Annotated in this window: 60 protein-coding genes, 1 tRNA gene and 1 pseudogene (1 of these 62 cut by a window edge); 27 read left to right on the forward strand and 35 right to left on the reverse strand. The window is 60.7% G+C overall.

Going from position 1 to position 54,999, the window contains the following annotated elements; genetic code table 11:
- The first annotated feature begins 73 nt into the window (after positions 1-73).
- The 5 genes from secDF to LB547_RS02125 all read left to right on the forward strand — a co-directional run bounded on the left by secDF (position 74) and on the right by LB547_RS02125 (position 5,352).
- On the forward strand, positions 74-2,626 hold the full coding sequence (gene secDF / locus LB547_RS02105) for a protein translocase subunit SecDF (RefSeq protein WP_140495775.1): 2,553 nt from the start codon (positions 74-76) through the stop codon (positions 2,624-2,626).
- 29 nt (positions 2,627-2,655) lie between these two features.
- A complete protein-coding gene (locus LB547_RS02110) occupies positions 2,656-3,045 on the forward strand; it encodes an Mth938-like domain-containing protein (protein WP_140495776.1) in 390 nt (129 codons plus the stop codon).
- A gap of 25 nt (positions 3,046-3,070) precedes the next feature.
- A complete protein-coding gene (locus LB547_RS02115; protein WP_140495880.1) occupies positions 3,071-3,886 on the forward strand; it encodes a phytoene/squalene synthase family protein in 816 nt (271 codons plus the stop codon).
- A gap of 81 nt (positions 3,887-3,967) precedes the next feature.
- Entirely contained in the window at positions 3,968-4,402 is a 435-nt protein-coding gene (locus LB547_RS02120; protein WP_140517113.1) for a type II secretion system protein, read from the forward strand.
- The gene (locus tag LB547_RS02125; RefSeq protein WP_181178017.1) at positions 4,402-5,352 is read left to right on the forward strand and encodes a sterol desaturase family protein; all 951 of its coding nucleotides are present in this window, start codon (positions 4,402-4,404) and stop codon (positions 5,350-5,352) included. Before LB547_RS02120 ends, LB547_RS02125 begins: the two co-directional genes overlap by 1 nt.
- On the opposite strand, the gene LB547_RS02130 is transcribed toward LB547_RS02125, so the two are convergent.
- The 5 genes from LB547_RS02130 to LB547_RS02150 form a co-directional block, all read right to left on the reverse strand.
- Entirely contained in the window at positions 5,353-5,700 is a 348-nt protein-coding gene (locus LB547_RS02130; RefSeq protein ID WP_318013603.1) for a type II toxin-antitoxin system RelE/ParE family toxin, read from the reverse strand.
- The gene (locus LB547_RS02135) at positions 5,684-5,974 is read right to left on the reverse strand and encodes a type II toxin-antitoxin system ParD family antitoxin (protein ID WP_140564092.1); all 291 of its coding nucleotides are present in this window, start codon (positions 5,972-5,974) and stop codon (positions 5,684-5,686) included. Before LB547_RS02135 ends, LB547_RS02130 begins: the two co-directional genes overlap by 17 nt.
- Before the next feature lie 64 nt (positions 5,975-6,038).
- Positions 6,039-7,448, reverse strand: a complete 1,410-nt coding sequence (gene trmFO / locus LB547_RS02140) for a methylenetetrahydrofolate--tRNA-(uracil(54)-C(5))-methyltransferase (FADH(2)-oxidizing) TrmFO (protein ID WP_140762808.1) — start codon at positions 7,446-7,448, stop codon at positions 6,039-6,041.
- 571 nt (positions 7,449-8,019) lie between these two features.
- Positions 8,020-8,160 (reverse strand): DUF1127 domain-containing protein, encoded by a 141-nt coding sequence (locus LB547_RS02145; RefSeq protein WP_013531314.1) that lies wholly within the window; start codon positions 8,158-8,160, stop codon positions 8,020-8,022.
- A gap of 48 nt (positions 8,161-8,208) precedes the next feature.
- Positions 8,209-8,349: a DUF1127 domain-containing protein gene (locus tag LB547_RS02150; RefSeq protein WP_013531315.1), complete on the reverse strand. Its 141-nt coding sequence runs from the start codon at positions 8,347-8,349 to the stop codon at positions 8,209-8,211.
- A 235-nt stretch (positions 8,350-8,584) separates the two neighbouring features.
- Between LB547_RS02150 and LB547_RS02155 the strand changes: the two genes are divergently transcribed.
- The 3 genes from LB547_RS02155 to LB547_RS02165 all read left to right on the forward strand — a co-directional run bounded on the left by LB547_RS02155 (position 8,585) and on the right by LB547_RS02165 (position 10,698).
- The gene (locus LB547_RS02155) at positions 8,585-9,703 is read left to right on the forward strand and encodes a DUF2157 domain-containing protein (RefSeq protein WP_140564090.1); all 1,119 of its coding nucleotides are present in this window, start codon (positions 8,585-8,587) and stop codon (positions 9,701-9,703) included.
- On the forward strand, positions 9,700-10,284 hold the full coding sequence (locus tag LB547_RS02160) for a GDYXXLXY domain-containing protein (RefSeq protein WP_140762811.1): 585 nt from the start codon (positions 9,700-9,702) through the stop codon (positions 10,282-10,284). The genes LB547_RS02155 and LB547_RS02160 overlap by 4 nt, the downstream gene beginning before the upstream one ends.
- 195 nt (positions 10,285-10,479) lie before the next feature.
- Positions 10,480-10,698 (forward strand): hypothetical protein, encoded by a 219-nt coding sequence (locus tag LB547_RS02165; RefSeq protein WP_140495784.1) that lies wholly within the window; start codon positions 10,480-10,482, stop codon positions 10,696-10,698.
- 63 nt (positions 10,699-10,761) lie between these two features.
- On the opposite strand, the gene LB547_RS02170 is transcribed toward LB547_RS02165, so the two are convergent.
- Positions 10,762-10,846, reverse strand: a tRNA-Leu gene (locus LB547_RS02170).
- A 475-nt stretch (positions 10,847-11,321) separates the two neighbouring features.
- Between LB547_RS02170 and tig the strand changes: the two genes are divergently transcribed.
- The 5 genes from tig to LB547_RS02195 all read left to right on the forward strand — a co-directional run bounded on the left by tig (position 11,322) and on the right by LB547_RS02195 (position 16,274).
- Positions 11,322-12,797 carry a trigger factor gene (gene tig / locus LB547_RS02175; protein WP_140495785.1) on the forward strand — a complete coding sequence of 492 codons (1,476 nt, stop codon included), beginning with the start codon at positions 11,322-11,324 and terminating at the stop codon, positions 12,795-12,797.
- A 163-nt stretch (positions 12,798-12,960) separates the two neighbouring features.
- On the forward strand, positions 12,961-13,479 hold the full coding sequence (locus LB547_RS02180) for a hypothetical protein (protein WP_140633589.1): 519 nt from the start codon (positions 12,961-12,963) through the stop codon (positions 13,477-13,479).
- 192 nt (positions 13,480-13,671) lie between these two features.
- Positions 13,672-14,052 carry a c-type cytochrome gene (locus LB547_RS02185; RefSeq protein WP_140495787.1) on the forward strand — a complete coding sequence of 127 codons (381 nt, stop codon included), beginning with the start codon at positions 13,672-13,674 and terminating at the stop codon, positions 14,050-14,052.
- Between the two features lie 152 nt (positions 14,053-14,204).
- A complete protein-coding gene (locus LB547_RS02190; RefSeq protein ID WP_140675847.1) occupies positions 14,205-15,140 on the forward strand; it encodes a heme o synthase in 936 nt (311 codons plus the stop codon).
- A gap of 312 nt (positions 15,141-15,452) precedes the next feature.
- On the forward strand, positions 15,453-16,274 hold the full coding sequence (locus tag LB547_RS02195) for a DUF2189 domain-containing protein (RefSeq protein ID WP_140633583.1): 822 nt from the start codon (positions 15,453-15,455) through the stop codon (positions 16,272-16,274).
- Positions 16,275-16,333: 59 nt separating this feature from the next.
- On the opposite strand, the gene LB547_RS02200 is transcribed toward LB547_RS02195, so the two are convergent.
- From LB547_RS02200 to LB547_RS02230, 7 genes are all read right to left on the reverse strand, one after another.
- Positions 16,334-16,807: an aminoacyl-tRNA deacylase gene (locus LB547_RS02200; RefSeq protein WP_140495790.1), complete on the reverse strand. Its 474-nt coding sequence runs from the start codon at positions 16,805-16,807 to the stop codon at positions 16,334-16,336.
- A 189-nt stretch (positions 16,808-16,996) separates the two neighbouring features.
- Positions 16,997-17,395, reverse strand: coding sequence for a cytochrome C oxidase subunit IV family protein (locus LB547_RS02205; RefSeq protein WP_140762814.1), 399 nt, complete (start codon positions 17,393-17,395; stop codon positions 16,997-16,999).
- A 9-nt stretch (positions 17,396-17,404) separates the two neighbouring features.
- Complete coding sequence (locus LB547_RS02210; protein WP_140495792.1) at positions 17,405-18,124, reverse strand: heme-copper oxidase subunit III family protein; 720 nt, start codon at positions 18,122-18,124, stop codon at positions 17,405-17,407.
- A 13-nt stretch (positions 18,125-18,137) separates the two neighbouring features.
- Positions 18,138-18,842: a cytochrome c oxidase subunit 3 gene (locus tag LB547_RS02215; protein ID WP_140495793.1), complete on the reverse strand. Its 705-nt coding sequence runs from the start codon at positions 18,840-18,842 to the stop codon at positions 18,138-18,140.
- A complete protein-coding gene (ctaD, locus tag LB547_RS02220; protein ID WP_140495794.1) occupies positions 18,839-20,608 on the reverse strand; it encodes a cytochrome c oxidase subunit I in 1,770 nt (589 codons plus the stop codon). Before ctaD ends, LB547_RS02215 begins: the two co-directional genes overlap by 4 nt.
- A 21-nt stretch (positions 20,609-20,629) precedes the next feature.
- On the reverse strand, positions 20,630-21,514 hold the full coding sequence (coxB, locus tag LB547_RS02225; protein ID WP_140495795.1) for a cytochrome c oxidase subunit II: 885 nt from the start codon (positions 21,512-21,514) through the stop codon (positions 20,630-20,632).
- Positions 21,515-21,799: 285 nt separating this feature from the next.
- Positions 21,800-22,480, reverse strand: coding sequence for a GntR family transcriptional regulator (locus LB547_RS02230; protein ID WP_140495796.1), 681 nt, complete (start codon positions 22,478-22,480; stop codon positions 21,800-21,802).
- Positions 22,481-22,695: 215 nt separating this feature from the next.
- On the opposite strand from LB547_RS02230, the gene LB547_RS02235 reads away from it, so the two are divergent.
- The 7 genes from LB547_RS02235 (at position 22,696) to LB547_RS02265 (ending at position 31,160) form a co-directional block, all read left to right on the forward strand.
- Positions 22,696-23,823, forward strand: a complete 1,128-nt coding sequence (locus tag LB547_RS02235) for a sugar ABC transporter substrate-binding protein (RefSeq protein ID WP_140762816.1) — start codon at positions 22,696-22,698, stop codon at positions 23,821-23,823.
- Between the two features lie 75 nt (positions 23,824-23,898).
- Positions 23,899-25,440 carry a sugar ABC transporter ATP-binding protein gene (locus LB547_RS02240; protein WP_140623498.1) on the forward strand — a complete coding sequence of 514 codons (1,542 nt, stop codon included), beginning with the start codon at positions 23,899-23,901 and terminating at the stop codon, positions 25,438-25,440.
- The gene (locus LB547_RS02245) at positions 25,437-27,503 is read left to right on the forward strand and encodes an ABC transporter permease (protein ID WP_140762819.1); all 2,067 of its coding nucleotides are present in this window, start codon (positions 25,437-25,439) and stop codon (positions 27,501-27,503) included. The genes LB547_RS02240 and LB547_RS02245 overlap by 4 nt, the downstream gene beginning before the upstream one ends.
- Before the next feature lie 13 nt (positions 27,504-27,516).
- Positions 27,517-28,323, forward strand: coding sequence for an SDR family oxidoreductase (locus LB547_RS02250; protein ID WP_140495799.1), 807 nt, complete (start codon positions 27,517-27,519; stop codon positions 28,321-28,323).
- Positions 28,324-28,333: 10 nt separating this feature from the next.
- Positions 28,334-29,281: a 3-hydroxyacyl-CoA dehydrogenase gene (locus LB547_RS02255; RefSeq protein WP_140517092.1), complete on the forward strand. Its 948-nt coding sequence runs from the start codon at positions 28,334-28,336 to the stop codon at positions 29,279-29,281.
- The gene (locus LB547_RS02260) at positions 29,278-30,240 is read left to right on the forward strand and encodes a 3-keto-5-aminohexanoate cleavage protein (protein WP_140517090.1); all 963 of its coding nucleotides are present in this window, start codon (positions 29,278-29,280) and stop codon (positions 30,238-30,240) included. The genes LB547_RS02255 and LB547_RS02260 overlap by 4 nt, the downstream gene beginning before the upstream one ends.
- A 41-nt stretch (positions 30,241-30,281) precedes the next feature.
- Entirely contained in the window at positions 30,282-31,160 is an 879-nt protein-coding gene (locus tag LB547_RS02265) for an SMP-30/gluconolactonase/LRE family protein (RefSeq protein ID WP_140728906.1), read from the forward strand.
- A gap of 195 nt (positions 31,161-31,355) precedes the next feature.
- Here LB547_RS02265 and LB547_RS02270 read toward each other — a convergent pair whose 3' ends face one another.
- The 11 genes and pseudogenes from LB547_RS02270 to LB547_RS02320 form a co-directional block, all read right to left on the reverse strand.
- Positions 31,356-32,672 (reverse strand): M20 family metallopeptidase, encoded by a 1,317-nt coding sequence (locus LB547_RS02270; RefSeq protein WP_140762822.1) that lies wholly within the window; start codon positions 32,670-32,672, stop codon positions 31,356-31,358.
- Between the two features lie 2 nt (positions 32,673-32,674).
- Positions 32,675-33,631 carry an ABC transporter permease gene (locus tag LB547_RS02275; protein ID WP_140517085.1) on the reverse strand — a complete coding sequence of 319 codons (957 nt, stop codon included), beginning with the start codon at positions 33,629-33,631 and terminating at the stop codon, positions 32,675-32,677.
- Entirely contained in the window at positions 33,628-34,575 is a 948-nt protein-coding gene (locus LB547_RS02280; RefSeq protein ID WP_224655888.1) for an ABC transporter permease, read from the reverse strand. The genes LB547_RS02275 and LB547_RS02280 overlap by 4 nt, the downstream gene beginning before the upstream one ends.
- Positions 34,576-34,622: 47 nt before the next feature.
- Complete coding sequence (locus LB547_RS02285) at positions 34,623-35,609, reverse strand: autoinducer 2 ABC transporter substrate-binding protein (protein WP_140495805.1); 987 nt, start codon at positions 35,607-35,609, stop codon at positions 34,623-34,625.
- A 31-nt stretch (positions 35,610-35,640) separates the two neighbouring features.
- Positions 35,641-36,411, reverse strand: a complete 771-nt coding sequence (locus tag LB547_RS02290; RefSeq protein WP_140762825.1) for an ATP-binding cassette domain-containing protein — start codon at positions 36,409-36,411, stop codon at positions 35,641-35,643.
- A 27-nt stretch (positions 36,412-36,438) separates the two neighbouring features.
- Positions 36,439-37,215, reverse strand: a complete 777-nt coding sequence (locus tag LB547_RS02295; protein ID WP_140762828.1) for a glutamine amidotransferase — start codon at positions 37,213-37,215, stop codon at positions 36,439-36,441.
- A gap of 36 nt (positions 37,216-37,251) precedes the next feature.
- Complete coding sequence (locus tag LB547_RS02300; protein WP_140521013.1) at positions 37,252-38,433, reverse strand: carbohydrate kinase family protein; 1,182 nt, start codon at positions 38,431-38,433, stop codon at positions 37,252-37,254.
- A 231-nt stretch (positions 38,434-38,664) separates the two neighbouring features.
- Positions 38,665-38,967, reverse strand: a pseudogene (locus LB547_RS02305) (JAB domain-containing protein); the annotation flags it as partial.
- A gap of 77 nt (positions 38,968-39,044) precedes the next feature.
- A complete protein-coding gene (locus LB547_RS02310; RefSeq protein WP_140762831.1) occupies positions 39,045-40,262 on the reverse strand; it encodes a hypothetical protein in 1,218 nt (405 codons plus the stop codon).
- Entirely contained in the window at positions 40,259-40,516 is a 258-nt protein-coding gene (locus LB547_RS02315) for a hypothetical protein (RefSeq protein WP_140762833.1), read from the reverse strand. Before LB547_RS02315 ends, LB547_RS02310 begins: the two co-directional genes overlap by 4 nt.
- Positions 40,517-40,568: 52 nt before the next feature.
- Positions 40,569-40,844 (reverse strand): hypothetical protein, encoded by a 276-nt coding sequence (locus tag LB547_RS02320; protein WP_140762836.1) that lies wholly within the window; start codon positions 40,842-40,844, stop codon positions 40,569-40,571.
- 764 nt (positions 40,845-41,608) lie between these two features.
- Here LB547_RS02320 and LB547_RS02325 point away from each other — a divergent pair.
- From LB547_RS02325 to LB547_RS02345, 5 genes are all read left to right on the forward strand, one after another.
- Positions 41,609-41,941, forward strand: coding sequence for a hypothetical protein (locus LB547_RS02325; RefSeq protein ID WP_140762838.1), 333 nt, complete (start codon positions 41,609-41,611; stop codon positions 41,939-41,941).
- Between the two features lie 52 nt (positions 41,942-41,993).
- Positions 41,994-42,560 (forward strand): hypothetical protein, encoded by a 567-nt coding sequence (locus LB547_RS02330; RefSeq protein ID WP_140762841.1) that lies wholly within the window; start codon positions 41,994-41,996, stop codon positions 42,558-42,560.
- A 512-nt stretch (positions 42,561-43,072) separates the two neighbouring features.
- Positions 43,073-43,642, forward strand: a complete 570-nt coding sequence (locus LB547_RS02335; RefSeq protein ID WP_224655889.1) for a hypothetical protein — start codon at positions 43,073-43,075, stop codon at positions 43,640-43,642.
- A 372-nt stretch (positions 43,643-44,014) separates the two neighbouring features.
- Positions 44,015-44,359 (forward strand): hypothetical protein, encoded by a 345-nt coding sequence (locus LB547_RS02340; RefSeq protein ID WP_140762850.1) that lies wholly within the window; start codon positions 44,015-44,017, stop codon positions 44,357-44,359.
- 4 nt (positions 44,360-44,363) lie between these two features.
- Positions 44,364-44,549: a hypothetical protein gene (locus LB547_RS02345; RefSeq protein ID WP_140762853.1), complete on the forward strand. Its 186-nt coding sequence runs from the start codon at positions 44,364-44,366 to the stop codon at positions 44,547-44,549.
- A gap of 416 nt (positions 44,550-44,965) precedes the next feature.
- On the opposite strand, the gene LB547_RS02350 is transcribed toward LB547_RS02345, so the two are convergent.
- The 4 genes from LB547_RS02350 to LB547_RS02365 are packed head-to-tail and all read right to left on the reverse strand — an operon-like array spanning position 44,966 to position 47,978.
- The gene (locus LB547_RS02350; RefSeq protein WP_140762855.1) at positions 44,966-45,667 is read right to left on the reverse strand and encodes a hypothetical protein; all 702 of its coding nucleotides are present in this window, start codon (positions 45,665-45,667) and stop codon (positions 44,966-44,968) included.
- The gene (locus tag LB547_RS02355; protein ID WP_224655890.1) at positions 45,664-47,205 is read right to left on the reverse strand and encodes a hypothetical protein; all 1,542 of its coding nucleotides are present in this window, start codon (positions 47,203-47,205) and stop codon (positions 45,664-45,666) included. The genes LB547_RS02350 and LB547_RS02355 overlap by 4 nt, the downstream gene beginning before the upstream one ends.
- Positions 47,195-47,596, reverse strand: coding sequence for an HK97 gp10 family phage protein (locus tag LB547_RS32600; RefSeq protein WP_181178051.1), 402 nt, complete (start codon positions 47,594-47,596; stop codon positions 47,195-47,197). The genes LB547_RS02355 and LB547_RS32600 overlap by 11 nt, the downstream gene beginning before the upstream one ends.
- The gene (locus LB547_RS02365) at positions 47,583-47,978 is read right to left on the reverse strand and encodes a gene transfer agent family protein (protein ID WP_140764174.1); all 396 of its coding nucleotides are present in this window, start codon (positions 47,976-47,978) and stop codon (positions 47,583-47,585) included. The genes LB547_RS32600 and LB547_RS02365 overlap by 14 nt, the downstream gene beginning before the upstream one ends.
- 149 nt (positions 47,979-48,127) lie before the next feature.
- Between LB547_RS02365 and LB547_RS02370 the strand changes: the two genes are divergently transcribed.
- A complete protein-coding gene (locus LB547_RS02370) occupies positions 48,128-48,661 on the forward strand; it encodes a hypothetical protein (RefSeq protein WP_140764177.1) in 534 nt (177 codons plus the stop codon).
- Positions 48,662-49,103: 442 nt separating this feature from the next.
- Here LB547_RS02370 and LB547_RS02375 read toward each other — a convergent pair whose 3' ends face one another.
- The 5 genes from LB547_RS02375 to LB547_RS02395 form a co-directional block, all read right to left on the reverse strand.
- A complete protein-coding gene (locus tag LB547_RS02375; protein WP_140764181.1) occupies positions 49,104-49,622 on the reverse strand; it encodes an HK97 family phage prohead protease in 519 nt (172 codons plus the stop codon).
- Positions 49,615-49,806, reverse strand: a complete 192-nt coding sequence (locus LB547_RS02380) for a hypothetical protein (protein ID WP_140764185.1) — start codon at positions 49,804-49,806, stop codon at positions 49,615-49,617. Before LB547_RS02380 ends, LB547_RS02375 begins: the two co-directional genes overlap by 8 nt.
- Positions 49,796-50,335, reverse strand: a complete 540-nt coding sequence (locus LB547_RS02385; RefSeq protein WP_140764188.1) for a hypothetical protein — start codon at positions 50,333-50,335, stop codon at positions 49,796-49,798. Before LB547_RS02385 ends, LB547_RS02380 begins: the two co-directional genes overlap by 11 nt.
- 96 nt (positions 50,336-50,431) lie before the next feature.
- Positions 50,432-50,965 carry a hypothetical protein gene (locus LB547_RS02390; protein WP_140764191.1) on the reverse strand — a complete coding sequence of 178 codons (534 nt, stop codon included), beginning with the start codon at positions 50,963-50,965 and terminating at the stop codon, positions 50,432-50,434.
- A gap of 221 nt (positions 50,966-51,186) precedes the next feature.
- Entirely contained in the window at positions 51,187-51,936 is a 750-nt protein-coding gene (locus LB547_RS02395; RefSeq protein ID WP_140764194.1) for a hypothetical protein, read from the reverse strand.
- Positions 51,937-52,064: 128 nt separating this feature from the next.
- On the opposite strand from LB547_RS02395, the gene LB547_RS02400 reads away from it, so the two are divergent.
- Positions 52,065-52,646: a hypothetical protein gene (locus LB547_RS02400; RefSeq protein WP_140764197.1), complete on the forward strand. Its 582-nt coding sequence runs from the start codon at positions 52,065-52,067 to the stop codon at positions 52,644-52,646.
- A gap of 295 nt (positions 52,647-52,941) precedes the next feature.
- Here the strand turns inward: LB547_RS02400 and LB547_RS02405 are convergent, their stop codons facing one another.
- On the reverse strand, positions 52,942-53,448 hold the full coding sequence (locus tag LB547_RS02405; protein WP_140764200.1) for a hypothetical protein: 507 nt from the start codon (positions 53,446-53,448) through the stop codon (positions 52,942-52,944).
- A 268-nt stretch (positions 53,449-53,716) separates the two neighbouring features.
- Positions 53,717-54,999: the 3' portion of an AAA family ATPase gene (locus LB547_RS02410; RefSeq protein WP_140764203.1), read on the reverse strand. It continues 145 nt past the right edge of the window; 1,283 of the gene's 1,428 nt are visible here — the last part of the coding sequence; the start codon falls outside the window, past its right edge; its stop codon occupies positions 53,717-53,719.

The following is a 54,999-nucleotide window of genomic DNA, read 5'->3' on the forward strand; positions in this document are numbered from 1 at the left end:
AATGAGAAACGGGCCCGCGAACCGAACCGATGGCGGAATGCTGCCGCTTGTACGCCTGAACGGATAAGAACTGATGCTTTATTTCTCGCGCTTCAAGATGATCCTGATCTGGCTGGCCGTGGCCGCCACAGTGGTCCTCGCCGCGCCCAATCTCATTCCCGCAAGCACGCTGGCGCAGCTTCCGAGCTGGGTGCCCAAGCGGCAGATGACGCTCGGCCTCGACCTGCAGGGCGGCTCGCACATCCTGCTCCAGATGGATCAGAACGATCTGGTCAAGGCGCAGCTGGAGACGACGCGTGACGAGATCAGGACGCTGCTGCGCGAGGCCAAGATCGGCTATACCGGCCTGGCGGGCACGGGCAGGACCGTACAGGTCCGCATACAGGACCCGAACCAGCTCGATGCGGCCAAGACGGCACTGAAGCCGCTGACCGATCCGGTCGCCGCAAGCCTGTTCACCGGCGGGTCCGTCCAGGAGATGGCGCTGGATGATTCCGAGCCCGGCCTGCTCAAATTCACCGTCACCGACGCCGGCATAAAATATCGCACCTCGGCTGCGTTGGCACAGTCGATCGAAGTCGTCGAACGCCGCGTCAATGAACTCGGCACCACCGAACCGATCGTGCAGCGGCAGGGCGATGACCGCATCCTGGTGCAGGTGCCCGGTTTGCAGGACCCGCAAAGGCTGAAGGAAATCATCGGCCAGACCGCCAAGCTGACCTTCCAGATGGTGGACCAGTCTATGCCGGTGCAGGATGCGCTGAAGGGCCGTCCGCCGGCCGGTTCATCGATCCTCTATTCGCAGGACGATCCGCCGGTTCCCTACCTGATCGAAAACCGCGTCATCGTTTCCGGCGAAGACCTCTCCAAAGCGACCGCAACCTACAACTCGCAGACCAACGAGCCGGTGGTTTCCTTCACCTTCAACTCGCGCGGCGCGACACGGTTCGGGCAGGCGACATCGCAGAATGTCGGCAAGCTGTTCGCCATCATCCTCGACAACCAGGTGATTTCGGCGCCGCAGATCCGCGAGCCGATCCTGGGCGGCAGCGGCCAGATCTCAGGCAATTTCACGGCCGAGAGCGCCAATGACCTCGCGGTCCTGCTGCGCGCAGGCGCGCTGCCGGCAAAGCTGACCGTGATCGAGGAGCGCACGGTGGGTCCGGGCCTCGGCCAGGATTCGATCCATGCCGGCAAGGTCGCCGGCATCATCGGCTCTATCCTTGTCGTCGCCTTCATGTTCGTCGCCTACGGCTTCCTCGGCTTCCTCGCCAACATCGCGCTGGCGGTGCACGTGGCGATGATCGTCGGACTGCTATCGCTGCTTGGCGCGACACTGACCTTGCCAGGCATTGCCGGTATCGTGCTGACCATCGGCATGGCCGTCGATTCCAACGTGCTGATTTATGAGCGCATCCGCGAGGAGCGGCGCGCCGGACGCTCGGTGATCCAGGCGATCGACACCGGCTTCTCGAAGGCGCTGGCGACGATCGTCGATTCCAACGTCACCTCGCTGATCGCGACCGTGGTGCTGTTCTATCTCGGAACGGGGCCGGTGAAGGGCTTTGCCATCACCTACGCCATCGGCATCCTGACCACGGTGTTCACCGCTTTCACCTTTACCCGGCTGCTGGTGTCCATTTGGCTGCGCCGCGCGCGCCCGAAGGAATTGCCGCGGGCGCCGGTAACCTTCATTCCGCCCGGCACGAAGATCCCGTTCATGGGCATCCGCCGCTGGACCTTCGCGCTGTCGAGCCTGCTGTCGGTCCTGTCGGTGGTGCTGTTCATGACCGTCGACATCAATTACGGCATCGATTTCAAGGGCGGATCGCTGATCGAGGTGAAGTCCAAGAGCGGCAATGCCGATCTTGCCGACATCAGAGCCAGGCTCTCGGAACTGAATATCGGCGAAGTGCAGGTGCAGCAGTTCGGCGAGCCGAATGACGTGCTGATCCGTGTCGGCACGCAGGACGGCGGCGAGAATGCCGAGCAGACCGTCATCGACAAGGTTCGTGGCGAGTTGCAGGACAATTACGATTTCCGCCGCGTCGAGGTGGTGGGACCGACCGTGTCAGGAGAACTGGCCAAGCAAGGCACGATCGCCATGCTGGTCGCGCTGGTGGGTATCCTGATCTATGTCTGGTTCCGCTTCGAATGGCAGTTCGCGGTCGGCGCCATCGTGGCGACGGTCCATGACGTGGTCATGACCATAGGCTTCTTCGTTATAACCGGGCTGGAGTTCAACCAATCGTCGCTGGCGGCGATCCTGACCATCATCGGCTACTCGCTGAACGACACGATCGTGGTCTATGACCGCGTTCGCGAGGATCTCAGGAAATACAAGAAGATGCCGCTGCCGCAGCTCCTCAACAACGCCATCAACGAGACGCTGTCGCGAACGACGCTGACCTCGGTGACGACGATCCTGGCGCTCCTGGCACTGGTGCTGTTCGGCGGCGAGGTGATCCGCTCGTTCACGATGGCAATGCTGTTCGGCGTCATCTTCGGCACCTATTCGTCGATCTTCATCGCCGCGCCGCTGCTGATCCTATTCAAGCTGCGGCCGCAGGCCACGAGTTCGGACGAGGAAAAGCCGGTCGGCGGCGGCAAGGCGGTCGCGACCTGACGCGCGACCCGAAGGGCGGATCGGCAGGGATGGCCAAAGGTATCGTCATCCGCGAGGCGCATTTCCCCGGCCGCGCCCCTATCGAGGCGTATGGCAATGGCGGCTTCCGCTTCGCCGACATGTCGCATCGCGGTTCGCTTCTGTGCCTGCCGTCGGGTATCCATGGCTGGGAGCCGGCGGACCCATCTGCGCTGACGGTGGCGGATTTCGAACGGCTGCTGGCCCAGGCCGAGAAGATCGAAATCCTGCTGGTCGGCACGGGCAAGGATTTACGACCCTTGCCGGCGGGGCTTCGCGCCGCCTTGAAGACCGCGGGCATAGCCGCCGACCCGATGGCGACCGGTGCAGCGGTGCGGACATATAATGTCCTGCTCGCAGAGGATCGCGCGGTAGCCGCCGCGCTGATCGCCGTTGACTGACGTGGACCAAAAGGGCGAAATCGTCATGGGCGCCGTGCGCGCCGCCGACCATGACCGCTATCTCAGCGCGCTCTACGCGCCGACGGACAAGCGCGAAGCGCTGTTTTCGCTCTACGCCTTCAATGCCGAAATCGCGGGCATTCGGGATCGCATCCGCGAGGCCTTGCCGGGCGAGGTGCGGTTGCAATGGTGGCGCGATGTCATCGCAGCCGAAGGGTCCGAGACGGGCCATCCGATCGCGGATGTGCTGAAGGCCACGATTTCCAGGTACGGCCTGCCGAAACAGGCATTCGAGAATATGCTCGAGGCCCGGATCTTCGACCTCTATGACGACCCGATGCCGTCGCGAACCGATCTCGAAGGCTATTGCGGCGAAACGGCAGCCGCGCTTATTCAACTGGCGGCAATGGTGCTGGATCCAGGAGTGGCGCCACGTTTCGCCGAACTGGCCGGTAGGGCCGGTTGCGCGCAGGCGATTACGGGACTGTTGCTCCTGCTGCCGCTGCACCGCAGTCGCGGACAGTGTTTTGTTCCGGCCGATATCCTGGCCGCGGCGGGTTCGTCTCCGGAGGAATTCGTCACCGACGATGGTGGACCAGGTGCGCAGCGCGCCGTCGCCGCCATGATCGCGCTGGCGCGGGAGCATCTCTCGGTCTTCGAGAAAGGCGCATCGGATTTGCCGGCTTCACTGCGCCCGGCCTTTCTGCCGCTGGTCCTGTCGCGAGCCTACCTGACGAAAATGGAACGCGGTTCGCCGCTCGACGGCACGGTGCGACTCTCGACCATGCGCCGCCACTGGCTCATGCTGCGTCGCGCCATGGTGGGCTGGCCAGCAGTTTGACGTAAACGTCAATTGTGTTAAGGGATCGCTCAACCGGAACTGTTGCCAAGACAACAGGCCGGCTGGAGGAGATGCCTGTCCATGAGCCTGCCCGTGCTGGTCGTGATCGTCGTATTCGGCATCGCGTTGTCGGTCGCCGCCGTTCATTTCACCGGCGGCAGCCGCAAGGCCAGACTGGCCGATGCAGAGCAGGCGCGAGAGCGTTTTGCCGAGGATTTTCCGGATGAACCGGCGGCCGCCATCCACCTCACATCCGATGGCCGAACCGCGTTCCTGGAACTCGGGCGAGGGCGCCTTGGCATCGTCCATGCCATTGGAGATCGTTTCCTGACGCGGATCGTCACGCCGCGCGATGTATTGGCACGCAGCGAAGATGATGTCGGCACGATTGTGCTGCGCCTTGCCGATTTCACCTGGAAAGGCGGTCACTTCACCTTCGCTAACGCTGCCGACGCGCACGCTGTGCTAAGAGTTCTTCAGCCGCAGCATCCTAGTTCGACCAAGGAGGCCGCGTGATGGGCGACTACAATTTCCCGCAGGTTACCCAGCTCGCCATCCCGTTCTTCGTTGCCGCCATCCTGATCGAGCTGTGGCTGGTGCGCACCGGCCGGGCCAAGGGCTCGTTCGAGACGCACGACACGCTGACCAGCCTGATGATGGGCACCGGCAATGTCGTCGCCGGGCTGCTGCTCGGCGTCGTCTCCTACTGGGCGCTGCTGTGGCTCTGGCAGTTCCGTTTCTTCAACCTCGGCCTGTCGATCTGGGTGTTCCTGGCGGCCTTCCTGCTCGATGATTTGCGCTACTACATCTACCACCGCATCGCGCATCGGGTGCGCTGGGTGTGGGCCGAGCACGTCAACCACCATTCCAGCCAGCACTACAATCTGTCGACGGCACTCAGGCAGAGCTGGACGGGCCTGTTCACCTTCATGTTCGTGCTGCAGGCGCCGCTGGTGCTGCTCGGCTTCCATCCGGCGGTGATTGCCTTCACCTTCGGCTTCAACCTTATCTGGCAGTTCTGGATCCACACCGAGACGATCGGCAAGATGTGGGGCTGGTTCGAATTCGTCTTCAACACGCCCTCGCACCACCGCGTCCACCACGCCACCAATCCGCGCTACCTTGACGCCAACTACGCCGGCACGTTGATCATCTGGGACCGCATGTTCGCCACCTTCGTCGAAGAGTTGGAAGAGGACCGCCCGCGCTACGGCATCGTGAAAAATCTTGGCACCTTCAATCCGCTGAAAGTGGCTTTCCACGAATGGATCGGCATGTTCAGGGATGCCTTCGCACCTGATCTGACCCTGAGCGACCGCCTGAACTACCTGATCAAGCCGCCCGGCTGGAGCCATGACGGCTCGCGCGAAACCTCCGAGAGCCTGAAAGCAGCCTATGTCAGGCGAAATCCGGGTGAGGCCGGGAAGCCCGGGCTGCGACCGACGCGTGCCGAGCCGGCCGAGTAGTTATTTCGTAGCCCTTTCTAGGAAAGGCCACTCGATCCGCCATCTCGCATCAATGTCTCGTAGTCGCGGCCACTGTAGAAGATGTTGACGACGCGAATGATGTCGCTCTCGATTATAGGCTATGACGGCGGAGTGCTCGAACGGAACGGTTCGCAGTCCCGGCACGATGTCGTCGCGCAGGCGACCGCCACGAGGTGCGTTGCCGATGTTTTGACAATGGTCTTCAATTCGAAGCACGAATCTCAGCGCCGCGTTGGGGCTTCCGCCCGACTCAACTATGTATCTGAAAATGTTGGTAAGATCGTCTTTGGCACTTTCGCGATACTCGACCTCAAGCCGCCGAATCATCAATGCGGCTCGAATATTGTTCAGCGAATTTCTTAAGCTGCTCGCGAACCTCTTTTCCGGAAAGGTTCGGCCTTGTGTCCTCAATCGAAGATTTTACCCGCGCCCTGATCGACGCCATGCGCTCGGCATGCTCTTCCTCTTCGCGCTGGAAAGCGCGGAGCGCGGCGCGAATGACTTCGCTTGCCGAGCCGAAGGAACCGTCCTCGACTTTTTCGCGGATCATGCGCGCCATGGCCGGCGTGACGGTGACGGACAGTTTCTCGGCTGTTTCCATGCAGTGACTCCCACTAGGCGAGTGGGATAGTATCCTACTTCCGCGGCAAGGCCAGTCAGTAAGGCTATTCCGCCGCTTGAGCTTGCGCCGGCAGTCCCAGCCATCGCCGGCAATCACCCAGCGCACGCGACGTGATCGCATGCCGCTTGGCGACCGTCTTGTCCTTGCCGCGCAGGCGTTTGCCTTCGATCTTCACCGCCTCGACAGGCGGGAACAGGCCGAAATTGACGTTCATCGGCTGGAAAGAGCGCTTTCCCGGCTCGTCGTCTGAAACGATGTGTCCGCCGGTGATGTGGTTGAGCAGCGCTCCGAACGCCGTGGTGAGTGGCGGCAGCGACGGCGCGTGGCCGAGCCGCTCGGCAGCGGCGAAGCGGCCGGCGAGCAGGCCGATGGCGGCGCTTTCAACATAGCCTTCGCAACCGGTGATCTGGCCGGCGAAACGCAGGCCCGGGCGCGACTTCAGCTGCAGCGAGGCGTCGAGCAAGGTCGGCGAGTTGATGTAGGTGTTGCGATGGAGGCCGCCGAGGCGGGCGAATTCGGCGTTCTCCAGACCAGGAATCGTGCGGAAAATGCGCACCTGCTCGGCATGCTTCAATTTGGTCTGAAAGCCGACCATGTTGTAGAGCGTGCCCAGCGCATTGTCCTGCCGCAGTTGCACGACGGCGTAGGCCTTGACAGTCGGATTGTGCGCATTGGTGAGGCCCATCGGCTTCATCGGCCCGTAGCGCAGCGTCTCGACGCCACGCTCGGCCATTATCTCGATCGGCAGGCAGCCGTCGAAATAGGGCGTGCCTTCCCATTGCTTGAATTCTGTTTTCTGGCCCTCCACCAGTGCCTGCACGAAGGCAAGATACTGGTCCTTGTCCAAGGGACAGTTGATGTAGTCCTTGCCGGTGCCGCCGGGCCCGACCTTGTCGTAGCGGGACTGGAACCAGCAGGTGTCCATGTCAATCGTGTCGAAAGGGATGATCGGCGCGATCGCATCGAAGAAGGCGAGCGCATCGGCGCCCGTCGCTTCGGCAATCGACTGTGCGAGCGAGGGCGCGGTCAGCGGGCCGGTGGCGATGATGGCCTGATCCCATTCGACCGGCGGCAAGCCGGGTACCTCCTCGCGCTGGATGGAGATCAGCGGATGTGCCTCGATCCTGGCCGTCACCGCGTCGGAAAATCCGTCGCGGTCCACGGCCAGCGCCCCGCCGGCCGGCACCTGGTTGGCGTCGCCGGCGCTCATGATCAGCGAGCCGGCCAGCCGCATTTCGGCATGCAAAAGACCGACGGCGTTGTTCTCGGCGTCGTCGGAGCGGAAAGAATTGGAGCAAACGAGTTCGGCCAAGCCGTCGGTCTTGTGCGCCTCTGTGCCGCGAACGGGCCGCATTTCGTGCAGCACAACGGGAACGCCGGCTTGGGCTGCCTGCCATGCTGCTTCGGATCCGGCGAGGCCACCGCCGATGATGTGAATAGGTTTTTTGCTCATGAGCGCCGGAATAATCGCTTGGCGGGACGATTGCAATTGCCGCACCTGGAACATGCCGCGGCGGCGAAGGCGAAGGCTGCCCTGAAAACAACAACACCCGCCGGGGGAGGAGGTCCGGCGGGTGTTGTTTTGGGGGTCGACCCTCGGGAGGAGGTGAAGGCCGACCGTATTCGTCATCGCCGGGGAGGAGGTCGGCTTTGACGAAATTCCTTTCGCCGTTTGAAAAGGGGCGAAGCCTCTGGAGCAAAATTCGTTTTGCTCCGGGGAAACAACGCCCGCCGCGGGAGGAGGTGCGGCGGGCGCCGTTTGGGTGGCCAACCTTCGGGAGGAGGTGAAGGTCGGGCCTATCCGTCATCGCCGGGGAGGAGGTCGGCTTTGACGAAATTCTTTTCGCCATTTCGAAGAGGGGCGAAGCCTCTGGAGCAAAATTCGTTTTGCTCCCGGGAAACAACGCCCGCCGCGGGAGGAGGTGCGGCGGGCGCCGTTTTGGTGGTCAACCCTTGGGAGGAGGTAAGGGGTGACCGTATTCGTCAGGATCGGGGAGGAGGTCGACCCTGGCGAAATTCCGTTGTTAGATCGCCTGGCGGGCGATGATCTTGATTTCGTCGCGGACGATGCCGAGATCATGCAGCTGGCGGTTGGAAAGGCGACCCAGCTCGGTAACCGTCTCGCGATAAACGCGCCAGTTACGATAGTTGCGGATCAGGTTCATTGTCATGCTCTTCTCAAAACTGGTTCGGACCATTCGCGGTCCGAAGGATTAGACCGCCTTGCGAGCGACGTAAGGAATGTCGCTGCGGCTGATGCCGAGGTCGGTCAGTTCACGGTTGCTCAGGCGGCTCAGCTCGGAAACGGTGTCCCGGTAGCGGCGCCAGTTGCGGTAGTTGCGGATCAGGTTCATGGTATTTCTCGTTTCGTCTTTTCTTGCGGATCATTCCGTTTGTGTACAAACCATAAATAGGCGGGCCCATATCGATTTAAAAGCGCTATGGCTGCATGGCAGCAATGCAAATTGTGCAATGCAACATTAACAGGCCTTCGCGGACCTGACACAAAGAAGCCAGAATCAGAAAGTGCCGTGACGTCAACGGTTTGGCAGCTCCAGCTGAAAAACCGACCAAGCAGCAGGGGGAAGCATGGCGGGCTACGCGACACGGGTCAGGTCGGACATTGCGCGATGGCTTGAGGCCGGGCTGATCGACGCCCCGACGGCCGATGCATTGCGGCGCGACGTCGAGATCAACGCGCGCCAGTCGTTGAGCTTCGGTTCGATCCTGGCGATGATGGCGGCGCTGCTGTTCGGCGCGGCCATCCTGATCTTCGTTGCCGCCAACTGGGAAGCCATCCCGCGGCTGGCGCGCGTTGCCGCGCTCTTTGCCGTCATCCTTGGCGGCTATGTCGGCGGTGCGGTGCTGAAAACCCGCGACCACGCGGCGATCGGCGAGGCGTTGTGGATCGTGGCGGCGGCGGCTTTCGGCGGTTCGATCGCGCTGATCGGCCAGATGTACCATCTGTCGGGCGACGAGGCCTCGGCCTTGATCGCCTGGGGCGCCGGCACCGCATTGGCGGCGGTGGCGCTGCGGTCCAACCCGCTGACCGTCGCCGCGGTCGGCATCGCCGACGCCTGGCTGTTCCTGAAAGGGTTCGACTATTTCAATCGCAGCGAATTTCCGCATCTCTTCCTCGTCATGGCGGCTGTGCTGTTTGCCGTCTCGTTCTGGACCCGCAGCCAGGCGGCGCGGCACCTGATCATCCTGTCGCTGCTCTTCTATCTTGTGCTGGTCGCCGTGGATCACGAGACGCTGCCTGTGGCGATCCCGCTGGTCATCGTATCGGTATTGTTGTTCGTGGCTTCCCTCTTCGCGCCGGAACCGGTAGACCGGATCGTGCAGCTTGGCGGCCGCTTGCCGCTGCATGCTCTGCTTGGCTTCCTCACCGGACTGGCCATCATCCAGTTCGAACTGGCCGGCGAAAGCAGCTACGACAGAGGCTTCGCCATTGCTTCGGTCGTCGCGCTGGCCGGCATTGTCGCCGCCATTGTGCTCGCGGGGCGCGAGAGCCGTGGCCTGCGCTGGCTTGCCTATCTCGGCTTCGCCTTCGAACTCGCCATGATCTATGTCGTGACCCTGCAGTCGATGCTCGACACCGCCGGCTTCTTCCTTGCCGCGGCGGTGCTGCTTGGCATCCTGGCGATCGTCATCATCCGCGTGGAGAAACGCATGAAGGATCCGGCCACCGGAGGAGCCACGGCATGATGACCGGAAAGAGGCTCGTTATCTTGGCGCTGGTGCTGGCGCTCGTCCAGATCGGCTTCCTGGGTTGGATCATCGCCGAACGGGCGGCGATCCTGCGCAGCGGCAAGGAAGTGCTGCTGAAGATCGAGCCTGTCGATCCGCGCGACCTGCTGCGCGGCGACTATATCATCCTCGGCTACGACATCTCGCGCATACCGGTGAAGATGATCGCCAACATCCCGGCCGGAAAACTTTCCAGCGACGACACCTCGATCGTCGTCCGTCTGAAGAAGAACGCCGACGGCTACTGGACGCCGAGCGCCGCGTGGTTCGGCGCGGCGCCGACACCGACCGGCGCCGACGAGGCCGACATTCGCGGTCATGTCGCCGGAGGCTGGGATCTTCGCGGCGAGGGACTGACGATCGCGCCGGATTACGGCATCGAACGGTTCTACCTGCCGGAAGGCGAGGGGATGGCAATTCAGAACGACATGCGGGTACGCCCGTTCGGGATCCGTCTTGCACTGGCCAGCGACGGCACCGCCCAGATCAAGGCGCTGGTGGACGGCGACAAGACGCTGTTTCAGGAGCCTCTATATTAAGGTGTGCAGGGGTGGGCTGCCATCCATAGCTTGAACGGGGAGGGCGGTGCGGCCTCGAAGGCTCAAGCCTTGGAAGCTTACGTCTAATCGACCTCAGGGGCGTCCTTTACGGCGCTAGCGTCTCGCCACTGGATTGTGTTGCGTGGTAGGTATATTCTCGACGCTGGCGGTGGCATTCAGAAAGATGGAAAGCCCATGGCGACCGGGTACTTGGATCACCAGTTGGAGTGTCCTTTTTGCGGCACGATAAGGCTGCGGATTCCTGCCGATGCCGAACCTTCGACGGGCATCCGGTGCGACGACTGCGGTCAGTATCTTGGCACATGGGACGAATTGCAGGATGATTTCCAGCGCCAAGGCGGTAACGATGGCATCTTCCGCCTCGACAAGGGACGTATCAAGAAGCTCGCCTAGGCAGTGTCCTGATTTCCTGCCAGCGCCTGTGCGCTAGTGGACTATCCGATGCCATGCCGGCAGTGGTGCGCGTGAAGGGACTCGAACCCCCAAGCCTTGCGGCGGCAGGACCTAAACCTGCTGTGTCTACCAGTTCCACCACACGCGCCTCGGGCGGGCTGTAGCAGAGCCTCGGCGGCCTTGTCGAGGTCTTGGGAGTGAGGTGGAATACCGCATCGTCCTTTGAATATCGCGGCAGCCGCCAGCCGCGACCTGAGGGTCTGGCAATTCCGTCACGCCCGCACGGTCTGGCGATCCCATTAGCCATCATTCTGTCAATGTCAGGGCCGAAATGATGGTTATTCGCCTAAACGCGAAGATGGTTGAAAATTGGCCTCGCCTGTGACAAAAGGCGTGTCGAATGTGACGGGACGCGACGATCCGCTTCTGCAAAATGTGATAAGAAGTAGGAAAAACAAAGACTTATTCACATTTTGGAACGCAGTTTGGAAGAGTTTGAGCCGTATTTCAGGTCAAATCGCCAGGTTCCGTACCAAAAGCCATTCCCGGCAAGATTATACCGGCAGGCTGTGAACGGCAGAGAGCCGTTTGGCAGCCTCATTGGTGAAAACAAAGGTTTTACGATGCAGGTCACCGAAACACTCAATTCCGGTCTCAAGCGCGAGATCAAGATCACCGTGCCGGCTGGTGACATGGAAGCCAAGCTGATGGCGCGGCTGACGGACGCCAGGAACAAGGTTCGCATCAACGGCTTCCGTCCCGGCAAGGTGCCGGTGCAGCACCTGCGCAAGGTCTATGGCAAGTCGTTCATGGCCGAAGTGGTCAACGAGATCCTCAACGATTCGACCCGGTCGATCATTTCGGGCCGCGGCGAAAAAGCCGCCATGCAGCCCGAAGTCATCATGACCGAGGATGAGAAGGAAGCCGAGAAGATCCTGGCCGGCGGCGCCGACTTCGAATTCCGCCTTAACTACGAGATCATCCCGCCCATCGAGATCAAGGATTTTTCCGACATCAAGGTGACGCGCCAGGTGTTCGACGTCCCTGACGCGGAGATTGACGAGCAGGTCAAGCGCGTCGCCGAATCGGCGCGCAGCTACGAGCCGAAGACCGGCAAGGCGGCCGAAGGCGACCGCGTCACGATCGACTATGTCGGCAAGATCGACGGCGAGGCCTTTGCCGGCGGCGCCGGCACGGATCAGCCGCTGGTGCTTGGCTCCAAGGAATTCATTCCGGGCTTCGAGGATCAGCTCATCGGCGCCAAGGCCGGCGATGAAAAGCAGGTCACCGTGACCTTCCCGGAAAACTACCAGGCGGCGCATCTGGCCGGCAAGGAAGCGACTTTCGACGTCACGGTCAAAGAAGTGTCCAAGCCGGGCGAACTCGAAATCAACGATGAGACCGCCAAGAACCTCGGCCTGGAATCGCTGGAGCGCCTGCGCGATGTGGTGCGTGGCCAGATCGAGAGCCAGTTCGGCTCGATGACGCGCCAGAAGGTCAAGCGCCAGCTGCTCGACCAGCTTGACGCGGCTTACTCGTTCGAGGCGCCTTCGAGGCTTGTCGAGGCCGAGTTCAATAACATCTGGGCGCAGGTCAACCGCGATCTGGAAGCGGCCGGCCGCACCTTCGCCGATGAAGAGACGACCGAGGAAGAAGCGCGCGCCGAATATATGCGGCTCGCCGAGCGCCGCGTGCGCCTTGGTCTTGTGCTGGCCGAGATCGGCGAGAAGGCCGGGGTCACCGTGTCGGACGAGGAATTGCAGCGCGGTCTGTTCGAGCAGGTTCGTCGCTTCCCGGCCAACCAGCAGCAGGAAGCCTTCGAGTTCTACCGCAACAATCCCGAGGCGCTGAATGCGCTGCGCGCGCCGATGTTCGAGGAGAAGGTGGTCGATCACCTGCTCGGGCAGATCTCGGTCACCGACGTCAAGGTCAGCAAGGAAGAGCTGATGGCCGACGACGAGGAAGCCGAGACCGCGACCAAGGCGAAGCCGGCGAAGAAGGCCGCGTCGAAGAAGACTGAAGACAAGAAGAGCGATGACGCGGAAGAGCCGAAGAAGAAGGCAGCGCCGAAGAAAAAGGCCGCCAAGGACGCCGAGTAAATCCCGAGTTGATGGAACTGACGAAGGCCGCCCCTCGAGGCGGCCTTTTTCGTTGCGAAACTGCAACAGCCAATCCGTTTCGCGGACGGTGACCATTGTCGATACCAAGCATTGATCACTATCTGCGCTCTTGCTGCAAACCACAGGGTTGTTGGAGGGGCGGTTGAGCCTATTCTTCGAAACGCGACGCGTCGTGGCCTTGGCGATCGTCCTGGCCTTTGCCTGCGATTTCGCCCAGGCCGATGCCGGCACCTGGCGCATCGGCACGGACGATGACGGCCTCGTCACGGCTTCGGTTCATGCCACCAACAAGCTGATCACCGGCGGTGGCGCCCTGAGCTATAGCCCGATCCTGACCATCGCCTGCCGCCCGGAAAGCCAACCGCGCTGGACCGAATGGCTGCAATTGAACGACACCGTCTCGGCCAATCGCAAGATCACCATGTCGGTCACCGTCGACGGCGACAACAAGTTCGACGAGAGCTGGTTGGTCGGCCCGCGCGGCCGCATGCTGGTGCGCGATGGCGCCGACGGGATAAAGCGCCTTGCCGCCGCGAACCGGCTCCAGCTTTCGTGGCGCTTCGGGCTGCTGTCGGGGCGGGGCCACGCCGATTTCGATCTGACCGGATTTGATGAAGCGGTCAGCCAGCTCGCCGGCAGCTGCAACACTGCTATGCCTTGATCCGCTGCGGACAACCTAAACCTTTGTAGGTCGACCTCTTCTACCTGCCGGCCAGATTCCGTGGTATATAGAGGCCGCAATTTCATATGGGAGAAGTGGACAATCTGTTCTGCCGTACAAGGCGCTTCGCTGGCGATGCTGGCTTATACCAGATCGTCTCAGGCGCATTTGACGATCAGGGAGGAAAAAGTCATGCGCTTAGCCGCATTTTTCGCCGTCGTGTTTGTTGCAACCTTCGTCGCCAATCCATCGCAGGCTCAGGATACTGCGGCTGGCGAGAAGGTCTTCACCAAATGCAAGGCCTGCCACATTGCGGACGAGGACAAGAACAAGATCGGTCCATCGCTGCACGGCGTCATCGGCCGCACTGCCGGTACGCATCCCGGTTTCAAATATTCCGACGCCATGATTGCGGCCGGCAAATCCGGCGTCAAATGGGACGAACCAACACTGATGACCTATCTTCACGATCCCAAGGCTATGGTCAAAGGCACCAAGATGGCGTTTCCCGGCCTCAAGAACGATGCAGACGTGACCAACGTCATCGCCTATTTGAAAACGTTCTCCAAGTGACTTTCTCCTCCGCCATGCGTCTATCCTCTCGTTCGCCGTGATCTCGTCCGAACCCGAAGGGGCCGCGTAAGCAAAAACCGGGTTTCAATTTCGCTCACGCGTGCCTTCGGTTCGGGATCATGGCCTAGGTTTCTTGCTTCCATCGGTCTGAGATGTCGACTAGGGAAAGCCGCCTCAAGGATATCGTCATCCGCCTTCCGGAAGCGACGGCGGGTGATTTCTTCGCGCTTTTAAAACCGCGGGTCATGGCGCTTGCCGTATTCACTGCTTTCGTGGGCCTAATGACGGCGCCTGGCCCGACGAATCCGGTCATCGCGGTGATCGCCATCAGTGCGATTGCGATGGGAGCAGGCGCGGCCGGGGCGCTCAACATGTGGTACGACGCGGACATAGATGCGTTGATGTCTCGCACGTCCAAGCGGCCAATCCCGTCGGGCCGCGTCGCGCCAGGCGAAGCCCTCGGCTTCGGTCTGGTGCTTTCCGCACTTTCGGTGACGGTGCTCGGCGTGCTGGTGGGGTGGCTTGCCGCATCGCTGCTAGCATTCACCATCTTCTTCTACGTCGTCATCTATACCATCTGGCTGAAACGCTCGACACCGCAGAACATCGTCATAGGTGGCGCGGCAGGCGCTCTTCCTCCGGTGATCGGGTGGGCTGCTGCCACCGGCGCCATCGGCATTGAAAGCATCATTCTGTTCCTGATCATTTTCCTCTGGACACCACCGCATTTCTGGGCGCTAGCCCTGTTCAAGGTCGGAGAGTACGCCGCGGCGGGCATCCCCATGATGCCGAACGTGGCTGGCCAACCCTCGACCAGAAAGCAAATCTTGGCCTATTCGCTGGTTCTGGCGCCAATCGGCGTGCTTCCCTGGGCCTTTGGATTCGCGAGCGGATATTACGGGACTGTCTCGACCGTCTTGGGTGCGGGATTCGTCTGGCGCGCCTGCAAGGTGCTCACCATCCCCGACAAGGAGATGAAGCAAGCAAAGGCGTTGTTTTCTTATTCGATTTTCTATCTGTTCGCGATCTTTGCAACGTTACTTGCCGACACTACTGTAATGCGTACGATCGCATCAGCCGGCCATTGATGCCGGCGCAAAACATTACGTCGGCAGTGCGCAAAAACCCAGCAGCAGCAGAACAACGACGCCAAGGCCGAGTATGAGAACTGTCCTTCCGTCCATGACCCTTCACCTTCGACTTGAGGAGAATATCGAAGAAAGGCGTCCAGAGCTAGCCAGGCGGCCGGGCCTTCTTACCCAACCTTCTTACAAAGCGCGACAAGTCGCTCGCATGAGAGTATATTGATCCTGGTGCAGGTCGCGGTTTGCGTGGCCAGTCATGCAGAACGGCAGCACCGTGAAACCGCGGCCTTACCAGACCTGTCTGGAGGAATGGTCATGGCAAGCTTTCACGTCATAGCAGGCGCCAGCGAGACGCTGGAGCACACCAGAATTCGCAAGATCGGTGTCACCGACCTTTTCGATGCGCTCAGGCGCGGCGTCGACGATTTCATGGTCAAACCGTCGCACATCATTTTTCTCTGCCTGATCTACCCGCTTGCAGGGGTCGTGCTTGCAGTCTGGACATCGGGCAATAACACGCTCCCATTGTTGTTTCCGCTCGTGTCCGGATTTGCGCTAATTGGTCCATTCGCCGCAATCGGCCTCTATGAGATCAGCCGGCGACGGGAAGCCGGGCTAGACGCCTCATGGAGGGCCGCCTTCGAGGTCAGGAATTCTCCGGCGCTGCCAGCCATCGCCGCGGTTGCGATCATGCTGCTTGCAATCTTCATCGCCTGGCTTTTGACTGCGCAGGCGTTTTACCAACACCTGTTCGGCCCGGCCCCACCGCAATCCTTATCCAGCTTCATCAATGACATATTCGCCACAGGACGCGGCTGGACGCTCATCATCCTGGGGCACGCCATCGGCTTCGTCTTCGCTGCGATCGTGCTGTGCACGACGGTCGTCGCCTTCCCGTTGTTGCTCGAGCGAGATGTCGGCGCCTATGAAGCCATCCACACCTCGGTGCGCGTGGTGCTGGCGAACCCGATCGTGATGGCGGTATGGGGCCTGATTGTCGCCGTCGCCCTGATCATCGGCACGCTGCCAGTATTCGCGGGGTTGGCGGTCGTGCTGCCGATCCTCGGTCACGCTACCTGGCATGTCTACCGCAAGGTCGTGGAACCGCCGCCGACGGCCGGACCGGCGCCTCGATGAACTCCCTGCCGCGCCGGCAAGGACCGGTGCGTGCAGGTTGATCAGAGCCCTTTCCGGCTTCAGTAAGCCGGATGGCTGAAGCGGGCCTGGTGGGCGCCCATAGTCAGGTTACGGAAATCCTTGCCGCTGACACGCACCAGCGTCCTGTGATCGCCGCCCTCGAAATAGATATCGGCGGCACCGCCAAGGCTTTCGTCAAGGACTACCGGCACATCGTAGGCCGCGCCGATCGGCGGAATGGCGCCGGTATCGCAATCGCCAAAGAGCGAAACCGCTTCATCTTCGGTGGCGAGTCCAAGATTCTTGTCCATGACCTTCTGCAACGCGCCGAGCTCGATCCTATGTGTGCTGGGGACCACGGCCAGCGCATAACCCAGATCGTGGTGAACGAGCACCGATTTGGCCATTATGCTGCCGGGCACGTGCGCGGCTATAGCGGCCTGCCTGCTTGTGGCCGTGCGATGATGCGCGACAGTGTCGTAGGAAATCCCTTTCCGGTCGATATAGTCCTTCAGTTTGTTTGCGATTGTTATTTTGGGCGTCCCTTGCTGAGTTCGCGACGCAGGTCAAAACGCGGCAATCATTTCGCTTCCGTCGTTTCGGTATGAATAAAGATGGCCCAACCGTCGATTGTTTCAAGGCGAGGGTGGCGGCACCGGACCGCCCGCAGCATCGTCGGAATCCTGATCGGCCATCGACAAGGTCTGAACTCCGATTTGGCGTCAGGGCCCAGCCCCGAAAAACGCCATCCGGGTGAGAAGCGTGTAATCCGCTTCAAAGACCATCATCGCCACGAATACCAACACCAGCACGGGCGGCAGGATGATTGCGTATGTCAGCGCCAGCCGTTCCCAGGCCATGTGCATGAAAATGGCGACGATGAGCCCTGCCTTGAGGATCATGAAGATCAGGATCAGCGACCATCTGAGATAGCCGTGCAGACCGAAATAATCGATCAGATAGGAGCAGGTGCTGAGAATGAACAGCCATGCCCAGACCACCAGATAAAGCTTGATCGGGTGCTCCTGATGAACTTCTGCCGGGGGGGCGCCGGTCGTCGCCGCGTCATGAGCAGCGTGCAGCGTGTGTTGCCCGAGGCCGTTTGCGGTTGCTTCAGCCATATCTGCCTCTCACCAGAGATAGAAGAACGCGAAAATGAAGACCCAGACCAGGTCGACGAAATGCCAGTAGAGTCCCATGATCTCGACGTTCTCGTAGCGGCCCCTGCGGCTGGTAAAGAAGCCGGGCCGCCCAAAGTCAAAATCTCCACGCCACACCTTTCGCGCCACGATGATCAGGAAGATCACCCCGATTGTCACATGCGTGCCGTGGAAGCCGGTGATCATGAAAAAGGTTGACCCGAACTGGGCAGCGCCCCAGGGATTGCCCCAGGGCCGCACGCCTTCGGTGATCAGCTTGGTCCATTCGAAGGCTTGCATACCGACAAAGGTCGCACCGAGTGCTGCGGTCAGAAGCATCAGGATTGCCGTTTTGCGGCGGTCGCGGCGATAGCCGAAATTGACCGCCATGGCCATGGTTCCGCTGCTTGAGATCAGCACGAAAGTCATGATGGCAATAAGGATCAGCGGAATATCCGAGCCGCCGATACGAAGCGCAAAGACCTCGCTGGGATTGGGCCACGGCACGCGTGTCGAAATGCGCGCGGTCATATAGGAGAGCAGAAAGCAGCCGAAGATGAAGGTGTCGCTGAGCAGGAAGATCCACATCATGGCCTTGCCCCATGACACGTTCTTGAACGCCCGCTGATCCGAGGACCAGTCGGCGGCGATGCCTTGCCAGCCTGCGGGCCGCGGCTCTGTCTGAGCGATATGCGTGAGTGTCTCTGCCATCCGCCCGTTCCTCCTACGTCAGTAACCCCCGGCAAATATCGATGAAAGTCGCGGCCCAGCCGGCCAGAAGCGCGAAGATGGCAAGCCAGACGAAAAGCAGGAAATGCCAATACATGGCGCACAGCTCGACGCTGAGGCGAAGCCGCGCCGGCCTTGCCCCGTTCCAAGCGCCGACGGTTGTTCTGCCCAGGCCCACCAGTCCGCCCAGTATGTGCAGGCCATGCATTCCGGTAAGCAGGTAGAAGAAACTGTTGGCCGGATTGGAAGCCAGAAAGTAGCCATCGGCAGACAGCTCGCGCCAAGCCATAAACTGTCCAATCAGGAAGGAGAGCGCCGTGAACCCGGCGGTGGCAAGGCCGAGCTTAACCATGTCCATTTGACCCTTACGCGCCGCGAGCGAGGCGCATTGCAGCGCAATGCTGCTGAGGACCAGCATGCCGGTGTTGAACCAGAGCAGCCGCGGCAGCGGCAGCGCCTGCCAGTCCGACAGCGCCATGCGCATGAAGTAGGCGCTGGTGATCAGCGCGAACAGACAGCCGACGACCGCCAGGAAGACGCCGAGGCCGATCTTGGCGGTCGGTAGCGCCGATCCTTCCATACCAACAAAATCCCCGGCCATACCTTGCTCGAGCCATGGCTTGGTCATCAGCCGCTGGTGAGAAAGCCACCATCCGGCAAAACCGGCGATCACGAGCATGAAGACCAGAATGACGCTCATGCCGGCTCCTTGGAGGGACCGAAGGAGCCCGGTACGTTTTGCGGGATAAAGTCCTCCTTGGCGCCCGGTACGCTGTAGTCATAGGCCCAGCGATAGACGATCGGTAGGTCTTTGCCGAAATTGCCATGGGCCGGTGGTGTTTGCGGCGTCTGCCATTCGAGGGTCGTGGCCCGCCACGGGTTGCCGCCGGCCTCGCGGCCATGACGGATGCTCCAGATCAGATTGAACAGGAACACAATCTGGGCAAAGCCGACGATGAACGCCATGATGCTGATGAACGAGTTCAGATGGTGGGCCGATTCTGTCATCACCGTCATATCGGTCAGTTCATTGTAACGCCTGGGCACGCCCATCAGTCCGAGGTAGTGCATGGGAAAGAAAATCAGGTAGGCGCCGAGGAAGGTGACCCAGAAATGGAACCGGCCCAGCGCCTCGTTCAGCATCCGGCCGGTGACCTTCGGATACCAGTGGTAGATCGCACCGAAGATCACGATGATCGGCGCGACCCCCATGACCATATGGAAATGGGCAACGACGAACATCGTGTCCGACAGCGGGACGTCGACCACGACATTGCCAAGGAACAGCCCGGTCAACCCGCCATTGACGAAGGTGACGATGAAAGCCAGGGCAAATAGCATCGGTATGGTGAGGTGGATGTCGCCGCGCCACAACGTCAGCACCCAATTGTAGACCTTGATGGCGGTCGGAACCGCGATGATCAATGTCGTGGTGGCGAAGAAGAAACCGAAATAGGGATGCATGCCGCTGACATACATGTGGTGCGCCCAGACGACGAAGCTCAGCGCACCGATGCCGACGATGGCCCAGACCATCATGCGATAGCCAAAGATGTTCTTGCGCGCATGGGTGCTGATCAGGTCCGACACGATGCCGAAGGCCGGAAGGGCCACGATGTAGACTTCGGGATGGCCGAAGAACCAGAACAGATGCTGAAACAGGATCGGGCTGCCGCCATTATGCTGTAATTGCTCGCCCATTTCGACGATCGCCGGCATGAAGAAGCTGGTGCCGAGCGTCCGATCAAGCAGCATCATCACACAGGCGACGAATAGCGCCGGGAAGGCGAGCAGAGCCATGACGGTCGCGGTAAAGATGCCCCAGACAGTCAGCGGCAGACGCATCAGCGTCATGCCGCGCGTGCGGCCCTGCAACACCGTCACGACATAGTTCAGCCCGCCCATGGTGAAGCCGATGATGAACAGGATCAGTGAGACGAGCATCAGGATGATGCCCCAGTCCTGGCCCCCCGGTGTGCCGGTCATGATTGCCTGCGGCGGGTACAGCGTCCAGCCGGCCCCCGTCGGTCCGCCAGGCGCAAAGAAGCTCGACACCAAAACCAGCACGGCAAGCAGGTAGATCCAGTAGCTCAGCATGTTGACATAGGGAAAGACCATGTCGCGAGCCCCCACCATCAATGGGATCAGGTAGTTGCCGAAACCGCCGAGGAAGAGTGCCGTGAGCAGATAGATCACCATGATCATGCCGTGCATGGTGATGAACTGGTAGTAGGCTTCAGGCGTGATGAAGTCGAAGGTGCCGGGAAAGCCGAGTTGCAGCCGCATCAGCCAGGACAGCACCAGGGCGACCAGGCCAATTCCCGTTGCCGTCGCCGAATACTGGATGGCAATGACCTTGGCGTCCTGCGAGAAGACGTATTTCGTCCACCAACTGTGCGGATGATACAGTTCGACTTCCGCGACTTCGGCCGGCGGGATGGCATCTGCAGGGGTAATATCGACCATAGGAACACCTCCGTGTCCTTTTTAGCGAGACCCGACGGTTTCGAGCTTTGCTGCAATCCTCGAACTTGACACCGTCGTTGGACCCGACGCCTGGCTTGCCGAGCCCGTCTGCTGGGGCGCCGACAATTGCGCAAACGTCTGTTGCTGGCCAAGCCACGCCAGGTAATCCTCCTGCGTATCGACCATCACCACACCGTGCATCATCGGATGTCCTTGGCCGCAGAGTTCAGCGCACAGGACCTGGAAGGTTCCGGTTTTCGTTGGGGTGAACCAGAAGTAGGTGACCGAGCCCGGGATCATGTCCATTTTGGCGCGGAATTCCGGCACATAGAAATCATGCAGCACGTCGATCGAGCGAAGCAACATCTTGACCGGCTTGCCAACCGGCAGATGCAGATCGGCCGCTTCGACCACGACATCGTCCTGGCCATTGGAATCGCTGGTGATCACGCCCAACGGATTGTCAGCGGTGACGCCGCGGGTGTCGGACGTGCCGAGCTTGCCGTCCTTGCCGGGCAGGCGGAAACTCCATTGCCATTGCTGGCCGACAACTTCGACCACGGTTGCGTCGCTCGGAACGTTGACGAACCGGTTCCAGACGAACAGGCCGGGAACCAGCAAAGCCGTTACGCCGACCGCGGTGACAACCGTCAGCCAGGATTCGAGCCGCCTGTTCTCCGGTTCATACGCCGCCTGATTGCCTTCCCGATGACGGAAGCGGAAGACGCAATAGGCCATGAACAAAACCACGGCGGCAAAGACGACGCCGGTGATCCAGAAAGTTATGATGATGGTGTTGTCGATATAGTCCCAGTTCGAGGCAATCGGCGTCCACCACCATGGGCTCAGGAGGTGGAACAGCACCGAGCCCACAACTATTAAAACGAGTACAAGCGCGAAGGCCATGTCCCGTTCCTCCCGGCATTCCAGGGGCGCGAAGCCGTCTCCGGAAATGCCAAGTGCATCATAGCTTGATTTGGGGTCGCAATTCTAGAGCCGACTGTCTTGACGGGAAAAATCCCGCCTTGCCTGCGCCAACCCTTCGAGAGGAGCCGTCCATCACACACGGGGACGCGTTCGTCCGGCTGATGCGCCTGCGCCGGATCGTTTGGGCGAAGTCGACGGTGGGGTGTGCCAAGCCCGGCCGGCAGCCCGGATTTCGATCTTCGCGCCGACGAAGTTTCGTTTGTGCTATTTCAGCAGGCCGACCAGAACGTCGAAGGCGGCGTCGATGTCGGCGCGGACCGCGGCCTTGACCGCTTCCGCATCCCGGTCGCGCAACGCAGCGAACATCTCCTGATGGTGCGCATTGGCGGTCGAATAGTTTCCGGAATCGTGCAGCATGTTGAAATAAGGACTGATCTGCAGCCACAAGTTCTCGATGATGTTGAGAATGTTCTCGGAGCCGGCCGCCCGGTAGATGGAGAAATGAAAGGCGTAGTTGGCGCGCAGATAGGACTTGACGTCTCCCGCCGCATTGGCCTGTTCGAGCGCGTCCAGATGCTGGCGCAGCCGGGCGATAGCTTGGTCGTCCATACGCTCGGCCGCCCATGCGGCGGCGATCGCTTCGATCTCGAAGCGGACGTTTCTCAGATCGACGAGGCGTGTGCGGCTGAGTGCGGGAATGCCGATCGAGCGGCCTGAAACCACCATCAGCGCGTTGGCGGCGGTCAGCCGCCGCAGGGCCTCCCTGACCGGCATCGGACTGACGCCGAAAGCATCGGCAAGGCTTTGCACCGTTACCATCTCGCCCGGCACGATGCTGCCGTCGAGGATCAATTCGGTGACATGGCGATAGACCCTGTCCTGCAAGGTCTCCTTGGACAGGGGCGCGATCTCAACACCCGGCTTCCTGAACGCCGCTCCAGCCATCTCCCCTCAACCTTCCCGCGCAAGCTGCGCCATAACCCTATCCGGAATGCAGGCTTCCGGCTGCGGCGTCAAGCGCCCCGGCCGTCGCCTTGTCATGAGGATATTTCATCATTGATCTTTGATCAAATGGTGATACGGTTGCGATATCGGATGGCAAGGTCACGTCTCGTGCCCTTGGGAGGCATCCGATCGTTCGGATCGGGAGGAGTTTCATAATGGGTATCGGATTGAAAGCCCGGCGGCTTGCGCTGCTGGCCGGCATGGCTGCCTGTGCTTTTGGCATCTCCGCGGCCGAGGCCGCTGAAAAACACAAGATTTTTCTCAGCATGAGCTTCATCGGCAATGACTGGCAGGCCGAGGCGGCGAACATGGTCAAGGCGATGGCCGCGCACAAGAGCATGGTCGACAAGATCGACCTGCAGGTCCAGGTGGCCGGACCGAACGCGCAGCGCCAGATCCAGCAGATCAACGCCATGGTGCAGGCGGGAGCGGAGGCGATCGTGATCTATCCGATCTCGCCGACGGCGCTGAACCAGGTCGTCAAGAACGCTTGCGAGAAGGGGGTCAAGGTCTTCGCCTACGACGCCGAGATCACCGAGCCATGCGCTTACAATGTCCATATCGACCAGGAGGAGGCTGGCAGGGTGACAGCCGAATGGCTGGCCCAGAAGCTCAACGGCAAGGGCAACATCATCGCCGTGACCGGCGTTCCCGGCACTTCGGTCGATGACCTGCGCACCAAGGCCGCCAAGGCGGTCTTCGCCAAATATCCCGACATCAAGATCGTCGGCGAGGCGGTCGGCATGTGGAGCCAGGCCGTGGCACGCACCGAGCTTTCCAAGATTCTCGCCACGCGCAGCTGGGACGACATTAACGGGCTGTGGATGCAGGTGGGCTGCTTCACCGCCAATTCGATGCAGCTCGAGGCAGGCAGGAAAGCCGGCGCGCTTTTGCCTTGCGCCGGCGAAGGCTCCAATGGCGGCCGCATCCAGATGCTGCCGGAAGGCACGGAGGTCGAGGGCGCTGCTTCTCCCTACGCGCCGCTCGGCGCGCCGCGCATCTCCTATGCCTCGCCGCCTTATTCCGGCGCGCTCGCCTTGAAGCTCGCCATCGAGGCGCTCGAGGGCAAGGATGTGCCGAAAGCGACCATCCTGCCGCTGCCGATCGTCACCAACGAGACGATCAAGCTTTGCAACGAGGGCACCTGGGCGGAAATGAAGGCCGGATGCAACACCTTCAAGCCGTCGCTGGTTTCCAACCCAGGCTGGTTCGCGTCGATCTTCTCCGACCAGACGCCCGAGATCGGTCTCAACGCGGCGCTCGTCGGCCAGCCCGAGGAGTAGGCTTCAGCAATCCGTGCGCGTGGGGCACTGTGGGCTCCACGCGCCCGCAAGCATGGCATGCCGGAACCGGGAATGATGACTTCAACAACGCATGTGCCGGCTATTGCCGTTGACGGCATACGCAAGGCGTTTGGCGCCACGGTCGCGCTTGACGACGTCTCCTTCGCGATCTCGCCTGGCAGCGTGCACGCTTTGCTGGGTGAGAACGGCGCCGGCAAGTCGACGCTGGTCAAGCTCCTATCGGGACTGGTGCGGCCCGATCAGGGCCAAATCAGCATCCTTGGCGCGCCGGCCGCGCTCGGTTCGCCGCGCGCCGCGCACGACCGCGGGGTGCAGACGGCGTTCCAGGAGATGACGCTGGTCCGCGACCTCAGCGTTCTCGACAATATGCTGCTGCCCTATGCGCCATCCGGCCCGACCGGATTGATCAGGCGGTCGGCCGCGCGCAAGGCAGTCGGCCGGCACATTGCCGATCTCGGTTTTTCGGTCGATCTCGACGCCGAGGTTGCGACGCTCGATCTCGCGGTCCGCCAGAAGATCGAGATCGCGCGCGCCGTCTACCGCAAGCCGCGCATCCTGCTGCTGGACGAGCCGACCTCGACGCTTTCGGGCGGCGACGTCGAATGGCTGGGAACAATCATCGCGCGGCTCAAGGCCGCCGGAACGACGGTCGTGTTCATCACCCACCGCATGCGTGAGGTGCGGGCCTTCTGCGATACCTTGACCATCCTTCGGAATGGCCGCCACATCATCACCGCACCGGTGGCCGACATCTCGGATGAGGATGTGATCGAGAAGATCATCGGCCGCGCCCTCGCGCAGACCTTTCCGCCAAAGCCCGAGGGCGCGGCCGTCTTCGGTCCGCCGGTGCTCGGCGTGCGCGACCTCAAGGCGGGCAGAAAACTCGACGGCGCCAGTTTCGATTTGCGCAGGGGCGAAATCCTCGGCATCGCCGGACTTCAGGGTATGGGCCAGCTAGACCTGTTCCTCGCCTGCTTCGGCATGGCCGAGATCGAACGCGGCCACGTCATGGTCGACGGCCGCAAAGTGTGGCTCGGCTCGCCGGCCGATGCGCTGAGGCCCAACATGGCGATCGGGCTGGTGCCGGAGGATCGCAAGACCGAAGGCCTGTTCCTGAAATTGTCGGGCCGGCAGAATGCATCGCTGCCGGTGGTCGGCCGCTTCACCCGGCTCGGCTTGATCCGCGAGGAGGAGGAAGCACGCGCCGTGCAGGCGGCCTTCTCGACGGTCGAGGTGGACAACCGAGCGCTGTGGACAAGGGCAGGCGCCTTTTCCGGCGGCAACCAGCAGAAGATCGCCATCGCCAAGTGGCTGGTCGCCGAAAGCCGCATCCTGCTGCTCTTCGACCCGACCCGTGGCATCGATGTGGGCACCAAGCATGAGCTCTACGTGATGATGCGCAACTATGTGGCGGCGGGCGGCTCGATCCTGCTGCATTCGACCGAAATTCCCGAACTCGTCCATCAATGCGACCGCGTGCTCGTTCTCTATGACGGACGGCTGGTGGCCGAGCTCGCCGGCGACGAGATCACCGAGAGCGCGATCATGCGTCCGGCGCTGGGACATGGCGGCAATATGCTGGAGGCAGCACAGTGAGCGCGGTCGGTTCGACGGCAACCGGACAGGCCGGATCCCTGGTGCGCCTCCTGGCGCGGCATCGCGGCGCCATCATCGCGGCGATCGTCTTTGCAGTGCTGCTCGTCGTCGTCGACCTGATCAGCGCCGGGCGGCTCACCTATTTCGACATTTCGTTCCTGTCGAGCGGCGGCGCCACCTCGGCGCTGGCGGCGATGGGCCAGACCATCGTCATTCTGTCCGGCGGTTTCGATCTGTCGGCGGGCGCCGTGGTTTCGCTGGTCAATGTGGTGCTGGCCACGTCGATGGATCCGATGGCGACCGGAACGAGCGTCTGGCTGTGGACGATGGCCGGCATTGGCGTCGGCATGCTCGTCGGGGCGTTCAACGGCTTCTTCATCGCGGTGCTGCGCATGCAGCCCATCGTCGTCACGCTGTCGACCATGTTCATCTTGCAAGGCATCACACTGCTGGTCATGGACAAGCCCGGCGGCTTCGTCTCGCCCGATCTCGGTTCTTTCTATCTCGGCGATGCGATCCCGGGCTGGTTGCCCATGCCGCTGGTCGTCATCGGCATGGTCCTGCTGGCATGGTTCTGGCTGAAAGGCACGCGGTTCGGCACGGCGCTTTACGCGGTCGGCAGCGATCCAGACGCTGCGGCCGCGGTCGGCGTGCGCGTCGCTCTCGTGCGCTTCCTCGTCTATGTCATCGCCGGCGGCTGCTACGGGCTTGCCGGCGTGTTCATCAGCGCCCAGACCGGCAGCGGCGATCCGCTGGTCGGCAATCCGCTGCTGTTGTCGATATTCGCCGCCGTCGTGGTCGGCGGCACGCGGCTCGGCGGCGGGCAGGGTGGTCCGTTCGGCACCGTCTTCGGCGCCTATATCCTGATGATGGTCGTCAACGTCCTGCTCGTGCTCAACGTCTCGGCCTATTATTCGACCATTGCCGAGGGCACCATCCTGATCCTTGCCGTGCTCGCGGGCTCGCTGTCGCATGGCTCCGTCCTCGCCTACCAAATCCGCGCCTTGCGCGCGCGGCTCGCCGCCTGGCGTGCCGGCATGCTGCCGTCGCAACTCGATCCCACCGACCGCAGATTGCGCATCGCTCACAAAACGCCCATTCCAGGACAGGCGCCCGGCTTTCGCGTGCGCAATGCCGAGGCGCTGCGCTACGCGCTGCCGGCCTATGTCTGCCTGGCCGTCGTCATGATCGTCACCCAGATCTGGCTCGGCCGGGCCATCTTCAATCCCACCTACTGGAACTCGCTGTTCGTGCTGTCGAGTTTCCTTGCCGTGCTTGCGCTCGGGCAGGGCAGCGTCATTCTCACCGGCGGGCTCGACTTGTCGGTGCCGTGGACCATCGGCCTGTCGGGCATCCTCCTTGCCGGCATGGTCAACGGATCGGACGCGGCACTCGCCTATGCGCTGCCTGTGGTGCTCGCCATCGCCTGTCTTATCGGATTGGCGAACGGCATTGGCATCGTTTTCCTCGGCATCTCGCCGATCGTCATGACGCTCGCCACCAACGGCATCCTGCAAGGTTTCGCGCTTCTCTATTCGCAAGGCACGCCGGCCGGCTTCTCCTCGCCGATGCTGCGCTGGTTCATGACCGGCAAGATATGGGTGGTGACGCCGGTCGTGCCATTCATGATCGTCTTCGTGGTCTTTGCGGTGCTGCTGCTCGGCCGTACCGCCTTCGGCCGCAAGGTCTACGGCATCGGCAACAGCCTGCGCGCGGCCCAGCTCTCGGGCATCGCCGTCGGACGGACGCTGATTTTCGTCTACATGCTGTCGGCATTGTGTGCGGCGATCGTCGGCGTCATGCTAACCGGCTTTTCAGGCCAGGCCAGCCTTGGCATGGGTGACGACTATCTCCTGCCATCCATCGCCGTTGTCGTGGTCGGCGGTGCGCTGATCACCGGCGGGCGCGGCCACTATCTCGGCATGCTCGGCGGCGTGCTGCTTTTGACGGCGCTGCAGATGCTTCTGGCCGGCACGACGCTGCCCTACGCCACACGGGCGATCCTGTTCGGGCTGGTGGTGCTCGGCGCCGTCATGGCGCTGCGCGAAAGACGCATACAATGAAGGGAATGGAATCATGAGCACGAGCGCACCCAAATCGCCCGACGAATTCCTGGCGGGGCTCAAAGGGCAACGTGTCCTGGTCACGGCGGGCGCCGGCGGCATTGGCTTCGCCATTGCCGAAACGCTGTCGCGGCTCGGTGCGCGCATCGTCGTCTGCGATGTGTCCGACGAAGCCCTGGCGGCCGCCCCCAAGAAGATGGCGCTCGTCGCAGCGGTCAAGGCCGACGTGTCGCGCGACGACGATGTCGACCGGCTGTTCGAGGCGGTGGAGGAGAAACTCGGCGGCCTCGACGCACTGATCAACAATGCCGGCATCGCCGGGCCGACCGGCGGCGTCGACGAAATCGATCCGGCCGACTGGAGGCGCTGTCTCGACATCGGCCTGACCGGCCAGTTCCTGTGCGCACGGCGCGCCGTGCCGCTCATCAAGGGGGCCGGCGGCGGTTCGATCGTCTCGATGTCGTCGGCGGCCGGCCGCCACGGCTATGCGTTCCGCACGCCCTATTCGGCGGCCAAATTCGGCGTCATCGGCTTCACGCAGAGCCTTGCCAAGGAGCTTGGGCCGCACGGGATCAGGGTCAACGCCATCCTGCCGGGCATCATAGAGGGGCCGCGCATCGAGAGCGTTATCTCGGCACGCGCCAAACAGGTCGGCATCAGCCATCAGGAGATGACCGAACGCTATTTGCAGAACATCTCGTTGCGCCGCATGACCAGCCCGTACGACGTGGCTTCGATGGTCGCATTCCTGCTGTCCGACGCGGGCATCAACATTTCAGGCCAGTCGCTCGGCGTCGACGGCAACGTCGAAACGCTTTGAGGAGCAAGCCATGGCCAGGGTTGCAATTGTCGGAAGCGGGTTCATCGGACGGGCATGGGCGATCAGCTTCGCGCGCGCCGGCCATGATGTGCGCATGTGGGACCAGTCGCCGGTCGCGGCAGGCGGCGCGCGAGACTACATAGAAGGTGTGCTCGGCGATCTCGCTTCGAATGATCTGCTGCGCGGACAGACCGCGCACGCGGTGCTCGAGCGCATCGTCGTCATGGGAGACTTGGACGCGGCTCTGGCCGGCGCCGTGCATATCCAGGAGAACACACCGGAAAATCTCGAAGTGAAGCGCGAGGTGTTTTCGCGGATCGATTCCCTCTCTGATCCGCAGGCGGTGATCGCCAGCTCCACCTCGGCGCTGCTGCCGTCGAAATTCACCGATCATCTCCCGGGGCGGCACCGCTGCCTGGTCGTGCATCCGATCAACCCGCCCTACCTCATTCCGGCGGCGGAGGTGGTGCCGGCGCCGTGGACGTCCGCCGAGACGCTCGAAAGGACGCGCGCCTTCCTCCTCGATGCCGGCCACGCGCCGCTGGTGATGAAGCGCGAGCTCGACGGCTTCATCATGAACCGGCTGCAAGGGGCGCTGCTCGAGGAAGCTTTCCGGCTTGTCGCCGACGGCTATGCCAGCGTCGAGGACGTCGATATCGGCATCCGCGACGGGCTGGCGCTGCGCTGGTCGTTCATGGGGCCCTTCGAGACCATCGATCTCAACGCGCCGGGCGGCGTGCGCGACTATGCCGAGCGCTACCAGGGCATCTATTCCAATATTTTCCCGCAGATGCTGCGTCGCGTCGACTGGGCGGGCGAGGTGATGGAAACCGTCGAGGCCGAGCGTAGCAGGCGCTTGCCCAGGGAGAAACTGGGCGATCGGCAGGTATGGCGCGATCGCCGGCTGATGGCGCTGGCGGCGCACAAGAAGAAATCGGATCAGGAGTTCGGACAATGAAAGAAACCAGCCGCAAGCCCGGCGCCACGGCGGCCAGGGGCAAGGTCATCATCACCTGCGCGGTGACGGGGGCGATCCACACGCCGACCATGTCGCCCTATTTGCCGATCACGCCGGACCAGATCGCCTCGGAGGCGATCGCCGCCGCGGAAGCCGGCGCCGCGATCCTGCATCTGCATGCCCGCGATCCGGAGACCGGCAAGCCCGACCAGACGCCGGAGGCCTTTGCCCGTTTCCTGCCGCGCGTCAAGCAAGGCACCAACGCCGCCATCAACATCACCACCGGCGGCAGCCCCTACATGAAGGTCGAGGAGCGGGTGCGCCCGGCCGCCCAGTTCAAGCCGGAGGTAGCCTCGCTCAATATGGGCTCGATCAATTTCGGGCTCTATCACCTCGCCGACAAATACGAGACCTTCAAGTTCGACTGGGAAAAGCCGCATCTGGAAGCGACGCGCGACCTCGTCTTCCGCAACTCGTTCAAGGACATTGAGTACATTCTCGCGACTTGCTACGACAACGGCACGCGGTTCGAGTTCGAGTGCTATGACATCGCGCATCTCTACAATCTCTCCCACTTCGCAGACCGTGGGCTGGTGAAACCGCCCTTCTTCGTGCAGTCGGTGTTCGGCCTGCTGGGCGGCATCGGCACGCATCCGGAGGATGTCGCGCATATGAAGCGCACAGCGGACCGGCTGTTCGGGGACCAGTTCCGCTGGTCGGTGCTCGGCGCCGGCGCCAGCCAGTTGCGCATCGCCGCGCAGTCGGCGGCCCTCGGCGGCAATATCCGGGTCGGGCTGGAGGACAGCCTGTGGGCCGGCAGGGGCAAGCTTGCCAAGTCGAATGCCGAACAGGTCGTGCTGGCACGCAAGATCATCGAAGGGCTCGGCATGGAGGTGGCGACGCCGGACGAGGCGCGCGAGATCCTGTCACTGAAAGGCGGCGACAAGGTCGCTTTTTGACGCGGCCAATCGCTGCGCGAGCCAACAAAGAGGAGGACGGCATGAAGATCGAAGTCGTGGTGGACGTAAAGACCACGCTGGGCGAGGGACCGCTCTGGGACGTCGAGCAGGAGCGCCTCTACTGGATCGACAGTTTCGACGGGCGCGTCTTCCGCGCGACCGCCGACGGGCGCGAGATCCGCTGCTGGGACGTGCCGATGAAAATCGGCTCGATGGCGCTGCGCAAGGATGGCAGCGGCGCTGTCGTCTCGTTGCAGCGCGGTTTCCATCTGCTCGATTTCGCCACCGGCGAGGTGACGCTGATCCACGATCCGGAGCCGGACAAGCCGATGAACCGTCTCAACGACGGCAAGGTCGACCGGCGCGGCCGCTTCTTCGCCGGCTCGATGGACACGATGGAAGAGGGGCCCTCCGGCGGCCTTTACAGGCTCGATCCGGATTTCTCCGTCACCAGGATCGATTCCGGCATCATCTGCTCCAACGGTCCATGCTGGAGCCCCGACGACCGCACCTTCTATTTCGCCGACACCTGGACCGGCGAGATCTGGGCCTATGATTACGACATCGAGACCGGTACGGCCAGCAACCGCCGCACCTTCGTTCGCGTCGATACCAGCCGCGGTGGTGCCGCCGACGGCTCGACCGTCGATGCCGAAGGCTGTCTGTGGAATGCGCTGGTCTATGACGGCCGCCTGGTGCGCTACGCGCCGGACGGCAGCATAGACCGTATCATCGACATGCCGGTGAAGAAGATCACCAGCGCCATGTTCGGCGGACCGAAGCTCGACACGCTCTACGTCACCTCGATGGCCAAGCCGCCGCTGCCGCGTTTTCCCGGCGATGGCGTGCTGCGCGGCAGCCTGTTCGCCATCACCGGCCTTGGCGTGACCGGAGTTCCCGAGCCGAGGTTTGGTGGCTGACGGGCGGCCTCTTAGAGCGGTTCACCGTTTCATGGAAACGGCGAACCGCTCTATCTCTTTGTTTTTGCGCAATTCCATAGGGAAAGCGCTACGCGCTTTTCCCGGGAAAACCGTACACACTTTTCCTGGAATTGCTCTCGCCGCTCCTCCCGGACGTCTTCCGCAAACTTCCTGCCGCTCGCAGTCAGCTAAAAACTATCGGCACCATTTCTCCACCGCTAAGGCGATGGCCTTCGTGCAGTCGACGAGATCGCGCACCGAAACGCGCTCGTTCGGCTGATGCGCCTGCGCCGGATCGCCAGGACCGAAGTTGACGGTCGGGGTGTTGCCCAGGCCGGTCGGCAGGCCGATGTCGCTGTGTGCGCCGAAGCCGCTCAGGGCCGGCGACAGGTCGGCTGCTTTGACGGCCTCCTGGAACAGGCCGACAAAGGGGTTGTCCGACGGGATCTCGGCGCAATCGGCATCGAGGATCCATTCGACACGGGCAGGGTGCTTTCGCAGATAAGGATCCGCCTGGCAGACATTGGCGATGTGCTCTTCGATTTCGCGTTTGACATTGCCGCCCAGCCTGAACTCGTCATGCTCGCTCGGCAGATACTGTGCGTCGATGATGATCTCGCCGCGTCCTGCCATGGAGGATGGATGTTCGCCGGCATTGATCTGGGTGACGATGATCTGGTTGGGCAGGTCCATCAGCGGGTGGTTCTTCCTGGGATCGAACATCCATCGCCGGTTGAGGATGTCGATGCCGTCGAGGATCTGCCGGCAAAGCTGGACGGCGTCGACCGGGCCGCTCGAATACCAGGCGTTCGGCGTCAGTTCGGCATGGCCGCCTATGCCGTCGATGATGATCTTGCCCCACAGAATGCCGTGACAAAGCGGTGCGATCCTGTTCGCCGTCGGTTCCGTCATGATGCCGGCGTCGGCGCGAAAGCCGCGATCAACCATGGCGAGCGACCCCATGCCGCCGATTTCCTCGTCGACGACGGTGGTGAAGACGACGTCGCCGGAGAGGGAAACGTCGAGTTCCTTCAGGATTTCGACCGCCATCAGCATGCAAGCGACGCCGCCCTTCATGTCGACCGTGCCGCGACCGTGCAGGAATCCATCTTTCAGGACAGGCTGGAAGGGATCGGTGGTCCAGTGCCCGGCGGCACCCGGCGGCACGACGTCGATATGGCCGGTCAGCATGATGGACCGCCCGCCGCCGGTGCCTTTCAAAACGCCGCCGAGATTGGGCCGGCCCTCGAACGTCCTGCCCTTGTTGGCGCCGGCACGTCGCTTGTATTTTTCGTAGAGTGCCGGGCCGTCTGGATCCCAGAGATCGGTCGAGAAGCCGAGTGCCTCAAGGCGCTTTTGCAGGTAGAGCTGGCAATCCCGCTCGCCGGGGCCGGCCTCCTTCGGATTCGATTTCACGATCGAAGGGAAGGCGACGAGATCGCTCAGCGTCTTAACGATGCGCTCGGCGGCTGCCTCGACGCGCGCGGCGATGGTCTCTTCCATGGAAGGCATTGTTATCTCCAACGTTGGGAAAGTCGGTCGGCGAGAAGGACGAAAACCAGAAGGGCGCCGACAATCCCCACCTGCCAGACCGTGTTGATGTTCAATTGCAGAAGGCCGGTCTTCAGCGTGACCAGCAGCAGGACGGCCGCGAACACGCCGCCGACGCCACCGCGTCCGCCGGTGATGACGATGCCTCCCAGCATGGCCGCGGTCAGCGATTCCAGTTCGAGGTTCTGGCCGATATTGGGCCTGCCGCTGCCGAGCCAGGCGAGAGAGACGAGGCCGGCAGCACCGGCCAGTGCGCCGCTCAGCACGTAGAGAATGAAGCGTACGCGATCGACCGGAATGCCGACCAGTTTGGCCGAGCGCTCGTTGAAGCCCATGGCATAGATCCAGCGCCCCCAGGCCGTCGAGAGCAACACGAGACCGGCAAGCGCGAAGCAGGGGACGGCGAGCGTGAGGAAAGGCACGGGGATGCCCATAATCGCACCGCGCCCCCAAACGAGCAGCCAGGCGGGCACGCCGGACTGCGCCGCGCCGCCGGTGACCGCAAGCGCGAGGCCGGAATAGACGAAGAATGTTCCCAGCGTCGCGATGAAGGGGAGAAGGGCGAGCTCGTTCACCAGCCATCCGTTCAAGGCACCGAGCACAGCGCCAGCCAGGATGCAGACGACCGGCAACAGAAGGGGCGGCAACCCCAGCTTCAGGGAAAGCATGGCAACGATCGCCGAGAGCGAAACGGCGCCGCCAACGGACAGGTCGATGCCCGCGCCCCCGGCCAGGACGACCAGCGCCTGTCCAAGGCCGACCAGGGCCAGGATCGTCGAAAATTGCAAAATCGTGGTGACGGTGCCAAGATTGAAGACCGAGGGCTTGAGCGCCAGCAGGCCGACAATAACGACCAGCCAGAGGCCGCACAGCAGAGCCAAAGTGAGGGCGGGGCCCTGCAGGTTCCGGATCCTGTTCATGCGCGGGCTCGCAGGAATTGGGCAAGCGGCAGCCGGTTGGAGACAGCTTCGAAGCCAAGCACGCCGATGATGAGAACGCCGGTAACCACAGGCTGCCAAAGCGAGGGGACGCCGATCAGGAGCAATCCATTCTGGAGAATTCTCAGAAGCAGTACGCCGAAGACCGTGCCGATCAAGCTGCATCTGCCGCCCAATATGCTCGTGCCGCCGAGAATGACCGCGGCGATCGCATCGAGCGCCAGCGTGCTGCCGATCGTCATCTCCACATTGCGGTAGGTGGCGACGTAAAACGTGGCGGCAATGCCAGTCAGGACGCCACTGATGACGAAGGTCATGAAGCGTACCTTGACCACGGGGATTCCGGACAGCCGGGCCTTTTCCTCGGAATTGCCGATCGCCAGCAGGTGCGGCCCGTAGGGGGTTCGCCGCAACGCCAGCCAGACGACCAGATAGGCGATGGCAATGACGATGGCTGGGACTGGAATGCCGAGTACGGTGGTTGCCAGAAGATTGGTGAGGCTCGAGGGCAGGCCGGAGAGCCACTGCCCGCCGAGAAGGACAAAGACGGCGGTGCGGTAGACGCCAAGCAAGCCGAGCGTTCCCACGATTGCCGGAATGCGACCGAGGACGACGACGGTGGCCGTCACGCAGCCGAGCAGCGCACCGACCGCAGGGCCAGCGATGAGCGCCAGCAGCGGATTGCCCCCGGCGCCGAGCACACGGCCGATCGCTATTGCCGCCAGACCCATGACGATGCCGATCGAGACGTCGATGCCGCCCATGGCCAGCAGCAAGGTCATGCCAAGGCCGATCAGCAGCAGTTCGACGCTGTTGCGCAGGACGGTCGCCGCATTGCCTGGCGTCGCGTAGTGGGGCGATGCGACAGAAAAGATGACGATCGCCAGGAGACAGGCGGCAAGCAAGGACCACTCCCGCCCGTTCATGGCCAAAACGCCGTTTCCAAACTGTCGCACCGTGTTCATCCCAAGGCTCAGAAGTTGAACTTGTCGACATTGTCCTTCGTGAAGACCGCCGGCGGTCCGAGCAGCAGGATGCCCTTGGCGGCATCATAGGTGGCGGGCTTTTCGAGGCCGGCGATCTTGTTTTCCGCTTCGAAGCTCTTGCCGTCGATCAACTGCTTGCCGGCCCAGACCGTAAGATAGCCCAGCTGTTCGGGATCCCACAGCACGGTGAAGCCGAAGGCGCCGCTCTTCAGGTAGGATCGCGCCGTGTTCGGGCTGCAATAGCCCGTGCCGATGACGGAGCCGATCTTACCGGCGGTTTCGATGGCCTGGGCGACGCCCGGACAGGTCGAGGATGCGACGGCGATGATGGCCTTGATGTCGGGATTGGCGGCCATGAGATCGCCTGATATCTGCGCGGCGCGCTCGGCCGTGCCGCCGGCGAATTGCGGAGCCAGCAGTTTCAGCTTCGGATATTTGGCGGTGGCCTCTTTCTGCATGAAGCCGATCCAGGCGTTGAGATTGGACGCCGTCGCCTCGCCGGAGACGATGCCGATCGTGGCGTCCTCGCCGACGCGCTTCACCAACTCATCGATGATCGTCGTGCCGAGCCCTTCGTCGGTCGCCTGCGCCACATAGACGGCACGGCCGCTGTCGGGTGCATCGCTGTCGCTGGTGAAAAGCTTGATGCCCTTGGCCTTGGCGCTCTCGACGACGGGCGCGATGCTGGACGCATCCAGCACGCTGACTGAGATCGCCTGGACACCCTGGTCGATCAGGTTCTGCACGATCTGCAACTGATCGACCGGGTTGGTGTCGACGGGGCCGGAATAGATGAAATCGACGCCCAGGTCCTTCGCGGCGCGATTGCCGCCGGCTTCCATGGCATTGAAATAGGGTATGCCGATCAATTGCGGGACGAAGGCGACCTTGGGCTTGTCGGCGGCATGCGCCGCCGTGGCGACCACGAGTGACAGCACGGAAACGGCGAGCGCTTTTTTGAGTTGAGAAAGCATTGGTTTATCCTCTCTGGAATGGACGTGCATTTCAGTTTGATTTTTCAAGCGCCCGCACGTCGGGATGAGCGCCTGTTATGAGCGAAACGACTTCCTCGTGATTGGTCTCGGCCGCCAGCCGTTCGGCCACCTTGCGGCCGCGCCGGAACACCACGATGCGGTCGGCAACCTCGAACACTTCGGAAATGTTGTGGCTGATGAGGACGACGGCACAACCGCGCGCGGCAAGCCGCCGCGTCAGTGCCAGGACCTTGCGGGTTTCGGCGACGGCAAGGGCCGCCGTCGGCTCGTCCATGATGACCAGCCTGGCATTCAGATTGAGTGCCCGGCAGATGGCCACGGCCTGGCGCTGACCGCCGGACAGGCTGCCGACGGGTGCTTCCGGATCGGAAATATGCGCGTCGAGCTCTTTCAGCAGGCCCTCGACGCGCTGGCGCATCTCCTTGCGCTTCAGGAAGGGAATACCCAAAATGGAGCGTTTCAATTCGCGGCCGAGAAAGACGTTTTCGGCAATCGACAGGTTTTCCGAGAGCGCCAGTTCCTGAAAGATCGTCGCGATCCCCGACGACGCCGCATCCTTGGGCGAGGAGAAAGCCACCGGATTGCCCTCGATGAGAAGCTTTCCATCGCTGGGCGGATGGGCGCCCGCCAGGATCTTGATGAAGGTGGATTTGCCGGCGCCGTTGTCGCCGAGAAGCGCCAGCACCTCGCCGGAGCGGATTTCCAGGTCGACATCGGCAAGCGCAGTCAGAGCGCCGAAGCGCTTGGCGATATTTCTGGCGACAAGAAACGGTTCTGTCATGGCGGTTCCCCGGCGGTTGCTGGTCGGCTAGACGGCCTTGCTGACCCAGCGCAGCACGTTGGTCCAAAGACGCGCATAGCCCGGCCATTCCACGAAGCTGTTGGGCAGCCAATGCGGGCCGATATCCGACGTCCAGGCCAGCGTGCGGCCCTGGCCATGGCGGCCGGTGACCAGCAGCGGATGACCGCCGTGTTCCTGCGGCAACCGGGCGAGGATTTCGACGTCATCGCGATCGCGAGCGACGACCTCGTTGGCGCCGAGCAGCAGCGGCCATTCGCCTTCGATGCCGGCAAAGATCGGGTGATCCTTGGGACCGGTGATTTCAGGCCGGAACCCTTCGGGAATCTCGAGCCGGTCGTCATAGGGGAGGCAGGTTACCGGCAGCGCCTCCTCGACGGCCGTGCGGTGCCAGCGCGCCTTGCCGTCGATGCCCTGGAAAGAGAAATAGCCGCCGATCATGACCAGGCCGCCGCCGGCCTGCGTCCAGTCGCGCAGAAGCTTGAGCCGGTTTGGCACTGTCTTGCCGTGCAGCCAGACATCGGGGTGAAGCAGCAGCGAGTTCGCGCCGATGTCGGAGAGGATGATGGCCTTGTATTGCGACAGGCCCTCCGTGGTGAAAGGCAGCTTTTCGACGGCTTCATGGGCCGGCATGTAGTCGAGGTCGAATTCGCTGCTCTTCAAGGCATCGACCAGCGGCGTCGCGCCCAGGTGAAAGGTGACGCTGCCGAACTGATCGAACCCCTTGTAGTGGGTCGCCGAACTCATCCAGCTCTCGCCGACCAGAAGCACTCTTGTTTTCGCCATGACCAATACTCTCCTGGGTTCCCGTAAGTTGTTGGTTCAGCTTGCCAACATGGCGTTGTTCGCCAAAGCGGCAGCCTTCAAAGTCGCGAAATCCGCGATGTAGCCCTGTGCGCCTTCGACCGTGGTCGTCAGGCTCGCGCCGATCGCCGCATGGCGGGCGGCGTCGTCCAGCGACGCACCATGCAGCCAGAGGCTTAGGAATATGCCGGCGAAGCTGTCGCCGGCGCCCGTCGCATCGACGCGGTCGACAGGCAGTGCCGGCACCTCGATCTGCGGTCCGCCATTCGCCGGAAAGACGACCGCGCCAAACTCGCCGAGAGTGAGCACGACCGTTCCGCGCGGCTTGATGCGCGCCAGCATCAGCCGCACCTCTTCGATCATCGTCGCCATCCTGGAGCGAAAGTCGAAAATCTCCCGCATCATCACATCGTTGATGAAGGTCAGGTCGATGTGCCGGACCATCTGCGTGAAGGTTTCAGGCGTGCGTGCGCTCTTGGGCAGGCCGGCCGAATGCAGGCTCACCCTCCAGCCGGCCTGATGAAAGCGCGCGATGGAAGCGGTCATCGTTTCGTAGTGGAAGCCTTCGATGTGAAGACAGGCCGGGCGCGGTTCGGGCTGGATGTCCAGATTGGCGGTCAGATCGATCTCGCCGAGTTCGAACGGTTCACTGATGATCGTGCGGCTGCCATTGCGCTCGATGATCACGATGGCCTGCGAAAGGCGGTTGTTGGGCGTGTTGCGGATCGGCAATGCGTGGACGCCCAGTTTGGAAAGCGCGCCGAGCGCCCAGTCACTCTCCGGGTCTTCGCCGACCGCCGTCGCCAGTTCCACGTCGAGAGCGTAGGGCGCCCCAACACCGGCGGCGGCAACCGCGAGATTGGCCGCGGGCCCGCCCAGCGCCTTCTCGATATGGCTGGCTGTGATGCGGTCGTCGCGATGCGGCAGGACGTCGACGCGGCAGAGAAAGTCGACACTGACCCGGCCCGCGACCAGGAGCCTCGGCAGATGATCGAGATTCTTCGGCCTGTGGGGCGCGCGGCCCGGCAGCGAGCGCGCAAACGAACTCGGCCGGTACATCAGCGTGGCGATCGCCTTTTCGATGCGTTCGCGCGTGGCCTCCTTCAGGCCGGCGGTCCCATTGATGAAGTTCGACACCGTTCCGATGGAGACACCGGCGGCGCGTGCGACATCCGCTATGGTCGGGCGCTTGCGTTGCAATGGCAGGTTCCAATTGAAGCGTTTCAAACGGTATCAACGGAAAAGCCGCCCCTCAACGGAATTATGTTCTAAAAGGTCTGGAATCTGCGAGTGAATTTGGAAAACTATGGCGATATGGCCTCAATTTCGGGCCATTCGTTCCAGAATTGAACGATTTTCAAATTCTTGAGCCGAAAGACCGGGCCGGCGAATTGCCTGCTTTCATTCGGATAGCTTCGCCGAGCCGATGATCTAGATCAGCAGCAAGCCCTTCATGCTGGAATAGCCCTTGCGACCGATGATGATGTGGTCATGCACGGAAATGCCCAGCCGCTTGGCCGCGTCGATGATCTCCTTGGTCATCTCGATATCGGCACGCGATGGCGTCGGATCGCCCGACGGGTGGTTGTGCACCAGGATGATTGCCGTCGCCGACAGTTCGAGAGCGCGCTTGACCACCTCACGCGGATAGACGGGCGTATGGTCAACAGTGCCGGTCTGCTGCACCTCGTCGGCAATCAGCGTGTTCTTCTTGTCAAGGAACAGGATGCGGATGTGTTTCCCTCCTTTTGTTTCTGGCGTCTTTTCAATGCGTTGCGGGAGACGTCCCTCAAACGTCCCCCTCGCGTCCCTCATTCGGGATTCCTGTTTCGTTTCGCCATGCGCAACTGGGCAACCCGGCTGGTTTGTTCGATGGTGCCGCGGTTGTACCGTGCACTCGTCTGACGATTTTTGTGGCCCGCCGATTTCATGACGTCGGTTTCGGTCGCACCAAGGTCATATGCCTCCGTGATGGCGCCGGCTCTGGCGTCCATGTTCCAGACATTGCGCGGCAAGCCCGCTTTGTCAGCGATCTTGCGCCACCGTTCGGTAAACTTGCGATGCTTGTAAGGCTCGCCGGTTGTCTCGGCCAGGATCATTGGCCCGATGCGTTTCTCCTGCGGCACGCGGGCGATTTCTTCCAGCACCATCGGGTGCAGTTTCAAGTCGTGCTCAACTTCAAAACCAGTTTTCGTGTGCGTTTTGCGTAGGACCATATCGGCACCAATGTCCGACCAGACCATGCCGTTGGTCCATCGCGTGTCACGATGCAGGATGCCGCCCTTGGCGTCACGAACAGGCTCCCACTCACCAATCACATCCTTCTGTCGCATGGCGAGTTCAAACTGCAACACGGTAGCCATTGCCACTGACGGCCAGCCTTCGGCATGGGCTGTCTTGCGGATTGCTTCGACATGCTCGGCCGTCATGACGGATTTTCGTGCGGGCGGCGTCGAGAAGCGAATCTTCGACAGAATTGTGTCTGCACGGAAGCAATCATCATATCCCAGCGTGACCCCGTAGCCAATGAGTTGCCGAACCGCGTCCATGCAGTGTTTCGCTCGCCAGGGACGGGCAGGGGGGTGCGGTTCCTTCTCAGTTGGCGCTTTCGGCTCGCCCCACTGCCGATGCCACCGCTTGAAATCAGGTCCGAGCAGTTTTCCAATGTGACGCGTGCCTACCGTGCCCTCGATGATGACGAGACACTTGGTGAAATTCTCACGAGTGTTCCACTTCATTGAGCGATAAGGTGAATCTTCGTTCGTCTGAAAAAGTCGCGATAGACTGGTGAGGGAGCCGTCGAAACCTGGCGCTCCATGGCTGTCACGAGTCGCCCATTCGAGCATCTGGGCTTGCAGAAGATGGCAGCGAGCCGCCAGATGCTCCCGACCTTGTGGCGTCTCCGGGTAGTGGAGACGGATACTAGAAGGCCTGAAGCCTCGCCTGGCGAGATCGCCACGCGCCTCCCAGTACTCACGAACCGTGCCATCCTTGTTGCGCTTGCGCTTTAGGCCGGGGAATTCGCTCAAGACCAATTCTCCACGCCGTCAACAGAGGTCGGAAGGCTAGATTGGTGCAGCCCATGGCGTCTGTCCAGAAAGGCGCGCACGGCAGGCCAGTAGCGATAGCCGGTAATGGGATCGATGCGCGGCAAGCCCTCGCGCTCCCATACCGCGGCAATAGCAGCCCATTGAACCTTAGACTTGCCGCCCAGCACTCGCTGGGCGATGGTCGCTTCGGAGAGATACAGCGGTGAATTGTCATTGGCAGCCGTGTGGCTCATGCTGTTCTCCCTCAAATTCACGTTTGCGCCAGATATGTATTGGCCAGACGGTTCAGACTCCAGTTCGGTTCGCCAATTTTGCAGCCATCTCGGGCGTGAGTAGGCAATCCGCCCAGCCGTCATCGTCAATGGTTCGGAGGAACTCGCCAAGGATCATCCTGTCCCGATTGGGGTCCGCAACCGCGAACGAGCGAACGCCGTAGATTTCAACGCCCTTGTTGGTGCGAACTCGATCTACGACAAGAGACGGCATGGGCCGGTCTTTATGGGTAATCCAAGCGCCTACTTCAAACTTCCACGTTGTTTCGTTAACCGCATTCGCTTCCATTTCGCCGCTCCTCGTTGCGCTGCAATGCTGAACGTCATATAACGATGTTCAACAACGGTCAACAACAATGTTTAACATTGTTCAACGGAGGTGGTCATGGTTCGCGCTACTAGTATCGGGATTCGGCTTTCTGAAGAGGTCAAGGTCGCGCTCGAGCGCGCCGCCAAAGCCGACCGCCGCACGATATCCGCATACGTCGAGATCCTAATCGTGGCCGACCTAGAGGCCAAAGGTTTCTTGCCCAAAGACACTGCGAAGTAGTGGCGCGCACCTATTATCAAGTTCAGTGCGCGCCTGGTTGGCGAAGCGTCGCCGACCGGTCTTCCAAACCGACATGCCCGATCCGACATGCTGGCTTGAAGAAGTATATGACCTAATTGCGTGTGGCAAGCGACATGCCTGCTTGCCTTTCTCTGCCAAACAAAACATGCAAACGTGCATACTTGTACTCTATGGACTTCACGGTTGTTTTCTGCAATCCATGTGCAGATGACAGAGCAACATAACAAGAACTTTACTCTAAGCGAGGCCGCCGATCTGCTTCGACTTACCAGCAGAGGCGTGGCCAAGATCGCTCGCCGCTATGGTCTATGCATGGTGTCAGGCCGGACGCTCTTGTTTAGCGAGGCCGACATCGAAGGCATCAAAGACACTATGAGGGTCGCCCCAGCGCCGCCGCGGCCAGCACCAATCAAGCCTGCGCTCTCTGCATACCAGACGCACAAGAATCTCGTGGAGTTGTCCCGAAAGAAGAGCGCGCGCAAATGATCCCCGAACCCAAGACCGTCACCAACGCTGCGCTCGACCGCTTGCCACTCTTCGCCACTGACATGGAGATTGCCACGGCTATCGTTGGCAGAGCGCGAGCAGACTACTGGCACCGAGCCATTATGCCGACCTTGGAAAAGAGTGGATTCCCCGGAATTGATCCGCTCCACAAAGCGCGCCCCGTGCCGCTGGTAAAGCAGTTTTTCGCGGCGTATTTCGGGATCACGGCCGGCATCACGTTAGCAAAGCCAGACGGTGCGGAAAGGCTGGGGCAGTGGCGGAAGGGGAACAAGAAGGCAACACAGGTTGCGGGCAGGATAGCTCCTTGACTTCCCCTCCCACCCACGCGAAGCATTTACCGTGGGTGGGAGGGGATTGTTTATGAAGACTACAATTGTCGCTTCGGCAGCACTGTTGTTGTCGGCTAATTTAGCTTGTGCCGATCCGAGCGCTGACATCGTTTCGTGTAGGTCTATGGCCGACAGTCTGGCGCGGCTTACTTGTTATGACAGAATTGACATCGGGGAAGCGAAGCCAAGCACTCCTTCCCCCGCAGCAAGCGCTTCACCCAGCCCAGTATCTATGGTGAGCGCCAAGCTTTCCTTGCAGGGTAAAAATTGGGAGCGGAACGTTTACAATCCTCGTATCGAATTGCGGCTACGTTTCAAAAACAGCTCTAGCAAACTAGTGGTGGCGATCGGCCACTCTGTCGTCATCCGGGACGCATTTGGCGACACCATCGTAAATCAAGATGGTAAACTCGATATCACGATACCGCCGAATAAAGCAGTCGACAGCGAATCATTCTACTATTGGGAAGACAATCCATTCATCTCCAACGAGCCATTCGACAAGATGGTCGGTGCGGTTCAGGAGGACACGGCAAAGGTGGATGTTCGTGTCACCCGAATTGTTTACAAGGATGGTTCTATCGAGAATTTCCAATAACAATGAAAAAGATTCTGCTAGCTGTTGCTGTAGTCGCTGCGTTTGGGATTTGGGTGGGTGGCATTAGGATTATCGTGATCCAGCCCATCGGTGCGATTCCCAATGGGGTTACCGTCCTAGTCGCAGGGATAAATGCTAATCTAGTAGATAGCCCAGATGCTATGTGCCAGCGGATACAGGGGGGCGTTAGCCTTCTGTGCCGGGGCGTCATGGCGGGAGCGATCGCAAAGGAGGGGAAAATCCTTCTGCGCCTTCCCTATAGCAAAATCCTGTTTCGGATGTCTGGCGCGCCATATCTCACATCGGATGATGAGGGGGATCAATGAAGCACATTGGGGCGGTGGTTGTGTTGATGGCCGCAGGACTATTCTCGCCGATTGCATCCCCGACGAGTGGTCGCTTGATAAGGGGCCAGGTGTAATGCTGGCCTTGCGCCAATTCTGGCCCTGTCCTTAAAACATCGTTCCGCAGGGGCCTTATGCCCGCTACCAAGTAAAACGCAGAAGACATTCATGATCTGCTCGAGGAAAGGCATTTTCTCTCTGATGGCAACTTCCGAAGAAGAGTACCGTATCATTCCAGAAGGCGACCCCCACTACGCTGCCATTGGCCTTGTTGCCTCAAACTGGGCAAGGCTAGAACGCACCGCGGACGAGGCCATATGGGAACTATTGCAAGCAGCCCCGCCACTCTCGGCATCCGTAACCGCACAAATGCTGGGTTTGCGGTCAAGGATGTCTGCCATCAAAGGACTACTCGAAAGCTTAGGAGCATCTGACGATAGCATAGCCAGGGTCGAACGTCTTTTTAGCTCGTCATATGGTTTAAACGACCAGCGGAACCGAATTGTCCATGACCCTTGGTTCTATAACACCCATACAGGCGAGCGCGCTCGCTACGCTGCTACAGTCGACAAGAAAGGCAAGCCCGTCCTCGACTTCGTCGGGGTATCAAAGGACGAGCTTGCGGATATAGCGAAGCGGATTCACGACCTAGATCAGAAGATGTGGGAGACGCTCGACACGATACTGCAAACATTTCGCGATACGCGACGCGGCTGGTTCTCCGTAAGTCGTGTTTGATTGCTACCCACCCGACATCGGCGCCATGTGTGGCGGTTCGTAATCCGCAGGCCGATCGTTAAGCAGGTTGAGTGCGCGGCGCATATCTTGGTGTAATCGGTCGATCGCTTCCCATTGGAGTTTAAAGGGCTTCAACGCCAACTGCGCCTCCCGCAACTCCTTTGTGAGCAGCCAAGCTTGCCGTTCGATCAATCCGAGATGATACTCACTGATTTTGTCGTGTCGTCTGCGGCGTGGCATGCCATCTAATAGGAATATATTCAGCCCCGGTCAAGCCCAAGGGTTGATGCCATTTACAACCTCTCCACAGCCCCAATTGACATCGCTTCCAGCACGCGGGCAATGTGCGGCGGGTTTAGTGGGGGGGATAAAATGAAATCCGTAAATCTTTTGGCGCTTGCGCTTGCGAGTGTGACGGTGGTTGCCACGGTCTCGGCGCCAGCTTTAGCGGATGATCGCACCGTCAACTACGCCTATGCCCTTTGTTCTGTCGTCGATAATACGGGTCTCGGTAGCTCACCATGCGAAGTAAGTGGATGGGGGCAATCGGTTACGGCCACGCTCGATATGGATAGTGGGGAGGCGCGAAATCTCTGCGTTCAGATTGCCGGTTTGATGGCATCCAAGGGTGCCCATTTCGACAAGGGCTGGACGTTTCAGATTAAGTCCCCTTACAGCAACGGCAATAGCATCGCCTATTGCCATCTGCCGCAATAGGGAAATGGCGCTCGTCTGCGGATATGTGAATGCCAAGAAATCGTTCGGCGGCTACACGGGAAGCGTGCCGTTTATTGGAGAGTTGCATCCCGATGGGGATGAAAACGAGGTTTGGTTTCAAGGCCAGGCTGACGACATTCATGTCCAGACGACGAAGATGATGTGCGCCAAGTACGGGATAACGCTGTAAGGCTGATGACGGCATTCGTGAACCGTCTGGTCAGGGGCGGAGTGGGAAGGCTTCGCTAGACTTCCTCCCGCATCGGGCGCATCATTGCTGCGGGGGAGTTACTTATGCGTCGAATTACAATTATTTTGTCCGCTATGTTCGGCTGCATAGCGCTGTCTGGTTGCGACGATATATTAAGCAGACCGACACAGGAGACACATTGCTTCTCTGTTATACCCGGCAATGGAAACCAACCTTACGCACCCATAATGCTCGATAGTTGCACCGGGAGCACTTGGCTTCTGGTAAAAAGTCGAATGGGCAACAAACCAGAGGATGGATACACGTTCCAGTGGTTCAATATTGAGCGCTACGATAGCCTCCACCCTTCGCTGGTTAGCGGCTGAGCATGCAAGGGAAGCGCAGTTATTGTGGCATTATGCAGCCGCTCGCAACATGCTTGCCGGTATGATCTTCTCCCCCACAACATCCGGCCAGGTTCGCACCGTCTTGGTGGTAGCGCCCCACATGGACACCACGGAGACGTCGCATTGGCCGCCGACAAGATACTGGTCCCCGCTCCATCCGTCGCCCGCTACGGGCCGTGCTGGGGCCTGTCGCATGGCTTCCATCACCTTCGGGCCTTCGGTTGCTAGATAGTCCGCCAAGTCCTCGCCATCGCGCCTGGCGCGCATCCCTGACGCAGCCAAGCCAGCTTCATCGACCGGCGTGCCGGCGATGTAGTGCCCGCCCGGGCTGGTCACGGTAAGCGGCTCTTGGCCGTCGCTGAACGCCTGCGGACAGTTGTGCGCCGACAACTGGATAGGTCCGCAAGTGAGCGACCAGGCAATGATGTGCACGTGGATCCATGCACCGTCTGCCGCCTTCAGGGTCGGAAATTCGCGGGCGAAGCTATCCAGCGCATAGTCGACGCCATAGCGGTCGGCAGTTTCGCAAATGGCCTGCTGAACTTTCTGGCCGATTAAGTGACTGCCTCGCGTAGTGACGGCAATTGGCGCCACCTTCCCAATCGTGACTTTCGGGCCGATCGACACCACAACGCCATCGTAATTGTACGAGGCGCCGTCTGAGATCAGGATAGCGGAATGTTCGCCAACCGCCGCGATGAAAGCGCTCATGCTGCTATTCCTTCAAAATCCAGTGTGAAAACATCGGCCGTGACACGCTCAAGTGCGTTAGTGGCCACGTTGGCGAAATCCGTCCAGTCCAGCTTGCCGTCATCCAGTGCGGAACGAAGGTCGTCGAAGCCACCCTTGAGCACATCGCGCTGAAGGTCTTGCATATCTTGGGCCTTGCGAAGTTCGTCCGCCTGTTTTGCATAGGCGTCCGACACGTCATCGATGGCCTGGACCTGGGCAGCGGACAACTGGGCGTTCTGCCAGTCAGTATCGCCCTTACGCCTGGCCTCTTCCCGAACCTCTTTCAGCGCTTCTTGCTCGAGATCCAGAGACACCTTGCGCTTCGTCTGCGCTTCGAACGACAAGCCCAATGCGGCCTGTTCCTCCATAAGCGCCGCCGTGTGGTCGCGAACGGTCTGGAGGTCTTCGGCGAACCGATCGTTGGCGGTCTTGGGCGTGAACTTTGCGCCGGCAGCCTTGGGCGTGCTGGTCGGCGGAATCACAGTCGCCTTATGCGCGGCATCGCCATAACGAGCCTTCAATTGCGCGACTAAGGCGTCGTCGGCCTTGGCGATGGCGCCACCGAATGCGCCCGCTATGCGCGCGTCGATGGGGTCTACGGTCCTACCGCCTTTGCCTGGCCCGGTAAGCACGTCGCCAGGCTTGCCCACCAAGGATCCGGCAACGTCGCCTAGTTCCGCGGCCTGCCTCTGGACAAGGAATTTCTGCATCCTGCTCGAAAGGTCGTCCATGCCTTCCAGCGCAGTGAGGATGGCGGACTGCGACGACACCGCGAACCGATGCCAGGCAGCGTCCCAGCGATCACCCATTTCTTCGGCACGGCGCAGCAACTCGTCATCGATAACACCGCCTGCATCGGCGGCGGCTTTCTTCATGTTCAGGATGCCTTGCGCGCCATCGTTGAGACCGACAAGCATGTCGGCACCACCTCGGCCAAAGGCCTCCGTAACCAGCAACATTTTCTCTTGTTCGGACGCGGCGTTCTTCACCAGGTCCGCATAAGAACCGAGCAACTGTTCGGACGTTTTGATGTGTCCATTCTGGTCGCGGATGGCGACACCGTTGGCCTTCAGGATATCGGCAAGGTGCCCGCCGCTTGTTGCAGCTTCGGCAATGTTCTTGCTGAATTTGTCCATTGCGGACTCGAAGGTCTCAGCATCGACGCTGGCCTGCGAGAAGCCGAAAGTTAGCTCTTGCAGGGCCTTGGTGGTTAAGCCCACGCGGTCTGCTGTATCCACAAGGTGTGAGGCATTATCGATCGCCTTCAACGCCTGGTCGACAAGCGCAATCGGGCCTAGTGCAGCGATAGCGCCGGCCCCAACACCTTTGAAAAACTCCAGAACATTGCCCTTGATCCCGCCGAACGAAGCGTTGAGGCGGGAAGTCATCTGCGACGCGCGACCCTCGATCGCCGACATGTTAGCCGCAGCCGTCTTGTTGGCTTTGGCCATGGATTTTTCGAAGGCGGTAATGCGCGCCTCTAGATTTACGATTAAGCGTGGATCATCACCGGCCATAAGAGTCTTTCACTGATTTGGAGATGGCGCGCTTGATACGAGCGCGAAGGCGTTTCCGGACCAGGCGATAGCCAGAATAGAAATACGGTTGGGCTGGGGTTTGCCGGGTGCCAAACTCGACGCCAAGCGCATAGTCATATTCGCCTTGGCCGTCGCGTGCGGGCCTGGTCGTAGTCTCGCCGCCTGCTGTTACCTGGCGGGATAGCTCGCCAGTGTCCGCCCACTGTATGCTAGCCTGTAGCGTCCCGTGGTCGCGTGGCGCCAATGCGCGTTGCACAGTCACCAACTCATTGGCGGATGTGTCTAGCGCCGGCTTCACGCCCGCCCTTACAGCCTTAGGGATAGCGGCGAGGCGTCGTTGGAAGTCGGCCAAGCCGTTATCGCGCGCCAACGTCGACAGCCTCGTCGGTGAAGGTCATTTCAGCCGGCTTAAGCTGGAACAGCGCTGCGGCTAGAACCTGAAGGACAAGCGGCGCATAGATGGCAGGGCCATTAGCCAGGAAGGCCGCTTCGATTGTGCAGACCTTGCCGCCACCGCGAAGTTTCAAAAACGCAGCATCGAGATGGGCAAACATAGGATCGCCGTGCGGGCGCGGACCGCTGGCAAAACGCAGGATGTCGAGGAGGTCACTGGCCTTCCACCCGCCAGCCGCAATCCTCTTATAGAGCGCGTACGCCCCACCGAAGCGGGCTTCAAAGTAGGGCAAGTCCTCACGATGGACGCAAAGGGTCATGTCCGCGCCGTTTACACGGGCGATGATTGCATTGGTCATGTGTTTTCCTTTTTAGACGTGGCCATGCGTTCGCGCGGGGGCGCGTTGGGTGGTCATGGTGTTGGGTTCCTAATGAAAGGCCGCCTCGATGGCGTTGACCTAGTCGCCAATAAGTGAGTATCCATCTCGCCGCCCTAGGGGACGGGAAATTGACCATAATCACCAGTTTTACGACGCTTAAATTTAAGGGGAGCGATTACGAGTTTTCGCACCTTTTGCCGTTTGGACACACGCTGTCCGCAGCAGGGAAAGATGGGGCAGACATCCGCGTGCGGGTATCGTACCAATCACATGTTTTTAGTCGAAGGCGCGAGACGGACGAAGAGTTCCATTTAGTCGATGAAGCCGGAAAACCTAGAGTTTTTTGCCCCGACCGTTACTCGAATTCGCTTAGGTTTCCAGCGTTCTGCCAACGCATGCTGTCCGAAAATATGCTGACTTGGGAATCGAAGGACCGCAATCGAGTAAGCAATATGGCGGTCATGGATGGTGCGCTTAAGAGCGGCGACCACCAGATAGCCGTCTACTACCTATTCCCTAGTTCAGTTGATGGCCTTGACGTTGAGATGGTGATAAAGAGCGGGTATTCCAAACTCTTGAATTTTGAGCACATCAAACGACGATACAATGTCGTTCAGCTGGTGAAAAAATGCCATTACAGCCAAGCCAAGGTGCCACAATAAAGGAAAAGGCCCCTTGCGGAGCCTTTTAGGTAGTCATGCGAGTGAGCCTTACCGTGGTGTACCGACCCGTGTAGGGTGCCCATGTAACAGCGTCCTTCCGGAAGCCTCGCTGTCTGCTACTGAATTGTGATATAGGGCCTAGTGGTTAAAAAGTCCACCTAAAAAGTGAAACTCACATAGGCGAAATTAGGCCAAGCCAAAATTTTGGTGCGATCGTGATGCGCACCAAAGTAAGGGCTTACCCTCAACTTTTCAATTGGAAAAATGCGCGCTTTCGGGGGTGCGCGGTATGGCAAAACCGATTGCTGCAAGTCCTTCGACACCCCCCCCCCAAGGGGGGGGTGATCACATCCCCAGCGGGGCCGACCGCAGGACCGGCCGCCAAACTCAGCGCTATTGCTACTACAGATTTTCCCCTCGCGTGCGCGCAAGCGCGCGAGGGCTACCGAATGCCTCTCAGCCGATGTGCCGCTTCCCTGCGCCTGATGCGCTCCACCGCTGCTGTGGCGTTGGTGGAAGCACGTGATAGCGAAGCAGATGTCTCGGGATACGCAGGAATGGGAGTCAGTGTGATCTCCCACAGCATCGCTTCTTCGATAATGCGCAATGGTAGCTGCGTATCATCGCCTTCGTCCCAGGTTTCACGCATCACTGTGAATCCGAAACTGCAGCCTCTCACGTCTTGACGACGAACCGTGCCGATCGCCGTCAGCCCGTCGGGGGTCGTATCGTCAGGGTTTAGTCCGAACCACAAACCAATACGATCGGGACGCAAATCCAACGTACCTGAAGACGTGCGCGCAAGCGGGCGATCATAGTCATGACTCCATAAAGCCAGCACGTCGGGCTGTTCACGCAAACTTTTGTCGAAGGCGGTTGGCGCTATTCTCTCGCGAAACTCACCGGCAATGACCGTCTCTGAGTTGAACATCACGCAGTAGCCGGAAATAAGATCAGCCATTCCGCTTTGCTCGCCGCTCCATCTTCGCCAACTGGATGCGCTTCGCTATCAGCGATGCGCTCTCATCGTTGCCCGCGTGCTGCGAGGTGCCAGGCAAACGAACCATGCGGCGGATTGGACGTCGCCGTCCGCCTTCGGTCGCATGCTCGATACGGGTTTCACCATTCAGGCGCTCAGATTGCATAGCCAGCCTCCCGCGCTTCCTTCAGGTAGTTCGCGATACGGCCCGAACCGTCCTTGGCGTCCCCGAGGAAAAAGGGCTTCATCTGGCCGAGAGTGCCGTATCGAATGTCCTCCGCTTCCAGATCGCGGCACAGATCTTCAAAAGACTGGTGTGCTGCATCCAGAACCTTCATCGCCTCCACCATCGCGACAACGCGGTTTGCGAATTCGGGCCGGACGGCAGCGCAGGCGGCTCGGCTGGCCTCGGTGTGGGCGTCGCTGATGCGTTGGTCAACAATCCGCTGGGCCGCCTCAAGATCGCCTTCAAGCTGCTTGAGTTCGGCAACACGTTTGCGGGATAGAGCCTTGCCGGACGGGGCATCACCGAGCAGCTCAGCAATTGCTGGCCGTACTTCTCGGCTGGTATCGGCAGCGATGGCCTTTTCAAGGCCGCGCCGCTCGGCAACGGCCGCGGACATTCCGCTGTTTATTTCAGCCTTCTTGGTCTTCAAGACCGCATAGACGTCGCTGCATTCTTCCAGCGTCGGCACCCGATATGCTCCGTCCGGCAAGGCTTTAGGTTCGACACGCGGCGGCCGAACGTCGGTGACAGGGCGCGGTTTCACTTTGTTTATAATCGGCATGGATTAGTCCTTTTGGAACAGATCTTGAAGACAGTCGACAAATGCCGAGATGTTGATTGTCGTGCTTTTCCGATGGCCTCGGCTCTGCCAGTGTGACGCGTCGGCACCAGGCTGCACGAAGCGCGTCGCCTTACCGGTAGTGGCATTTTCGATGAGTATTTCCGGCCAGCCGCTGACCACCGAGAGGCTGTCTCGCCGCCAATGATCGGCATCGCCGTGGATAGCAACGTCCGCGATGACGTCGAGCGCGCCGCCTGCTGTGTCGATGCTGGCAGGAGCGCCAGTGAGGTCGACGCCTGCCGGCGTTAGGGCACGGTAACTAGCTACGGTGCTTGGCGCTTGCCACAGTGTCGTGTCTGCTGCCAGTGCGATGATGAGCGACACAACATTGTGCGGTTCAAGTTCTGGCGCGATGCCAGGCGCACCGCGAGGGAGAATTGCGGCCTCTTGAAGGCGTTGTGCGACTTGCCGCGCACGGGATTTGGGAAAGCCAATATGCCGCTCAACCGCAAGCATGGCTGCATTCAGAGTGGGCACGTGGCCACCTCCATTCGTTGGTTGTTGGAAATGCAAAGGTCAAAAAAAGGCCCGTTCGCCGAAGAGAACGAGCCGATTGGTCCCGCCCGCTGAACTGCAGCGATGGCGGGTTGCGCAAGACGTTGACGAGGCGTCATGCGCAAACAGGAAGGAACGCCGAAGCGCCCCGATCGTTGCTGTTGCCCTAAAGGGTTTCCGGGGGCACGATTTGGCACACAGCCCTAAGCTGCTCTCACGCGACGGTTGTCATTCGCCACCGCCAGCTTTGCCCATCTGCCTGCCGCTAGCAGCTCTGCACCCCCGCGCCGGTCTGCGTATCCGCCTCTCGCGCCGAAAGCCTTCCCTACGTCAGCAACGTTGCCACCCGACAGGATCACCTCGATAACTGTGTCGACGGCGGCCGGCGGCAAAGCAGCATCTGCCGCATCCACGAAGCGAGTGTCGCCGCGGCTCTTTCCTTGCTTTGGTCGGCCAAGACCGCCAATTGAACCAAGGAAGATGGCGCCTGGCGCGATTGCTGAACCGCAAAAACCAAAGCGGCAGTCGGGGCTGAACTCGAAATCCCCCCGCTGTGGCTTAATCACTACGCCGCGCGAAGCGCCATCCCAATTACCCATTCTCGCAGGCTCCGGCTCAGCATCACCAAGTCGCGGCTTGACGCTAGGCAGCGCCATGTACGCCTCCAACGATCGAGGATCCGGATTCCTCCCGCGCGGTTTGCCATCCTTGCGGCTGCGGTCGACATTCAACCCGGCCTCGGTGGGTAAATTGTCGTTGGCAGCCTTTGGCAAACGTTCCCTAGCGAGAAGCCACAACGCAGCTGCGCCGCTCTCGTCGTGCTTTGCCAGCCAGTTCCATGCAGGCCGTCCACCACGGAACCGGATTCGCGCAGCGTTGGACTTCTCTAGAGGATTGGCTTTCAAGATCGTGTCGGCAGCAACGAGCATTTCCTTGCGGGTGGTCTTTGTCATCGGGTCGTCATCCCAACTCGAGAAACCGGCTTGGCCGGGCAGTCCGTTTCCGCAATGCGCGGGACGGTTAGTTTTGGATAAGTTTCACATCCAGTATTGCGAGATGTCAGTCGATGATAACGTCACCAATGATGGAAGCGGCACTTTCAAAAGCTCTTGAGTATCTAAAAACTGCTGGGTGGCAGACGACGACGATCGCGATTGCGACGGCGTTGTTCCTTTATCTCAGTAAAACCGGTGTTTTACCGGCCTTGGATCCCCTGCCAACTCTCGTAGCGTGGGTGATTCTTTTCCTCAGTGTCGCCCTTACCGTCGCTGTGATTGGAGCAAGCGCTCAGGGTGGTATCGAAGGGCTCTGGAAGATCTTCTTGAGGCGGCGAGCCAGGCTCAAGGCTGAGAAATCGTTCAGAGATTACGAGCCTTTTCTTTCAGAAAAGGAACGGCAGATTCTTGGATACTTACTCAAACACAAGCTCAAGACCTTTACTGCTGATCACGACGGAGGCTATGCGGGTACTCTGATCGCAAGGGGGATCATCTTATATATTGGCGTTCCCGGTCAGAGCTTCGATCTGGATAAGTGCCCTCTCGCTGTCTCTGACCCCGTATGGGCGGTAATGGAGCAGATGCCCGAGAAGTTTCCACACAACCCAATTCTGAAGGGACGCGTCGAAGTGAAGCCTTGGCGGGTTCCGTGGGAGCTACGCTAGTATCATTGTCATTCGCCGGCCTCAGGTCTGGCTGATGCGGGTAGAACTCTTGCCAGGATATTTTGCGAATCTGAACGGTGCCGTCGCCAAGTGCGATCGTTCGTGAGGTGTTCATGCAGTGAAGTTCGCTCTGAGTGCGGGTTCCGGCGAGCCGGTCTTCATCGGCGCCACTGCGGCGCCGGTCTTCTGTAGGATATAGCGTCGAACTGGACACCACACACTAAATGTAGTTTTTTGAAGCGACTTTTTCCACCGCAGTGCGCATGGCCTATAAAAAGGCGGCTGTTCACGTTGGTCAAGGATTCACGGACGAGTTTTTCACGACGGCCAAAAAGTCAGCTACCGCCGCATCGTTTTCTGTCGGGTTGTGTCCAAAAGCGATGACATCTCCCTGTGTCTCACTTGCAAAGCCTTCTCCCGCGCAGCTTGCCATGATCCATCCGTTGGGCGTCTTTCCCCAAACCATTGTCCCGCCAGTTTCTCTGTCGACAACCTGCATCGCAATGAAAGCCTGGTGAATGTCGCGAACGCAAGCATCGTTGGTACTCCATGTAGTAGAGTAAATTGCTTTTGAGTTGAATGAAAAATTACGATGGATGCTCACGTCCCCACTCTTCTCGATTTGACCTATTTCGAGACCCCACACTTTGACCGATGCGCCATTATATGCTCTGTAACCGACAACTGCGAGGAGAGAAATAAGACCAAAAGCTAAAAGGTAGGCAGCAAGTTTTGCCCATCGACGGAAGAATATTCTTCCTTCTTCCGTCTCAAGCAAGGCCAACCATGTTTCCTTGATCATGACGACCCCTATTTTGGTGCAAACATCATTTCATAATATGCACAGTTTTCCAACACGCCCGCTTGAAAACCTTTCTTGCCGAACAGGAACCATTTGGCCGTCGGAAGAAGACACCGCTAGGCGCGCGCCACAGCCTGCGCCGATGGGTTATTTGCGCCAACACTGTTTTTTCTCTCACTCATGCGCGCGACGACCAATCCACAAGGGATAAGGTCGTCGGCGCACCGTGATTTGCGACGATGCGCCAACGGGTTTGCGCCAACACGTTTTACCTTGGCGCACTCGTCGGTTTGACGAAGTTTCGAGTTTTTCGGGCAGAGGCATCGTACTCCTCTACAACGTCCAATTCGCCCATTTCGACCCAAGCGTCGAGCATGGCCTTGGCCTCTTTCCGGTTGGCGACTCCGGTTAGTTCCATGACGACGTCGCCTGCCCACGGCTTACCCTTTGGGTCGGCCTTGTAGGCTGCAGCGCCGAGCCGGACTTTCAGACCGGCAAGCGTATCTTCGGGCACCTCGGCTACGACAGCCATCCTGGCCTCGGCTTGCTGCTCGGCAAGCACATCTAAAGATGGCCAGCGCCACGGCTCAACCACGCCGATCTCGTCACCCACGCTGAACGCGCCGCCGTTACCTAAAGGTACGGAGACGAAGCGTCGCCATTGGCTGCGGCCAGAAGCCACCATGTTGACCTTGCCGAAGTCGAGACGGAAGTAGGCGCGCGGGTCGTCAACTCCACTCTTTTCGGCCTCAGTCGCAGTCATTGCGTTGAATACGCGCATGGACCGAACCTTGTCCTTGAAGGCGCCGCCACCTCGAGCACTGTCGGCCGTAACCTCGCCTTGGTTCTTCGCAACGTGGTGGACCAGTTCAACACCGCAATTCGCTTCGTCGGCAATGCGTACCCATGCCGCCGTGACGCGTTGCATGGCGGAGTTGTCATTCTCCGGAGCCTCGTGCGTCGATACGAAGGGATCGACCACAACGACGTCGATTTCTCTCCGTTTGATCTCTGCCACCATCGACGCAACAAAGGGCTCGGCAATCTTCAGGTCTCGTCCTTCGGTGCGCGCAATGACGAACTCCTGGTCGCGGCCAGAGTCAGTGAACAGACGGCCCTCAAGTTGTCCTTCGGTCACCTTGAAGTGCTTGGCCGCCGCATGGAAGCGGCGATCGATTTCGTCTTGAGGATCCTCTGCATTTATCCACCAGACGCGAAGCGGTTTTGTGAGCGGACCATCCGGATCAAGCAATGGCCGTCCCGTCGCCATAGCTAGGGCCTCACTGATGGAGTGAGCCGTCTTCCCGCCGCCGCCAGATCCCACGGATGCCGTTGCATACTTGCGGATATAATGGCGCCCATGCAGCCACTCGCGCTCTGGCAGGCTGGCCGGGTCGCGCAATTGGAAAGCGGTCGCGTGGATGGGCTTGGTGGGCGGGGCTTTGGTTGGTGCCTTTGGCACGGCAGCCGCTTCTGCTTCCGCGGCCTCTGCTGCCTCGGCTGCTGCCTCCGCTGCATACCGCTCGCGGCGCTCCAGAACTTTTTCAGAAA

Origin of the sequence: Mesorhizobium sp. B264B1B (assembly GCF_020165765.1) — a bacterium.
In the GTDB taxonomy this organism is placed as follows: domain Bacteria; phylum Pseudomonadota; class Alphaproteobacteria; order Rhizobiales; family Rhizobiaceae; genus Mesorhizobium.

Excerpts from the sequence above, each read along its gene's own strand:
- secDF (WP_140495775.1), top strand. The coding sequence starts at position 74 with ATGCTTTATTTCTCGCGCTTCAAGATGATCCTGATCTGGCTGGCCGTG.
- LB547_RS02110 (WP_140495776.1), top strand. The coding sequence starts at position 2,656 with ATGGCCAAAGGTATCGTCATCCGCGAGGCGCATTTCCCCGGCCGCGCC.
- LB547_RS02115 (WP_140495880.1), top strand. The coding sequence starts at position 3,071 with ATGGGCGCCGTGCGCGCCGCCGACCATGACCGCTATCTCAGCGCGCTC.
- LB547_RS02120 (WP_140517113.1), top strand. The coding sequence starts at position 3,968 with ATGAGCCTGCCCGTGCTGGTCGTGATCGTCGTATTCGGCATCGCGTTG.
- LB547_RS02125 (WP_181178017.1), top strand. The coding sequence starts at position 4,402 with ATGGGCGACTACAATTTCCCGCAGGTTACCCAGCTCGCCATCCCGTTC.
- LB547_RS02130 (WP_318013603.1), bottom strand. The coding sequence starts at position 5,700 with ATGATTCGGCGGCTTGAGGTCGAGTATCGCGAAAGTGCCAAAGACGAT.
- LB547_RS02135 (WP_140564092.1), bottom strand. The coding sequence starts at position 5,974 with ATGGAAACAGCCGAGAAACTGTCCGTCACCGTCACGCCGGCCATGGCG.
- trmFO (WP_140762808.1), bottom strand. The coding sequence starts at position 7,448 with ATGAGCAAAAAACCTATTCACATCATCGGCGGTGGCCTCGCCGGATCC.
- LB547_RS02145 (WP_013531314.1), bottom strand. The coding sequence starts at position 8,160 with ATGAACCTGATCCGCAACTATCGTAACTGGCGCGTTTATCGCGAGACG.
- LB547_RS02150 (WP_013531315.1), bottom strand. The coding sequence starts at position 8,349 with ATGAACCTGATCCGCAACTACCGCAACTGGCGCCGCTACCGGGACACC.
- LB547_RS02155 (WP_140564090.1), top strand. The coding sequence starts at position 8,585 with ATGGCGGGCTACGCGACACGGGTCAGGTCGGACATTGCGCGATGGCTT.
- LB547_RS02160 (WP_140762811.1), top strand. The coding sequence starts at position 9,700 with ATGATGACCGGAAAGAGGCTCGTTATCTTGGCGCTGGTGCTGGCGCTC.
- LB547_RS02165 (WP_140495784.1), top strand. The coding sequence starts at position 10,480 with ATGGCGACCGGGTACTTGGATCACCAGTTGGAGTGTCCTTTTTGCGGC.
- tig (WP_140495785.1), top strand. The coding sequence starts at position 11,322 with ATGCAGGTCACCGAAACACTCAATTCCGGTCTCAAGCGCGAGATCAAG.
- LB547_RS02185 (WP_140495787.1), top strand. The coding sequence starts at position 13,672 with ATGCGCTTAGCCGCATTTTTCGCCGTCGTGTTTGTTGCAACCTTCGTC.
- LB547_RS02190 (WP_140675847.1), top strand. The coding sequence starts at position 14,205 with ATGTCGACTAGGGAAAGCCGCCTCAAGGATATCGTCATCCGCCTTCCG.
- LB547_RS02195 (WP_140633583.1), top strand. The coding sequence starts at position 15,453 with ATGGCAAGCTTTCACGTCATAGCAGGCGCCAGCGAGACGCTGGAGCAC.
- LB547_RS02205 (WP_140762814.1), bottom strand. The coding sequence starts at position 17,395 with ATGGCTGAAGCAACCGCAAACGGCCTCGGGCAACACACGCTGCACGCT.
- LB547_RS02210 (WP_140495792.1), bottom strand. The coding sequence starts at position 18,124 with ATGGCAGAGACACTCACGCATATCGCTCAGACAGAGCCGCGGCCCGCA.
- LB547_RS02215 (WP_140495793.1), bottom strand. The coding sequence starts at position 18,842 with ATGAGCGTCATTCTGGTCTTCATGCTCGTGATCGCCGGTTTTGCCGGA.
- ctaD (WP_140495794.1), bottom strand. The coding sequence starts at position 20,608 with ATGGTCGATATTACCCCTGCAGATGCCATCCCGCCGGCCGAAGTCGCG.
- coxB (WP_140495795.1), bottom strand. The coding sequence starts at position 21,514 with ATGGCCTTCGCGCTTGTACTCGTTTTAATAGTTGTGGGCTCGGTGCTG.
- LB547_RS02230 (WP_140495796.1), bottom strand. The coding sequence starts at position 22,480 with ATGGCTGGAGCGGCGTTCAGGAAGCCGGGTGTTGAGATCGCGCCCCTG.
- LB547_RS02235 (WP_140762816.1), top strand. The coding sequence starts at position 22,696 with ATGGGTATCGGATTGAAAGCCCGGCGGCTTGCGCTGCTGGCCGGCATG.
- LB547_RS02240 (WP_140623498.1), top strand. The coding sequence starts at position 23,899 with ATGACTTCAACAACGCATGTGCCGGCTATTGCCGTTGACGGCATACGC.
- LB547_RS02250 (WP_140495799.1), top strand. The coding sequence starts at position 27,517 with ATGAGCACGAGCGCACCCAAATCGCCCGACGAATTCCTGGCGGGGCTC.
- LB547_RS02255 (WP_140517092.1), top strand. The coding sequence starts at position 28,334 with ATGGCCAGGGTTGCAATTGTCGGAAGCGGGTTCATCGGACGGGCATGG.
- LB547_RS02260 (WP_140517090.1), top strand. The coding sequence starts at position 29,278 with ATGAAAGAAACCAGCCGCAAGCCCGGCGCCACGGCGGCCAGGGGCAAG.
- LB547_RS02265 (WP_140728906.1), top strand. The coding sequence starts at position 30,282 with ATGAAGATCGAAGTCGTGGTGGACGTAAAGACCACGCTGGGCGAGGGA.
- LB547_RS02270 (WP_140762822.1), bottom strand. The coding sequence starts at position 32,672 with ATGCCTTCCATGGAAGAGACCATCGCCGCGCGCGTCGAGGCAGCCGCC.
- LB547_RS02275 (WP_140517085.1), bottom strand. The coding sequence starts at position 33,631 with ATGAACAGGATCCGGAACCTGCAGGGCCCCGCCCTCACTTTGGCTCTG.
- LB547_RS02280 (WP_224655888.1), bottom strand. The coding sequence starts at position 34,575 with ATGAACGGGCGGGAGTGGTCCTTGCTTGCCGCCTGTCTCCTGGCGATC.
- LB547_RS02285 (WP_140495805.1), bottom strand. The coding sequence starts at position 35,609 with ATGCTTTCTCAACTCAAAAAAGCGCTCGCCGTTTCCGTGCTGTCACTC.
- LB547_RS02290 (WP_140762825.1), bottom strand. The coding sequence starts at position 36,411 with ATGACAGAACCGTTTCTTGTCGCCAGAAATATCGCCAAGCGCTTCGGC.
- LB547_RS02295 (WP_140762828.1), bottom strand. The coding sequence starts at position 37,215 with ATGGCGAAAACAAGAGTGCTTCTGGTCGGCGAGAGCTGGATGAGTTCG.
- LB547_RS02315 (WP_140762833.1), bottom strand. The coding sequence starts at position 40,516 with ATGAGCCACACGGCTGCCAATGACAATTCACCGCTGTATCTCTCCGAA.
- LB547_RS02320 (WP_140762836.1), bottom strand. The coding sequence starts at position 40,844 with ATGGAAGCGAATGCGGTTAACGAAACAACGTGGAAGTTTGAAGTAGGC.
- LB547_RS02325 (WP_140762838.1), top strand. The coding sequence starts at position 41,609 with ATGATCCCCGAACCCAAGACCGTCACCAACGCTGCGCTCGACCGCTTG.
- LB547_RS02330 (WP_140762841.1), top strand. The coding sequence starts at position 41,994 with ATGAAGACTACAATTGTCGCTTCGGCAGCACTGTTGTTGTCGGCTAAT.
- LB547_RS02335 (WP_224655889.1), top strand. The coding sequence starts at position 43,073 with ATGATCTGCTCGAGGAAAGGCATTTTCTCTCTGATGGCAACTTCCGAA.
- LB547_RS02340 (WP_140762850.1), top strand. The coding sequence starts at position 44,015 with ATGAAATCCGTAAATCTTTTGGCGCTTGCGCTTGCGAGTGTGACGGTG.
- LB547_RS02345 (WP_140762853.1), top strand. The coding sequence starts at position 44,364 with ATGGCGCTCGTCTGCGGATATGTGAATGCCAAGAAATCGTTCGGCGGC.
- LB547_RS02350 (WP_140762855.1), bottom strand. The coding sequence starts at position 45,667 with ATGAGCGCTTTCATCGCGGCGGTTGGCGAACATTCCGCTATCCTGATC.
- LB547_RS02355 (WP_224655890.1), bottom strand. The coding sequence starts at position 47,205 with ATGGCCGGTGATGATCCACGCTTAATCGTAAATCTAGAGGCGCGCATT.
- LB547_RS02365 (WP_140764174.1), bottom strand. The coding sequence starts at position 47,978 with ATGACCAATGCAATCATCGCCCGTGTAAACGGCGCGGACATGACCCTT.
- LB547_RS02375 (WP_140764181.1), bottom strand. The coding sequence starts at position 49,622 with ATGGCTGATCTTATTTCCGGCTACTGCGTGATGTTCAACTCAGAGACG.
- LB547_RS02380 (WP_140764185.1), bottom strand. The coding sequence starts at position 49,806 with ATGCAATCTGAGCGCCTGAATGGTGAAACCCGTATCGAGCATGCGACC.
- LB547_RS02395 (WP_140764194.1), bottom strand. The coding sequence starts at position 51,936 with ATGACAAAGACCACCCGCAAGGAAATGCTCGTTGCTGCCGACACGATC.
- LB547_RS02400 (WP_140764197.1), top strand. The coding sequence starts at position 52,065 with ATGATGGAAGCGGCACTTTCAAAAGCTCTTGAGTATCTAAAAACTGCT.
- LB547_RS02405 (WP_140764200.1), bottom strand. The coding sequence starts at position 53,448 with ATGATCAAGGAAACATGGTTGGCCTTGCTTGAGACGGAAGAAGGAAGA.